A 57671-nucleotide genomic window follows, 5' to 3' on the forward strand; every position below is an offset into this window, starting at 1 on the left:
CCACATCACCCAACGCCATCCGCAACGCCTCAACGTCCACATCACCCGTCAACCGCACAGCCACAGGAATGTTGTAGGTCGCCGACGGACCCTCCAACTCCCCCAGGAACCACAACCGCTGCTGCGCGAACGACAACGGCACCCGCTCCGCCCGCTCCACCCTCACCAGCGGTTGCCGCCTCGCACCGGAGGACGTCAACCGGCCCGCCAGGGCAGCCGCAGTGGGCGCCTCGAACAACGCCCGGATCGGCACCTCGGCCCCAAAGACCGACCGGATGCGGCTCACCAGCCGGGTCGCCAGCAGCGAATGGCCACCCAGCTCGAAGAAGTTGTCCTCCACCCCGACCGTAGGCAGGCCCAGAACCTCGGCGAACACCGAGCACAGGAGCTCCTCCTGCACCGTGACCGGCCCCCGGCCACCGCCGACCGCCTCGTAATCCGGAGCAGGCAGAGCCCTACGGTCCAGCTTGCCGTTCACCGTCAACGGCAGCACATCCAGCACCACCAGCACGGACGGCACCATGTACTCCGGCAACACACCCAGCAGATGCCCACGCACTCCGGCGACGTCCGCACCCTCCGGACCGCTCACCGGGACGAAGTAGCCGACCAGACGCTTGTCCCCAGGACGGTCCTCACGCACCACCACCACCGACTGGGCCACGGACGGATGTGCGCTCAGCGCGGCCTCGACCTCACCCAGCTCGATACGGAAACCACGAACCTTCACCTGGTCATCGGTCCGCCCGAGATACTCCAACTGCCCATCGACATTCCACCGGGCCAGGTCACCAGTACGGTACATCCGCTCACCCGGAGAGAACGGGTTGGCCACAAACCGCTCCGCGGTCAGCCCCGGGCGGCCCAGGTACCCCCGCGCCAGCTGAACACCGGCGAGGTACAACTCACCCGCCACCCCCGGCGGTACCGGCCGCAAGGCTGCGTCCAGCACGAAGACTCTCATGTTCGGAACGGAATGGCCGATGGGGACGCCACCCAGTACATCCGGGTCCCCGGGACGGATGGTGAAGGTGACACATCCGACGGCCGCCTCGGTCGGACCGTACTCATTCGTGATCAGGACGTCGTGGTGCGCGGACCGCCACCGTGTGAGCTGCTCGCCGGTAAGGCTTTCGCCGCCGACGACGAGGTCTCCCCGGGCGAAGGATCCGGCGGGCTCTTCGGACAGAAGGCCCAGGTGGCTCGGCGTCACCTTCAGGAAGGTGGGCGCCAGTTCAGCGGGAAGCCCGTCCCGGATATCCGCGATATGCAGGGCGCCGCCCGAGATCAGCGTGCCGTACAACGGTGTAACGGTCAGGTCGAACGCAGTCGACGAGTGCAGCACGGTCCGACCACTCAACCCGGGGTACGCGCTGGTTGCCCAGTTGAGGTAGTAGGAGACTGCTGCGTGGCTCACCACGACGCCCTTGGGGCGTCCCGTGGAGCCGGAGGTGTAGATCACGTAGGCGGGGTGGGCGGGCAGGAGTGCCGCTCCTCGCTCGTGGTGTGTGAGGTTCTCCCCGGCCATGGTGGACAGGGCCGCCGTGGTGTCCGGGGCATCCGTCACGATGCGTGTCACACCGTCATCCGCTGCGCCTCTGATGGCCTGGTGTGTCACCAGCACTGTGGGCTGGGCGTCGTTGAGCATGTAAGTGATGCGGTCGGCGGGGTAAGCCGGGTCGATCGGGACGTACGCGGCTCCGGTCTTGACCACTGCGAGGAGTGCGACGACGAGGTCGGCGGAGCGGTCCATCATCACCGCCACACGTTCTTCCGGCCGGGCGCCCCTTTCCACGAGGACGCGGGCCAACCGGTTGGCCCGCGCGTTCAACTCCGCATAGGTCAGCTCGCTGCCGTCGAAGACCACCGCGGTCGCGTCGGGGGTGCGCGTGACCTGGGCTTCGAACAGTTCGGCCAGCGTGGCCCGGGGAACTTCGTGGGTGGTGTCGTTCCACCCGGACAGGATCCGCTCCCGCTCCGCGGTGTCCAGGACGTCGATGCGGCTGACCGGCACCGACGGATCCGCGGTCGCTGTCTCCAGGACCATAAGGAAGCGCCGTGCGATCGCCTCGGCACTCGCGGGATCGAACAGGTCGGTGGCGTAGATGATCAGTCCGGTCAGGCCCGCCGGGGTGCCGCCGTCGGTGATCCGCTCGGCGATCTGGAAGTCCAGGTCGAACTTGGCGGGAAGGACTCCCGCAGGCAGTGCCTCGATGTTCAGCCCGGGCAGGTCGAGACGGGCCTCGGCGGTGTTCTGCAGGGTGAGCATGACCTGGAAGAGCGGGTGGCGGGCCATCGAGCGGGCCGGTGCGAGGTCTTCGACCAGCCGCTCGAAGGGCACGTCCTGGTGCGTGTAGGCGCCGAGGTCCGCTTCCCGTGTTCTGGCCAGCAGTTGCAGGAAGGTCGGATCGCCGGACAGGTCTGAGCGCAGGACGAGGGTGTTGACGAAGAACCCCACCAGGTCGTCCAGTGCCTCGTCGGTGCGGCCGGCGATCGGGGTGCCGACCGGAATGTCGTCTCCGGCCCCGAGCCGGTGCAGCAGGACGGCCAACGCCGCCTGCACCACCATGAACACCGTCACACCCTGTGCTCTGGCCAGCTCCACCAGGGCGCTGTGGATGTGGGCGTCGATGGTCAGTTCGACGCTTCCGCCCTGGTGGGAGGAGATCGTTGGGCGTGGCCGGTCGAACGGCAGCGTCAGTTCCTGGGGCAGGTCGGCCAGTGCCTCGCGCCAGTAGCCGAGTTGCTGGGCCAGCACACTGGCCGCGTCGGGCTCCTCGCCCAGCAGTTGACGCTGCCACAGGCTGTAGTCGGCATACTGCACTGACAACGTTGCCCACTCCGGCGTCCGGCCGGTGGACCGAGCCGTATAGGCAGCTGACAGATCACGCGTCAGCGGGGCCAGGGACCATCCGTCACCCGCAATGTGGTGCACCACGATCACCAGGACATGCTCGTGAGGACCGGCCTCGAACAGCCAGGCCCGAAACGGGATCTCGGTGGCGAGATCGAAGCGATGACCCGCGACCTCGTTGATCGCGGACTCGAGGTCGGTTACCTGCTCGACCGCAAGGGACACCGAGGCCTCTTCGGCCGAAAGGATTTGCTGATAGGGCTGTCCGTCCACCGTGGCGAACACCGTGCGCAGCACCTCGTGTCGGCCCACCAGATCGCGCAGGGCGGCCTTCAGGGCGTCGACATCCAGCGACCCGGTCAGTCGCAGAGCGAAGGGGATGTTGTAGGTGGCCGACGGGCCTTCCAGCTCGCCCAGGAACCACAACCGCTGCTGCGCGAACGACAACGGCACCCGCTCCGCCCGCTCCACCCTCACCAGCGGTTGCCGCCTCGCACCGGAGGACGTCAACCGGCCCGCCAGGGCAGCCGCAGTGGGCGCCTCGAACAACGCCCGGATCGGCACCTCGGCCCCAAAGACCGACCGAATGCGGCTCACCAGCCGGGTCGCCAGCAGCGAATGGCCACCCAACTCGAAGAAGTTGTCCTCCACCCCGACCGTAGGCAGGCCCAGAACCTCGGCGAACACCGAGCACAAAAGCTCCTCCTGCACCGTGACCGGCCCCCGGCCACCGCCGACCGCCTCGTAATCCGGAGCAGGCAGAGCCCTACGGTCCAGCTTGCCGTTCACCGTCAACGGCAGCACATCCAACACCACCAGCACGGACGGCACCATGTACTCCGGCAGCATCGCGCCGAGATGGGCGCGCACTCCGGCGACGTCCGCACCCTCCGGACCGCTCACCGGGACGAGGTAGCCGACCAGGCGCTTGTCCCCGGGACGGTCCTCACGCACCACCACCACCGACTGGGCCACCGACGAGTGCGCAGTCAGCGCGGCCTCGACCTCACCCAGCTCGATACGGAAACCACGAACCTTCACCTGGTCATCGGTCCGCCCGAGATACTCCAACTGCCCATCGACATTCCAGCGGGCCAGGTCACCAGTACGGTACATCCGCTCACCCGGGGAGAACGGGTTGGCCACAAACCGCTCCGCGGTCAGCCCCGGCCGCTTGAGGTAGCCACGGGCCAGCTGGATGCCGGCCAGGTACAACTCACCCGCGACACCCACCGGCACCGGCCGCAACGCCGCGTCCAGCACATACACCTGGGTGTTCCAGACCGGGCGTCCGATGGGGACACTGCTTCTGCTGGTGTCGCTGTCACACGTCCATGCGGTGACCTCGACCGACGCCTCGGTGGGACCGTAGAGATTGTGAAGCGGAACGTCCAGTACGTTTCGGAACTGTCCGGCGATGTCACTGGGGAGCGCTTCGCCGCTGCAGAACACAGCTCGCAGGTCGGTACAGGCGGCGGCGGCCGGTTCGCGGAGGAAGGCCTGCAGCAGGGACGGAACGAAGTGCGCGATCGTGACACGTTCGCGTTGGATCAACTCGGCCAGGTACCCGGGATCGCGGTGGCCTGAGGGCTTGGCGACCACCACCGTCGCACCCTGGAGCAGCGGCCAGAAGAACTCCCGTACCGACACATCGAAACCGAAGGGGGTTTTCTGCAACACCCGTTCCGAGGCAGTCAAGTTGTAGGTGCCCTGCATCCAGGTCAGCCAGTTGACGATACCCGCGTGGGGTACGGCCACACCCTTCGGCTGTCCGGTGGAGCCGGAGGTGTAGATGACGTAGGCGGGGTGGGCGGGCAGCAGGGTGGTACGGCGCTCGGTGTCGGTGGGGTCGGTGTCCTCGATGTCCCCGAGTGCGGTGATGGTCCGGGGGTCGTCGACGGCCAGGTGCGACACCTCTCCGGCGGTGAGACGGGAGGCCAGATCCGTGCTGGTGAGCACCAGGAGGGGCCGGGCGTCGGCGAGGAGGTAGGTGATCCGCTCGGCGGGGTAGTCCGGGTCAACGGGTACATACGCACCGCCGGCCTTGACCACCGCAAGGAGGGCGACCACCAGGTCGACGGAGCGGTGCATCATCACCGCGACCAGCGACTCGGGTCCCACACCCCGGTCGATCAGGAACCGGGCGAGGCGGTTGGCCCGCGCGTTGAGGTCCGCGTAGGTCACCTCGACACCCTCGAAAACCACCGCGACCGCGTCCGGGGTGCGGGCAGCCTGGGCCTGGAACAGCTCCGGCAGCGTCGCCGCGGGCACCTCCCGGGCGGTGTCGTTCCAGTCCTCGAGAACCAGACGCTGCTCGGAGCGGCTCATCAACGTGATCTGGTGTACGCGTTCCTCCGCAGCGGAATGCGCCATCCAGTTCATCACGTCAAGGAATTTCGCAGCATGCTCGTGCACTGCTCCGCGGTTGTAAAGATCGGGGTTGGCATCCACAACCACGGACATGCTTCCGTCGGATGACCTGTCGTACACGGAAATCGACAGGTCATTGAAATTTATGCCACCAAGCCCGTGCGCACTGCCGGAAGCGTCACCAAATCTCAGATCGTAGTCAAAGGAGACGATATTGACCAGTAGGGGGTAAAGTCCGCTGCGCCCTACGAGTTTCAGGTCTCTGAGGATGTCCTCGTAGCGGTATCGCTGATGCCGCAAGGCATCTCGCATTCCGCGAGACACCTGCTTCACGAGCTCCCTCACTGTGGCCTTCGGCTGCACCGTGAGGCGCAGGGGAACGATATTCGCCGTCATTCCCGGGATGTCCCGCAATGCACTTTTTCTGCCCATTACAGGGACCCCGAGAATGACGTCCTCTTGTCCCGTTGCGCGATGCAGGTAGGCAGCGCTCGCGGCTATGGCCAGACCCGAGAGGCTCGTTCCCAGCCGACGTGCGGAGCTTCTGAGTTCCGCAGCGGCGCCGGGAGGGATGTGGAGCGTATGCCGTGTCAGTTCATGGGGTGTGATGGAAGGTTCCCGGCCGCTCAAGCTGACCGCTTGAGGGCGATCGGAAAGACGCTCCGTCCAGTACTGCCGGTCCAGTTCGAATTCTGCGGAGGCCCGGTAGTCGGCATCGGCATCCATCAGTACGGAACTCGAGGGAAGCGCACTGTCCGTGAGCGGTTCGCCGGCCAACAGCGCCGTGTAGACCGCAGCCACTCGGGAGGCTATCCGGGGTCCCGCGAGTCCGTCTGCGATGATGTGGTGAATTCGCTGATACCAGAAGAAGAGATCTTCGTCCATCTTGAAGACGGCCTGGGTGAAGAGTTCACCGCCCTGGAGATCCACTGGACGTCGCATGTCCGCCCGCATCCAACTCTCCGCGCTGGAACGGGGATCTTCCTCGCCGCTCACGTCGATCACGTGAAACAGCCAATCGCTCCGCAGGTCAAAGTATTGCCGCGGAACTTCGTCTGCGGTTCCCTCGAAGCGCAGACTAAAACAGTCGACTTCCAAGACGGCTCTTCGCGCGGCCGCCTCGAATAAGCCCGTGTCCACCTTTCCGTGAATCTCTATGTATTCACCCATGTTATAGATCGGATTATCCGGATTCAGTTGCTGTGCATGCCATACGCCAAGCTGTCCGGCCATCAGTTCACGACGGCCACCGTGCGATCCAGACATCTCCACACCTCGGTCAACGCTCGCGCTCCACACCAGGAGCAAACAAATTAAGCAATTTGACGGCAATGTTGATCCATTTCACCCTCTCAAGCCGAACTGGACACTGTCAATCTTCTTGGCGAAGTGGGTAATTAGCGGGCGTTTGATGTTGATTTATGATGGCTATTTCGAACCGCTTTGCCGCATTTGCCGCCGGCGCTCACAGATTGAAACGCCCGGAATCTCCACGATGGCGAGAATTTTTCTCCTACTCATTAACGCCGCTGCGCACCGACGTGTCCTCAAGCCCGCATAAGCCCGCGATCCGTCATACACATGGCTTCTGGATCTGATACCTGCCGGTAGCGCCATCTGCCAGAGATTGCCGATTCGGAAGCAGCGGCGAGCCGGAGCACACCCAAGACACCGTCGACCAATGCAAAGCACGTGCTGCCGCCACGCACAGAACCCCCGCTGCAACAAGCGGGCGGAGGCTCCCCGCCTCTCACCCGCGTCTGGATCACAGGGATCTGACCTGGTCTTATCTCCCGAGGTGGACCACTTGACCGTACAAGACACGATCTGCAACCTGTGCCATGCGGTGCCGTTGCAGCCCGAAACGGAGGTCAGCCCCGACAGGCTTCACTGCGGCCTCAGGCCGCGTCCCACAGGCCGGCGTCCAGGACGCGCGCCGAGTGAGCGGACACACCGGCGTTCCATCGGCTCCGTGCTGCGGCGGCGGCCGCGCTGTCGCGGTCGGCGATCGGGCGGAGCCGCTCGCTCAGTGCGGCGGCGACCTCCACGCCGGTGAAGTCGGCCCCGACCGCGACGGCGGGTAACGGCCTGGAGAGGAGGGCCCGTTCGGACAGCCTCCGCAGGTGGTTGTACACCGTACGTGCCAATGGCGAGATGGACCTGGCCTACGACAAGCCGGTGCCGGCCCCGGACAGCCAACTCGTGTGGCCCGACTTCTCGGGCCGAGGACACGGTCGAGGGCGACCCGCATGCACCCGTATTCCGTCGCCGGGCTGCCTGCCTCCCGCGCAGCGTATGTCTCCTGCCGCGCTCCACACGCCGGCGAAGCCGCCGTCGGCGATCAGGGCATCGCTCATGGACCGGGCGGCGGCCGTGGACTGGGACACAGGTTTTCCCCGCAAGGTGCGGGCGCAGCGAGAACGACGAAGGCAGCGGGCTGCCGATGCGGGGTGTGCCGAGCAGTCCGACGGGCGGACTGGCTGCGCGCAGCCACCGTGGGCGACCGTCACGCCGTCCGCCCCGACCGGCTCGTCTCGATCGCCGTCCAGGCCGCCGAACGGCAGCGCACCAGCCTGCCAGGCGTGAAGCCGGCCGCGGAACTGGTGCACACACTGGCGAAGGAGGTGGTGAGGTCGCGGGTGCCCGCGGCGACGACGAACGTCCGTATGAGGCGCCGGTGCGCGGTGGTGCTCGCCGGGCGGAGCGGTGCCGTGGTGAGGTGGGTGCGGGCACGGCGCATGACTTGCCGTGCATGTGCCTCGCTCAGGTGGAAGATCTCGGAGTGAGCAACCGGATCGCGGCGCCGACCGCCTTGTGCCGTTCGGCTGCCCTTCCGGGGCCGACGGAGCGGTCTGCGGTCTCGGACAGCCAGGTCCGACGGGGGTCTCGCGGCGTTTCGGATGCCGGTCGGGGACCGTAGTGCTGCCGAGCATCGATGAGCTTCGATGTGAAGTCGCCAGTAGTGACCTTCAGAGCTTGGGGCGACCGCGCTTCAGATCGGCCCTGGGATCCGAGGGCCGTGTCCGCGTCCAGTCCTTGCCCGGCCGCCAGAACGGCGGCCGGGCAAGGCTGGGCAAGGCTGGGCAAGGCTGGGCAAGGCTGGGATCAGCCGGTGGCCAATTCCCTGGCACCGGCGATTCGGGTCACCAGGGGGGCGTGGGGTAGGCCTGTATCGAGGAGTGCTCGGATGAGTCGTAGACAGAGGCCACGGTTACCGCGCCGAAGGCCAGCACGCCTGCTGCCAGTGCTGCCACCATTGCGCCCAGCCGCTTTCGCCCGATGCGTCGTTTCACTTGTCGGTCTTCCTTCCATGAGGAACTTGGTCGGTGCGGGGTAGTGCACGAAGAGCATGATCCATTCCATGCGCGCCCAACGCCCCGGAACCTGGGCTGTGCACGCAGAGACCAGAAGTCGTGCGCTCACGAGGGCGGGCGTGGCCCGCGATTTCTCAGGTGAGCCGTGCGATCGGGAGTCTCACGACATATCCGATGAAACGGCGTTCGGCCTGGGACGACGGGTAGGCCTTCCGCTGCCTGCGGTCCGACGAGCAGTGCTGAGCCCCCGCCCCTGCCCGTCCTCACCGTCTCGTCCGTGCCGGCCACGGGCTCCGGGGCGCTCCCGGACCACGGTCGACGCTCGGGCGTACCCGAGGCCGTCCCACCGAAGCCGAGAGCCGCCGCTACGTGGTGGAGCTTGGGGCATGTGCGTTCCGGCGCGGTGTCGTCCTGGGCAGTTGCTCCACCGCATGTGATGCGACCTGACGGCAAGACGGGCGACCGTGGTCATGGCAGCGCTTCGCTGCCTGCCGCGGGGTGGACAGCTCTTCGCGCACTACGGCGTGTGGGGCGGCCTGTCGGAGGCCGACCGCAGCCGTCGGACGGGAGGCGATGCCGTGCCCGCCTCCTCGTGACGTCCTCTCCTTTCCTCTCCTGTCCTCTCCTGTCCTCTCCTGTCTCTCTTGTCCTCTCCGACGGCCGGCGGTGTCGCCGTTGCGACATGACACACCTGTGCCATCGGAATCGAGTGACAGCGATGTCATCGCCGCCGGATTCTGGCGAGCGCATGAACAGCAGGTCGCTTGTGAGGGAAGGCATGGGAGTGAAGAGACGTATCCGCCTGGCGGCGGCAACATCCGTGGGTCTCGCGCTGATCGTCGGGGTCGTGCCTCCGGTGTTCGCCGGTCCCGCGGAACCGAAGGGCGGGGCGGTCCCTTCCACATCGCCCGGTGACACGGCGACCGTGCGCCTGATCACGGGCGACAGAGTGACCGTCAGCACTGTGGCAGGCGGTCGGAGCACGGCCGGCATAGAGCCCGGCCCGGGGCGGGAGAGCATCGTCTTCCGTACGGTGGAGCAGGACGGCCGTCTGACCGTCCTTCCGTCGGATGCGGCGGAACTGGTTTCCGCCGGACGAGTCGATCGCACCCTGTTCGACGTGACCGCGCTCGTGGCGCAGCACTACGACGAGGCACACACCGACGCGCTGCCTCTGATCATGGGAGACACCGCGGACGGGAGTGGCCCGGCGGCCCGGGAACTCACCTCCTTCGCCGACGACGGCTCCCAGGTACGCGAGTTGAGAAGCCTCAGGGCGCGAGCGGTGCGGGTCGGGCAGGATCGCCTCGACGCCTTCTGGAAGCGGTTCGTCCCGGCCGGCGACGAGTTGACGGCCACCGCGCTCTCGGCCACGCCCAGGATGTGGCTGGACGAACGCGTGAAGCCGGTCCTCGACCGCAGCACGCGTCAGATCGGAGCCCCCACCGCCTGGGAAGGCGGCTACCGGGGCGACGGTGTGAAGGTGGCGGTCCTGGACACGGGGGTGGATGCCGCGCACCCCGATCTGGCCGGACGTATCGCGGAGGCCAGGGACTTCTCCGGCAGTGCTTCCGGTACGGCTGACGCTTTCGGCCACGGTACGCACGTCGCCTCGGTCGTCGGGGGCAGCGGTGCCGCGTCCGGCGGCAGCCGCAAGGGTGTGGCTCCTGACGCCGACCTCCTGATCGGCAAGGTTCTCGGCGACGACGGCTACGGCTCCGAGTCCCAGGCGATCGCCGGCATGGAGTGGGCAGCCGCCGAGGGAGCCAAGGTCGTCAACATGAGCCTGGGCTCGGACCAGAGGACCGACGGCACCGATCCCATGGGCCTCGCGCTGAACGAGCTGAGCCGGCGGACCGGAACCCTCTTCGTCGTGGCCGCGGGCAACAGCGGCGAGCAGGGGCCGGGCACGGTCGGCTCACCCGGCGCGGCGGACGCGGCCCTGACCGTCGGCGCCGTCGACCGGGACGACACGCTCGCGGCGTTCTCCAGCCGCGGCCCCAGGTTCGGGGACGCCGCGGTGAAGCCCGACGTCACCGCACCCGGTGTCGGGATCGTCGCCGCCAGGGCGGCGGGCACCACGATGGGCGACCCCGTCGACGAGCAGTACGTGGCGGCGAGCGGCACCTCCATGGCCACGCCTCATGTGGCGGGCGCCGCCGCGCTGCTCGCCCAGCGCCACCCCGACTGGAGCGGTCCCGCGCTGAAGGACGCCCTCGTCAGCACGTCCCACCGGGAGGCCGGCCAGAAGGTCACCGAACAGGGCGGCGGACGCATCGACGTCGCCGCCGCCCTCGGTCCGGTGTCCGCGACCGGCACGATCGCGCTCGGCACCTTCGAGACCGGCGCCGCCACCCCGCGCACCGTGCAACTGCGCTACGCCAACGGCTCCGACAAGGACGTCACCCTCGCCCTCACCCCCACCTGGTCCGCGGCGGACAGCGGCACCGTCCCGGCCGAGGCGGTCCGGCTGGGCGCCGGCACCGTCCGCGTCCCGGCCGGAGCAACGGTCGAGGTACCGCTGACGGTCGACCCGGCGCAGGTGCGCAAGGGGCAGTACTACGGCTACGTCACGGGCGCGACCGCGGACGGATCGGTGGCGGTGCACACGACGCTCAGCCTGGTCGTCCGACGCCCCATCCACAAGATCACGGTCAGGACGTACGACAAGGACGGCCACCGCGTCCAGGCCCTGCCGATGATCTGGGGTGCCGAGGGCTACGTCGACTACACGGACCCGGTCAGGGCTGTCGCGGAGGTCGAGGAGGGTCTCTACACGGTCACCCACACCTCGCTCGACGTGGCGAGTGACGGCCAGGAGCTGCGTGAGGTGATCCTGCCCGAGGTCGACGTCACCAAGGACACGGTCGTCACGGTGGACGCCCGCAGCACACGCAAGGTGGACATCCGCACCCCCAGGCCGGCCGAGCAGCGCGGAACTCTCAGCTACCAGACGTATCGCGAACTCGACGGGCACGGCGCCCTCCAGGGCACGATGTTCTTCGACAACGCCAAGCGTCTGTACGTCAGCCCCACGCCGACTGTCAGGCACGGCACCTTCGAGTTCTCCTCGCGGTGGCAGCTCGTCGCCCCGCTCCTCGAGGCGACCGTCCTCGGAACAGGGGCGAAACTGAACGCCTACTACATGCCCGAGTCGCCCCTGATCGACGACGGGAGCACACTCACCGTCGTGGACGCCGGGGACGCCGCCGCTCCCTCGTTCGCGCATGTCCGCGGCAAGGCCGCGGTCATCACCAATGCCCGAGGAGTTGCCCAGCAGCCGGTGATCGAGCGGGCCGCGACGGCCGGCGCCCGAGCCGTCGTACTCATCCATTACGACGACAATCCCTGGACCCGGTGGACCCCTGACGGCGAGCGCCTGCGCCTGCCGACGATCCGCGTCGGCGCGCGGACCGGAGCCGACATACTCGCACGGGCCGAGCGGCACACCACGAGGCTGCACCTCGCGGGCACGGCGCGCAGCCCGTACCTGTACGACGTCATGCAGGTCTCCAGGCAGCGCGTTCCGGGCCAGGTCCGCTATGACGTCTCCGCCGCGAACAGCTCGATCGTCCGGACCACCTACGCCGACAACGGCGGCACCGGCTGGGCCGCAGAGCAGCGCTTCGGGTGGCGGCCGGTCCAGGACACCGCCTGGCTGCAGTACACCCGGTATGTGCCGACCGGTTTCCAGCGGACCGAGTACATCAGTGCCGACGACACGACGTGGCAGCACCTGGTTCACCACCGCACGTATGACGTCGACGTTCCCCTGTCCCTCGGAATGCGGGACACCCCCCGTATCTACCGAGCCGGCACACGTGCGGAGGAGACCTGGCAGGGAGCCGTCGTACGCCCGTCGATTCCCGCCGGCTTCACGGACCCGACCGTGCGGGACGGCAACGTACTGCGCCTGCGGATCCCGGAGTTCACCGACTCGCAGGCCGGCCACTGGTCGCGCCTGCTGCCGGCGGGCGACGGTGGCGTCGGCGGTGGCGTCAGGACGTCCGAGGCGCCGCAGACCGGAGACTCGGCCGGCGCCGTGCTCTACCGCAACGGCGAGAAGGCCGAGGAACTGGCCGACGCCTGGACGGACGTGGAGGTGCCCACCGGCACGGCGGACTACCGGCTGGACCTGACGACTCGACGAGCGTCCGACGCCTGGCGGTACGGCACCGCCACGGACACCTCCTGGTCCTTCCGGTCGGGGAGCACGGGTACCCCTGTCGCACTGAACCTGTTGCAGCTCGACTACGAGGTACCGGTGGCGTCGGACAACTCGCTCCGGGCGAGCCGGAAGTACGACATCGTCGTCAAGGTCCGCGCTCAGGACGGACTGCCGTCCCCCCGCGGGGTGAGGACCCGCGTGGAGACGTCGTACGACGACGGGAGGACCTGGCAGCGCGCCCAAGTTCGCGTGCGCGCCCATGACGAGTTCCAGGCCACCGTCACTCGGCCCTCGGCGGCGCGTGGGGACACCCCGGTGACCTTGCGTGTCATCGCGGAGGACGCCACGGGCAACTCCGTCCGCCAGACGGTCCGACGAGCCTTCCTGCACACCGGCTGAACCAGCCCCGGCCGACTCCCTCCCCCTGTAGTACGCTTTTCAACTGTTGCGTGCTGCAGTTCGGGGAGGGAACCCGCGGTGCTGGAAGCGGTGGGAGTTCCGGAACCGGCGGAATCCGTCTACCGACTCCTCGTCGCCTCCGGCCGGGCCACCGCCGACGACATCGGCCGCCGCACCCGCATGGATCCGACGGCAGTCGGACGGGCCCTCGACACCCTGACCTCCATGGGCCTGGTGAGCCACACCGACGGGGAGCCCCGCGCCTTCGGGGCGGTCCCCCCTGACGTCGCCCTCCTGCCACGGATCAAGAGCAGTGCCGACGCGTTGGACCGGGCGCGCGTCGAGGCCGCCAGACTGATCGAGTCCTACCAGGACACCGCGCGGCGCCACCACGCCGGTCAGCTGCTGGAGGTCGTCACCGGAGCCGAAGCACTCCGCCAGCACCTCCGGCAGTTACAGACGGCCGCTCGCCACGAGATGCTGTGGTTCTGCAAGGCCCAGTACGTGGCCATGCCGTCCGGTAGCAACACGGAGGAGTTCGAGGCGCTGGCGCGCGGCGTCCGGTACCGCGTCCTGTACGAGAAGGCGTTCTTCGACGACGACGGGGCCGTGGACAACGTGGTGGCGGGCGTGCGGGCCGGCGAGATCGCCCGATCCGTCCCCCAACTGCCGCTGCGGCTGGCGATCGCCGACCGCTCCGTCGCTATCTTTCCCCTGGTACCGGGCGGACCGGAGGGCAGCCCCGACGAACCCACCACAGCGCTGGTACGGGACAGCAACCTGCTCAGCGCGCTGCTCGCCCTCTTCGAACGCTACTGGGAGGACGCCGTGCCGTTGAACGTCGGCGACACCGAGGCCGGCCACCCCGGTGCCGCGCCCGATTCCGCCCCCCTCTCGGCGACCCGGCTCAAGCTGCTCTCTCTGCTGGTGACAGGAGTCGCCGACAAGGCGATCGCCTCGCACATGGGCCTGAGCAGACGCACGGTTCAACGGCACATTCAGCACATGATGGAACTCGTGGGAGCGGAGACACGCATGCAACTGGCGTGGCAGGCCGCGCGGCGCGGGTGGCTGTGACGCCGGGGGCGGCCTGCGTCAGGGGGCGGCCGTCACACCGGACGGACCCCGTCGTGCTCGCGGTCGCCTCCGTCGGCCACCGCGTGTCCCGCCCCGCGCCCCTCAGCGCGCGCCACGATCAGGCCGTCGCGCACCCGGACCGCCGCCTCGGTGGCGTCGTCCGGCGTATCCCGGCCGATGGCCGCCGGCACCGTGCCGAGGTCGTCGAAGACGAGGCGCGGGCGGGGCAGGTCCTCGGGGGCGAAGACGCGGCGCAGGCAGGCGAGGAGGTCGACGAGGCGCAGACGGGCCAGGCGGCCGGTCCCGGTGGGGTCGTCGGTGACCACGACGAAGGTCAGCGCGTCGCCCGGTCGTACCGAGCGCATCGCCTCCTCGGCCGCCGACAGGCGTCGTACGCCCAGGACGACCACCACGCCGTCGTCGTCCACATCGATCCGGCGGCCCGTGATCTCGTCGCGGAGGCCTCCGGGGGGCGTCCACGTGTCCCGCGCCGGGCGGGCCGGGGCCACGAAGGGCAGGTGGGGCGGTTCCGTGTCGGCGGGGAAACCGATGCCGGCCAGGTGCTCGGCGGCCCGGACGAGGTCGAAGGGGTCGCCCGCGCCGGGGGCGTTCTCGGCCAGGCCCGCCGCGCCGTGCAGGAGGGTCAGGGTCAGCTCGGCCAGGCGCACCGGGCGGGTGCGCGGGTCGAGGGCCGACGCGAGCAACAGCGCCTCGAACCTGACCAGTTCGGCCAGGGCGGCGCGGGCCGGGTCGGTGTCGAGGACGCCGGTCAATGAGCGCAGCCGGAGCCGGCCGCTGCCCGCGAAGGGGAGTCTTTCCAGCCAGACCCGGGCGAACGCGGCCAGGGCCCGACCGGCCGAGTCGGGAGACCGCGCCGGCGGCTGTGCGGCGGCCCAGGAACGTTCGGCGATGTCCGCCAGCACCGCCAGGTACAGCTCACGCTTGCCCGTGAAGTTGGAGTAGACGGCACCCCTGGTCAACTCGGCGTGTTCGGCGATCCGGTCGACCTTCGCCTCGGCGTACCCGTGCTCGGCGAACTCCCGCCGGGCCGCGACCAGCACCGCCGCGCGGGTCCGCTCCTGCTGCTGCGCCCGGGTCAGCCTCGCCATCCGTGCCCCCTTCCGCTGCCGGCGTGCCATGATACAGACAGCATCCAGATGTTGATGTCATCGGAATACAGCGAACATTGGGTGGTCATGGACGAAACCCGTACGACCGACCGCGACCTGCTGGTCCTGCACGCCCTGCGCTGCGCCGGTACCGCGAGCCTCACCCGGCTCCAGCAGTTCACCGGGTTCGACGAGGACGACGTCGAGTCCGAGCTCATCGACCTCGGCGCCGCCGGTCTCGTCACGCGCATGTCCGGCCCCCTGTCCGGTGGTTGGAGCCTCACGGACGCCGGACGCGACGCCGACGCCCGCCGGATCACCGCCGAACTCGACGCGACCGGCCGCCGCGGGGACGTGACGGCGGCGTACGACCGGTTCCTCGTCCTCAACCCGGAGCTGCTCGACCTCTGCACGGCGTGGCAACTGCGCACCGTCGACGGTGTCTTGACCACCAACGACCATGACGACCACGGCTACGACGCCCGGGTGCTCGACCTGTTCGCCGGCCTCGACCGGCGGCTGGCCGTCGTGTGCGCGGAACTGGCCGCCGTACTCCCCCGGTTCGGGCGGTACCGGGAGCGGCTCGGTGATGCGCTCGGGCGGGCTGCCGGTGGGGAGTTGGAGTTTGTGGCCGACAGTACGGCGTCGTATCACACGATCTGGGCGGAGCTGCATGAGGACCAGCTCGCGACGCTGGGGATGCGGCGATGAAGTGGATCCGGGTTCTCCCCGCGGGAGTTGAGGAGACCGCCGACACGCTCGGCGGCAAGGCGGCCGGGCTCGCGCTGCTGGACCGGCTCGGGTTGCGGGTTCCGGCCGGGTTCGTGGTCACGACCGGGGCCTGCCGCGCGTTTCTGCTCGACGGGCGGCTTCCTGACGGGCTTGCGGAGGAACTCGCGGCGGGTGTGGGCGAGTTGGAGCGCTCGACCGGGCGGGTCTTCGGCGGGGCGCGGCAACCGCTCGTGGTGTCCGTGCGGTCCGGGGCGTCCGTGTCGATGCCGGGGATGATGAGCACGGTCCTCAACCTCGGCCTCACGAACGAGGCGACGGAGGGGCTGGCCGCCGAGACCGGTGACCGGTCGTTCGCGCTGGACTCGCGGCTGCGCTTCCTGTCGGGTTTCGCCGCCGCCGTCACGGACCCGCAGCGGTCGGTACCGGACGACGCGGCACGGCAGTTGGAGTGGGCGGTCGAGGCCGTGTTCGCGTCCTGGGACACTCCGCGCGCCCGCACCTACCGCACGCTGCACGACATCCCGGACGACCTCGGGACGGCCGTCGTCGTCCAGGCGATGGTGTTCGGCAACCGGGACGAACACAGCGGTACCGGGGTCGCGTTCAGCCGCGACCCCAACACCGGGGAGAACGTGCCGTACGGCGAGGTGCTGTTCCGGAGCCAGGGCGAGGAGGTCGTCTCGGGTGTCTCGGCCACCCTTCCGCTGCGGGCGCTTGCCGAGCGGGAGCCGGGTGTGTGGGCGGAGCTGGTCGATGCCCTGGGTCGGATCGAGGCGCACTACCGGGACGCCTGCTATGCCGAATTCACGTTCCAGTCGGGCGAGTTGTGGATGCTCCAGGTGCGGCCCGGCCGGTTCGTCGGAGGCGCGGCGGTCCGGGTGGCGACCGAACTCGCCGACTCGCACGTCATCGAGCGGCGGGAAGCGCTGCTGCGGGTCTCGCCCCGGCAGCTGCGGCACGTCCGTACACCGCGCATCGCGTCGTCCGTGGAGACCGACGTGCTCGCGCGGGGGCTCGGCGCCTGCCCGGGGGTCGCGGCCGGGCGGGTGGCGACCATGGCGGAGAGCGCGGTACGGATGGCACGGGACGGCGTCCCGGTCGTCCTCGTACGGCCGGAGACCTCCCCGAACGACCTGCACGGCCTCGCCGCCGCCAACGGCATCGTCACCGCGCGCGGCGGCCCCGCCAGCCATGCCGCCGTGGTCGCCCGCGCGATGGGCAAGCCGGCCGTGGTGGGCGTCAACGACCTCACCGTGGACAGCGGTTCGCTCACCGTCGGCGGGCGCACCCTCACCGAAGGCGCCCTCGTCACCATCGACGGCACCAGCGGCGAGGTCGCCCTCGGCAGCCCCCGCGTCGTCACGGACACCACCGACGACCACCTACGGCGGCTCCTCGCCTGGGCCGACGACGTCTCGGGCGACCACTCCGCACGCGACGAGACCGAGCGCCTCGACGCGGCTCACGCCGTACTGCGGCGTCGCTGAACCCGCCTCTGTCTGCACTGTCTGCACTGTCTGCACTGCGAGGAGATCTGCATATGGCGACCAGGCACGTGTACTTGGTACGGCACGGCGTGGCCGACCCGTTCGGCGAGCTGACCGACGTCGGGCAACGGCAGTCGGAACTGGTCGGGCAGCGGCTCGCCGGGCTCCCGATCGACGCGGTGTGGCACTCGCCCCTCCCCCGGGCCGTGCGGTCCGCGCGGATCGTGGGCGGCCACCTGCCGAACGCGGCCGTACGGGAGGCGGCCGAGCTGGTCGACCACGTGCCGTACGTCCCGGCCGGGGCGCCGCCGGAGTGGGCGCCGTTCTTCGACGGGTACGGCGCCGAGGAGGCCGCCGAGGCGAAGCTCCGCGCCGGCGCCCTGACCGACCGGTTCGCCGGCCCCGCCGACACCGAGACCCACGAGGTCCTCGTCACCCATGCCTACCAGGTCGCCTGGCTCGTCCGGCACGCCCTCGACGCACCGCCGGTCCGCTGGCTCGGCCTGAACTGCGGGAACACGGCGTTGACGGTGATCCAGTACCGGGACGGCGGCTCGGCGCCGACCGTGGTTCTCTACAACGACATGGGGCATCTGCCTGCCGAGCTGCGGTGGACGGGGTTCGGGGCGGGTACGCGGCCATGAGATCGACAAAAGCGCTCCCGGACTCGCACGGGCCCCATGCCCACTCTGGCGGTGATCGCGCCAGGAGCGGGGGCGCGATCACCGCCAACGCGGCGCGGAGGTCTCGGCCCGCTGGGCCTTGCTCCGGGAGGGGGGTGGCTGTCAGCCGTTGGTGAAACGGCCTGCCTGGGCGAGGATCTGCTCCGGGTCGTCGGTCGGCGGGTAGATCCAGATCGCGTTGATGTTCCGCTTGAGCGTCTTGGCTTCCGGCCCGGTCAGCACGACCGTGCGCTCCCAGCCCTCGGTGTAGACGGCACCGGCGGGGCCGAGGTCGAGGCAGGTGACGTAGGGGTCGGGGCTGAAGGGCAGCGGGGTGTTGCCCAGGAGGTCGGCCGCCACGTTGTGTCCGGCGAACTTCCCCATGGGCAGGGCGTGCTGGCAGGACTGCGTCGTGGAGCGGCCGTCCTCCGCGGGGGCGAGCGCGGTGTCGCCCGCCGCGTAGACGTCGGGCACTCCGACGACCCGCAGGTGTGCGTCCACAGTCAGCCGGCCCAGCCGGTCGCGTTCGCCGGGGATCTGGGCCGTGAGGGGACTCGCGGTCATACCGGCCGTCCATACGACGGTTGCCGCGGGGATCACTTCGCCGTCCGAGAGGGTGACGTCCTGGCGGGTCGCCGAGGCCACGGTGCGTCCCAGGCGTCGCTGGATCTTCAGTTCGTCGATCGCGTCGTCGATGGTCGGGCGTGGGCCCTGGCCGAGTTCCGGGCCCACGACGTCGGCCCGGTCGACCAGAACGACCCGGACGTCCTCCGTCGCGCCATGGCGGCCGGCGATCGCGTGGAGTCGCTCGCACAGCGCGGTGGCGGTCTCCAGGCCGGTGAAGCCGGAGCCGACCACGACGGCGGTGTACTGGCCCCGGGACGAGGCCCGTTCGGGCAGCCGCCGCAGGTGGTTGTCGAGGGCGGCGGCCGTGGAGAGGGTGTCGACGTCGAAGACTTCCTGCGAGCCCGGGAAGTCGGGCCGTACGAGTTGGCTGCCCGTGGCCAGCACCAACTTGTCGTAGGCCAGGTCCAGTTCCTCACCGCCGCGTCCGACGGCACGTACGGTGTGCGCCTCGGTGTCGATCCCCGTGACGGTCGCCGTGATGCGGCGTACGCCGATCGGGCCGAGGACGCGGTCGAGGGCGACCCGCATGCCTTCGGGGGCGTCCTCGTACAGGCGGGGCCGGATGACCAGGTCGTCGCCGCCGCTGACGAGTGTCACCCGCAGTTCGTCGCCGGAGTCCCCCGCCTCGCGGGCGGCACGTACGGCTCCTGCCGCGCTCCACACGCCTGCGAATCCGCCGCCGATGATCAGGACATCCTTCATGAACTTCTCCGTTTTCGAGCCGGAAAGTGATGAGCCGGTGCTCCGCGAGCAGGGGCTGTCTGCTGCTGCGGCCTCCCTCGGGGCCGCCTCGCAGCGCATATTCTGGACATTACATATCCTGGATATTCAATGTCAAGATCTCTTGGGCTTCGATCCTGGACATGTAATGTCCGTAATATGCGAATGGCTAAAGGCGTCGAGTGGGCCCTGCACACGCTGCTGAACCTGGACATGACCGGCGGCGGACCGGTGGGCAGCGGCCAGCTCGCCGAGGCCCACGGCCTCTCGCCCTCCTACCTCAACAAACAGCTGCAGCAGCTCGCCCGGGCGCGACTCGTGGTCTCCGTACCCGGTCCACGCGGAGGTTTCCGGCTGGCCAGGCCCCTCGAGGCCATCACCCTCCTGGATGTGGTGGAGGCCATCGAGGGAACCGCCGAGGTCTTTCACTGCACCGAGATCCGCTGCTCCGGCAAGATCGGCGAGCTGTCACCGCCACCGACAGGCGCATGCGCCGTCAACGCGGCCATGCGCAGGGCGGAACAGGCCTATCACCAGGCGCTGGCCGCCCAGAGTCTTGCCGACATCAGGGCGGAACTGGACCGCTCCCCGGCGGTCCGGCGGATAGTGCGCTCCGCGCTGAACTAATTTCATACGATACGGTATCGAATGAGTCGATAGCTGTAGTGTGGCTTCATGACCGCCAACGATCCAGACAGAGCCACCGCCCCACGCGCCACCGATCGCCCCGGGGACGAATCGCCCTTCGCTCTCGGCCTGCTGCTGCGCCGGGCGCACGCGCACGCCGCCGCGGTGATGACGGAGGCGCTTCGGCCGCTCGGCATCGAGTTGCGGCATTTCGCCGTACTGATCGTGCTGGTCGACCGCGGGCCCACGGTGCAGCGGGACCTGGCGGCGGCGACGGGGTCGGACAAGGCGGGAATCATGCGGGTCGTGGACGACCTGGAGCACAGGGGCCTGGCCGTACGGAAGACGGTTCCGGGAGACCGGCGGGTGCGGGCAGTGGAGATCACGCCTCAGGGCATCGAGCTCTTCGACGCGGCCCATGTGGCGGCGGAGCCACTGGCCGAGCGCCTGGTCGCCGAGCTGGGGACCGGCGAGTCCGCGCAGCTGACGGATCTGCTGACCCGGTTCGCCCACCCCGCAGGCGGCGAGGCGTAGGCGCACCCCCGCACCGGCCGCCCGCCGCGTGGGCGCGCCGACGCCCCATGCGGCTTCCGCGGCGAACCCGACCTCGGGGACTGCGCGCATGACATCCCGGGGCGGGGCGCCACACGGCGTCCATGACCCCGGGGTTACGCGGCGAGGCGCTCCGCGAGTTCCTTGGCCTTGGCGGTCGCGTCCCCGAAGGCGCGCTCACGGGAGGCCTCGTAGAGGGGGACCAGTTCGGACATGGCCGGGTTGCGGGGGGCCATGGTGAGTTCCGGGACGATGAATTCAAGATCCAGGCCCAGGCTGCCCTCGAGGACGGCCTCCAGGTAGTTCTGGACGAACTCGTAGCCCTCGCGCGGGGTGCCCGGCGCGTAGGAGCCGCCGCGGCTGGCGACCACGACGACCGGCTTGCCTTGGGCGGAGGGAGTCTCCCCCGTGGTGCGGCCGAGCAGGATCACGTTGTCCAGCCACGCCTTGAGGGTCGACGGGATCGAGTAGTTGTACATGGGGGCGCCGATCAGGACGGCGTCCGCCCTCTCCAGTTCCTCGACGAGCTCCACGCGCGCGGCGAACGCGGCGGACTGCTCCGGGGTGCGCGCGGACGGGGCGGCATTGCCGGCGGACCAGGCGTCGGCGGTGATGTGCGGGACGGGGTCGGTGGCGAGGTCGCGGTAGACGACCGTGCCCTCCGGGTGCTGCTCTTCCCATGCCTCACGGAAGGCGGCCGCGACCGAACGGGACGAGGACGCCTCGCCGGGGAACACGGACGAGTCGATGTGCAGCAGCGTGGCCATGGCTTTCTCCAAGGATCGGCGCCCGAGGCGGGAAACCTGGGCGGATGGCTCGTACTCGACGTTAGTTAAACACGAGACGGTATTGAATGATACTGTCGCGACTGTAACAGAAAGTGGACGCGCTGAGCGGATGGGAGGTAGACGATCTTGGACGTCTACGAGGCGGTAACGAGCCGACGGGCGGTGCGCGGATTCACCGACCGGCAGGTCCCGAGGGAGTCGCTGCAACGTGTGCTGTCCGCCGCGGCCTGGGCGCCGTCCGCATCGAACCTCCAGCCGTGGCACGCCTATGTACTGACCGGCGGACAGCTGGCCGAGCTCAAGAAGCGCACCGGTGAGCGACTGGCCGCGGGCGACCCCTGGGACGAGCCGGAGTACGAGCAGTACCCGCCCGCGCTGAAGTCCCCCTACCTCGAGCGCCGTTCCGCCTTCGGTGAGCAGCGCTACGGCGCACTCGGCATTCCGCGCGAGGACCTGGAGGCGCGCCAGAGGGCCGCTTCCGCGAACTGGGACTGCTTCGGCGCGCCCGCCGCCCTGTTCTGCTACATCGACCGCGACCTGGGCCCGGCCCAGTGGTCCGACGTCGGCATGTTTCTGCAGACCGTCATGCTGCTGCTCCGCGCCGAAGGGCTGCACAGTTGTACGCAGATGGCCTGGGCGAAGTACCACAGGACCGTCGCGGCGGTCCTGTCACCCCCGGAGGAGCTCATCCTCTTCTGCGGCATGTCGATCGGATTCGAGGACGTCACGGTGGGTCACAGCCGTACGGGCCGTGCGCCGCTCGACGAGACGGTCACGTTCGTCGACGGCCACTGACTCCCCCATGGCGTGATCCCCATGTTGCCCATGAATGTCGGCGACGGTGTCACACATCGTGTCGCCGCCCGGTCCTAGTGGGGGAATCGATCCGAATCAGTGGCGCGTGGCGGGAAAGGCGGACCATGAGGGTTACTCGTCGCCGGAAACCAGTCCCCTCGGCACACTCGGGCTCCCGCGGAGGCGACTTCGCCCGGCCGCCCGGGGATCCGACGTCGGCGGGTCTGCGCGACCTTCCCCGTCCCGTGGCCGTGGTGGTGGGCGCCGGTGGCGTGCTCGGGGCGGCGCATGTCGGTGTCGGGTACGCGCTGGAGCAGCGCGGATTCGTACCGGACATGATCATCGGGACTTCGGTGGGTGCCCTCAACGGCGCCATCGCCGCCGCCCACCCCGACCGGGCCGCGCCGTGGCTGGACCATGTGTGGACCCAGTTGCGCCGCCGTGAGGTGTATCCGCTCGGCTATCTGTCCTCACGGGCCAGCATCTTCACCGATCGCGGTCTGCGTCGGCTGATCGCCCGCGCTGGACTGCCGTCCCGGATCGAGCAGTTGGCGGTCCCGTTCACCGCGGTGGCCATGGACCTGGTCACCGGTGTTCCGGTGCTGCTCGACCACGGAGACCTGGAGTCCGCGCTGCTGGCCAGCGCGGCCATCCCCGGGATGCTGCCCCCGGTGGACCGTGCGGGCCGGACGCTCGTCGACGGCGGCGTGATCGCCTATGTCCCGGTGCTGGCGGCCCGGCAGGCCGGGGCGGCCAGCGTGGTCGTGGTGGCGACCGGACCGGAGAGCTCGCCGCTTCGCCCCACCAATCCGCGCCGCCGTGCCAGTGCGGTGGCCGCCAGGGCCGGCCTGCTGCTGTTGCACCATCAGATCGAGCGTGACCTGCATGAGGTGTCCCAGCACATCCCGACGGTCGTGCTGCCCACCGGCATCGAGGCCTGGCCCGCCCCGTGGGACTTCGGCCATTCCCAGCGGCTGATCAGCACCGCGTGCCTCGCGGCGGGGCGCTTTCTCGACGGGCTGCGCATCAGTGGGCCGGGGCTGTACCGGGCCGACGGCCCTTCGGCGACATCCGCCGGCCCCGGCGAGGCGTCAACTTCTTCCATAGTGGGGGTCAGCCTGTGAGTACCATCGCGTTCCTCAACATCGGCATGCACGGGCACATCAACCCGACGCTGCCGGTCGTGGCCGAACTCGTCCGGCGGGGCCACACCGTCACCTACCACACCTCGCCCGTGTTCCGTGAGGAGATCGAGGCCACCGGCGCGACCGTGTACCCCTACCCCGAGGGCACCGTGGCGGTCCCCGATCCGCCGACGCCGGTCACCTGGATGGAGGCGCTCGCGAGCACCGCCGTCCGCCTGCTGCCCACCGTGCTCGGCGACCTGCGCCGCGACCGGCCCGATCTGATCGTCCACGACAGTGCCTGTCTGTGGGGCGCGGTCGCCGCACGCGAACTCGGGGTGCCGGCCGCCTCGTCGTTCACCACGTTCGCCCTCAACCGGCATGTCCCCAGCCCCACCCGCGGCTCCATGGACCTGCTGACCGCGGCGACGAGCCGGCCCCGCAGCGTCCAGGGCTACCTGCGGTCCCGCTGGGAGCTGCACCGCCGCTACGACACACGTGGGCTGCCCCTGCTCGACCTGGCGGACATCCGTCAGCCGCTCAATCTGGTCTACACCTCACGGGCGTTCCAGCCCGCCGTCGAGGACTTCGACCAGTCCTACCGGTTTGTCGGCCCGAGCATCGGCGCCCGCCCCGTCGACCCGTCGTTCCCGGTCGACCGGCTGCAGGACCCGGTGCTCTACGCCTCGCTGGGCACGGTGTTCAACGCCGACCGGCAGCTGCTGCGCAGCTTCGCCACCGCGCTCGCCCCGCTGGGCGGCACCGTGGTCGTCTCCACCGGGCAGACCGATCCCGACGCGCTGGATCCGCTGCCGGCCAACGTGCTCACCCGCCGCTTCGTGCCGCAACCGGAGGTGCTGTCCCGCGCTGCGCTGTTCGTCACCCACGGCGGGATGAACAGCGTCAACGAGGCCATGTACGCCGGGGTTCCGCTGCTGGTGGTCCCGCAGGGTGCCGATCAGCCGCTGGTGGCCCGGCGCGTCGTCGAACTCGGTGCCGGCCTGTCGATGCGTACCCAGGACGTCGCAAGGGGCTCGGTGCGTGTCCTCGCCCGGCGCCTGCTCCACGAGCCCCGGTTCCGTACCGCCGCGACCACCCTGCGGGAGGCCCAGCGGGAGGCGGGCGGATACCGGCGCGCCGCCGACGAACTCGAGCGGTATCTGCAGGGGGCCGGACCGGCCAGTCGGTCGGCTCCGGCGGTCCGGCACAGCGAGGCCGAGTGATGTCACCGGCCGTCGTTGTCCTGCTGGTGTTCGCCGGGCTGTCGGAGGCCGCCGGTCGGATACTGCCGCTGGCGGCTCGCCGGCCCGGCATGTCGCGGACTGTCGTGGCCGGGTTGATGCTGGCCGCAGGCCTCGTCGAGGCTGCCGTCTTCGCGCTGTGGCCGCTGACCGCGTGGACCCTGGCCGAACTGGTGCTGTCCGCTCCGCCGCCCGGCTCCGGCCTGGTGTGGACACCGGGCGTGGTCGCCCCGCTGGTGCTCGCCGCCGTCCTCGCGTTCCCGTTGCTCGGGCCCCTGCTCCATCTGTTGCTCTTCGTGGGGGTCGGGGCAAATCTGGCCGGCCCGCTCGCCGAGGCGAGCGGGCTGGGCTGGTGGAGTGCCGCCGGTTGTGTGACCGTCGCCGGGGCCGGGCTCGGCGTCACCGTGGAGGCCGTTCGGCGTCTGGTCGTGAGGATCAGCGCGACCGAGGCGCGGGAGTCGATCGCATGAACGACTTCCTGTTCTGGGCCTGCGTGATCGGGCCCGCTCTGCTGGCCGAGGCGCTGCTGGCCCGCTACGAGGTGCTGGCCTACGGCGCCGGCTGGCGGGCCCCCGCCACCGAGCTCCCGGAGGGCGTGCCCTATGCCCGGGGTGCGGACCCTGACAGTCCCCCGGCCGCCTACCTGGTCTACCTGGACGGCATCGGCAAACGCCGGGTCCGCGACAGCCGGGACGGCGGCCAGCTGGTCAAGGCCCTGATCGCCGGAGCGCCGGAACTGCGGGTGCTGGGTCAGGTGCAGCCCTACTCGCCACTCGCCGACCCGCTTGCCGACCGGCCGGTGTGGGCCTGGCTGCGCCGCCGCATCGGACTGCTGCTGTTCCTGCACAACGTCGTGCAGACCTTCGTCGCCGCCGACCACCGCTACCGCCCCCTGTACAACAGGGCCGTCGGCTCCCAGATCGCCATCCAGCTCCGGCTCGCCGGCTACCAGCCCGGCAGCGGTGTCCCCGTGGTGCTGCTCAGCTACAGCGGCGGCGCCCAGGTCGCCACCGGCGCGGTCCAGGAACTGCACACCCAGCTACGCTGCCCGCTCCTGCTGATCACGCTCGGCGGGTTCCACAACGGCGCCAACGACCTCACCCATGCCGAGCACCTGCACCGGCTGACCAGCGCGAGCGACCGGATCGAGCGGGTCGGCACCTGGATCTTCCCGCAGCGCTGGCGGCTGTTCCGTCGCAGCGGATGGAACCGGGCCGAGCGCGCCGGGAAGATCACCGTGCATCGGCTCGACCCGGCGACGCACGTCGGGCCGCGCAGCTACATCAGCCCGACGGCTCAGCTCCCCGACGGCCGCAGCCACCTCGACCGCACCGCCGACACCGTGATCGCGATCATCCGCGCCCGCCAGGGTACGGCGGCGGCGCAGGGCGACCCGTTGCCGTGAGGGTGTCGTCCACTGCGCACGGCACGGGGTCCGGCACGCTTGGCCGCGGCTCGGTCCTCTCGGCCCTCCGGGTGTGCTGGTCGGTCAGGTCAGTGACGCGGCCGGCCGGTGTTCGGCCTCCGATGCCGGTGCGGGGTCGGTGGTCGTTGTACCGGTGGGGCGGCGGCCGTCGTCCGGGACAGAGCGGCAGCCGGGCACAGATCCTCACGGCCGCGCCCGAACTCTTCGCCGCCAAGGGCTGCCCGGGCACGACGGCGCGCGGGATCGCCCAGCGGGCGCGGGTGGCGCAGCATGACGACACCGACCGGTTGCGCGGACACCGCCGACGCGAACGCCGGTCCCCGCTCGGCCTCCTCGGGGGCGGGGCGGGCAGCGGCTGCACCGGCCGCCGAGTCTCCACGGCCGGCAGCGCCGTACCGTGGACGCGGCCCCCGCGCATCGCGCGGCACACAAGTCGAGCCACATCCCGTCCGGCTTACCGAACCACACGGGCGCGCCGATCAGGAAACGTATTACCATACTGATCGAAGTGTCCTGAACGGGGAGCTGCCATGGCGAGGAGCGGTTCAAGAGCCGGACTCCTCGGGAGGCAGAACGAGCGCAGGGCTCTCGACGACCTCTTGACGGGTGTCAGGGCCGGGCGCAGTGGGGTCCTGGTCCTGCGCGGTGAGGCGGGGATCGGGAAGACCGCGCTGTTGGGATACCTCCTCGGCCGTGCTGATTGCCGCACTGTCAGGGTGGCCGGCGTCCAGTCCGAGATGGAGCTCTCCTACGCCGGCCTGCACCAGCTCTGCGCTCCTCTGCTCACCGGCCTCGACCAGCTGCCCGAGCCGCAACGCGACGCCCTCGGCGCGGCGTTCGGGCTGCGCGCCGGCGACGCCCCCGACCGGTTCCTCGTGGGCCTGGCCACCCTGAGCCTCCTCGCGGACGCCGGCGGGAACCAGCCATTGGTCTGCCTCATCGACGACGCCCAGTGGCTGGATCGCGCGTCGGCACTGACCTTGGAGTTCGTCGCCCGCCGGCTGCTCGCGGAATCGGTCGTGCTCGTCTTCGCCGTCCGCGAGCCCAGCGCGGGCGAGGTGCTTGGCAGCCTCCCCGAGCTGCGCGTCACGGGGCTGACCGAGCGCGACTCCCGAACGCTCCTCGCCTCGGTCGTCACCGGGCCGCTCGACCAGCGGGTGCGCGACCGCATCGTCGCCGAGTCGCGCGGCAACCCGCTGGCCCTGCTCGAGCTGCCTCGCGGGTTGACCTCGGCGGAACTGGCCGGCGGCTTCGGGCATCCGGACGCATGGCCGCTGTCGAGCCAGCTCGAGCAGGGATTCCTCCGCCGCGTCCAGTCGCTTCCGGCCGAGACCCAGCGCCTGCTGTTCACCGCGGCCGCCGAGCCGGTAGGCGACGTGACGTTGCTGAGACGTGCGGCCGAGCGGCTGGGGATCGACGTCGACGCCGCCGCGTCGCATGCCGACGCGGCGGAGCTGATCACACTCGGCACCCGGGTGCGGTTCCGGCACCCGCTGGTGCGCTCGGCGGCGTATCGCGCGGCGGGCCCGGACGAACGTCGAGAGGTGCACAAGGCGCTGGCGGACTCGACCGACGCTCAGCTCGATCCCGATCGCCGGGCCTGGCATCTGGCCGGCGCGGCCTCGGGACCTGACGAGACGGTGGCTGCCGAGCTGGAGCACTCCGCGGGCCGGGCGCAGGCGCGCGGCGGCATCGCGGCCGCGGCCGCGTTCCTCCAGCGCGCGACCGCGCTGACGCAGGATCCCGCCCGACGTGCGGCGCGTGCGGTGGGTGCCGCCCAGGCCAAGCTCCACGCCGGGGCGTTCGAGCCCGCGGCTGCTCTCCTCGCCACAGCGGAGGCCGGGCCCCTGGACGAGCTCGGGCGGGCGCGGATCGATGTGCTGCAAGCCGAGATCGCGTTCGCCCAGAACCGCGGCAGTGAGGCTTCTCCGCTGCTGCTCGCCGCCGCTCGCCGGTTCGGGCGGCTCGACGTCGCGCTCGCCCGTGAGACCTACCTGGACGCCGTCGCGGCGGCGATCTTCGCCGGCCGACTGGCGCGCGGCGCGGGCCTGCGGGAGGTGGGCCAGGCTGCCCGTGGCGCGCCGTCGCCGCGGCTGCCCCGGGTGCCCGACATGGTGCTGGATGCCGTTGCCGTGCGTCTCACCGACGGCTACTCGGCTGCCGCGCCGATGATGGAGCGAGTCCTCGAAGCGTTCTGTGACGAGGAGATCCCGGTTCAGGAGGCGCGGCGCTGGCTCTGGCTCGCGTCGGTCCTTGCTGCGGATCTGTGGGACGACGAGCGCTGGCACCTGGTCGCAACCCGTCATGTGGAGATCACCCGCGAGTCCGGCGCGCTCAGCGCGCTCCCCGACGCACTCGACTCCCGCGCACACATGCACCTGATCGCCGGGGAGCTGGCGGCGGCCGCGTCGCTGGTCGAGGAGGTGGGAACGGTGTGTGCGGCGACCGGGAGCAACCCGCCGCGCGTCGGGCCGCTCGGCCTGGCTGTCTGGCGTGGCCGGGAGCGCGAGGCCCGCACGCTGATCGACGCGATCCTGAGCGAGGCCGTGCCACGTGGCCAGGGGGCCGCCGTCACCGTCACACACTGGTACCGCGCGGTGCTCTGCAACGGACTCGGCCACTACGCCGAAGCACTGACCGCGGCCCAAGAGGCAGCCGCCCACCAGGTGGAGTTCGCCTCGCCGCGATGGGGCCTGGTCGAGCTGATCGAGGCGGCCGTACGCAGCGGCTCACCCGAGTCGGCGACCGACGCGCTCGATCAGCTCGCGGAGACGACACAGGCCAGTGGCACAGACTGGGCGCTGGGGGTGGAAGCGCGCTCGCGGGCGCTCCTGAGCGAGGGCGACGCCGCGGAGCAGCTCTACCGTGAGGCGATCGAGCGGCTAGCCCGGACCCGGGTCCGCGTGGAGCTGGCCCGCGCACAGCTCCTGTACGGTGAGTGGCTGCGCCGCGAGAACCGCCGAGTCGACGCGCGTGCCCAACTCGGCGACGCACACGAGATGTTCAGCCAGATCGGGGCCGAGGCGTTCGCCGAACGCGCGCGAGCCGAGCTGCAGGCCACGGGAGCGAGGGTGCGCAAACACACCGTCGCGACGCCCACGGCCCTCACCCCGCAGGAAGCGCAGATCGCTCGTCTCGCCGGCGAAGGGCTCACGAACCCCGAGATCGGCGTCCAGTTGTTCCTCAGCCCCCACACGGTCGAGTGGCACCTCCGCAAGGTGTTCTCGAAGCTCGGCATCTCCTCCCGCAAGGAGATCCGCACCATGCGTCTCGAAGGCGAGGCGACGTCGGCCTAGTCCGGGCCCAGTCCATGCATCCGTGGCCAGGCTCTGTCACAGATGGGTTGCATGGTTTGTCTTGCTGGATATGCACCCTTTCCCGTCAGATGTGTCCGTCGATCCTCTCGGCCATGAGCAGCAGGACGCCTACGCGATCAGTGCCGAGTTCTACGACGTCCTCCAGGCCGAGCGGGACGGGGCACGCGTACGCCGGCTGTACCGGGACGATGTCAGGAAGGCCCGTGTCGGTGTACTGGACGTCGGCGCCGGAACGGGACGCGTCACGCTGATGAGCCTCATGGAGTCGCAGGTCCCCGTGCACGCGGTCGAGCCCGCGCGTTCCATGCGTTCTCCTTTGATGACGCGTCTCGCGTCCCTGCCCGCCGACCTGAGAATGCGGGTCACCGTGTACCCCCACCCGCTCGATGAGGCCGGCCTGCACCAGGTGGCCGATGCGGCCGTATGCCACAACACGATCGCCTGTCTTCACCCGGCTGCGCGGCGGGCCCTGTGGCCGGCCGTCGCGGAGGCACTCGTGCCGGGAGGTGTGCTGCTCGTCCAGCTGCCGCCCGAGCGCCTCCCCCGTCACGAGACCACGCATGTCCTCCCGACCGTGAGGGTCGGCCGGCACGAGTACGGAGGACGCATGGTGGCGTCGGCCGACGTGAACCGGATTCGGACACGCTTCGACTACTGGGTACGGGGCGAGGGCGGGGTGCTGCGACAGCACAACGCGACGTTCTGGATGTGGCCTGCCTCCCGTACGGAGTTGGTCGGGGAACTGGCGGGGTGCGGGTTTGCTCCGCTGCGCGATCGGGCCGATGCTTCCGTGCTGGCGGTCCGGCTCGGGCGGCGATGACAGGTGTCCCACGGTGTCACAGAACAGGGTGCTGTGCAGTCAAGTATGTAGTGGAGCACATCGCCCCGCCCTTGGCCATCCGGACGGTACGCCGCTCTTCCGACGTGATCGCCCGAGTCGGAATGGAGATGAGAACAAGATGTTGCTCCAGACGGACAGGTACCGTGCGCAGGGCGCATCCACGGTCGGCATTCGCACTGCCGAGAAGGTTCCGGGGCCCGGCTCCCCCGCCGGCTCCCGCCCCGTCAAGCGGGACAGGTGGCTGGTGGGTCTGCGGTTCCACACCGCCGGTTCCCAGCCCGTGTGGCTGTACTACGTGGTGGACGATGTCTGGGACACGACCCACGCGGTGCGCATGGCCGTTCAGCGCGCCGACAGTGACCGGGACCGGGCGGTCCGGGGTGGGCCCCAGGCCGAGGCCGATCAGATCGAGGTCCGGCGGATCCTTCGGGACGCCCTCGGCCGTTACCGTCTGAGCCGTTGTCCGGACGCCTCATGACCGGGCCGGAGAAGCGTGCAGGGTGCCGTTGACGCGGATGCTCGTGGTGGGAACACCGGCCTGGGTCAGCTCGCGGGCGTACGCCTCGCCCTCGTCCCGCAGCGGCGAGGCGGTGATCTCCGCCCGCTGGGCGGGGTCGGTGGTGCAGCAGTCCCAGAACCAGGCCATGGCCTTCGCCGTGAGGTAGGGGCCGTCCGGGAACTCCCGGTAACTGTCGGTGTCCTGGGCCGCGTCCGTGACGGGGTAGCGCCGGCGTTGCCCATGACCCAGCCCCCATCGTGCACGTAGAGGACAGGATGGGTCGGCGGGCTCCTGCCCCTCTTCACCCGCTGGTGATCTCCTTGTGCTCCTGCGCGGTCGGCTTGGTTATCTGTGTGCCCTCGCCGTAGAAGCTCCGGCTGAGCCTGGCCCGCAGGAGCTGCGCGAGGCGGGATCCGGAGTCCGGGCCTTCCCCGTTACCGGCGGGGCCGGGGGGACCTATCGGCCTGTACTGCTCGTGCTGTGTGAGAACGTGCAGTTGTTCCTGACTGAGCGGCTCGTGCACCTCGACGAACTCGCCGTGCGGCAAGAGCTTGATGATGCCGGTCTCGCGGCCGTGCAGCACTTTTTCGCGGTCTTTGCGCTGCAGACCGAGTGCGCACCGCTTCGTTACGGCATACGCCACGACGGGCACGGCGAAGAGGCCGATGCGAACCGCCCACGTCACTGATTCGACCCCGACATGGAAGCGGATGGCGATGATGTCGTTCGCGGCGCCTATCACGGCCACCAGATAGAAACTGAGCCATGCGACACCGAGTGCCGTTCGCACCGGACGGTTGCGCGGTCGGTCGAGGAGATGCTGCTCGCGGTCGTCATCGGTCACCCAGGACTCGATGAACGGGTATGCGCCCATGACAAGGAAGAGACCGACGCCTGCCGTGAGCGGGATCAGGTTGTCCAGAGCCAGGGTGTGGCCCCAGAAGTCGATTTCCCAGCCGGGCATGACCCGCAGCAGACCGTCGGCTACGCCCATGTACCAGTCGGGCTGCGATCCGGCCGAGACCTGGTCGGCACGGTAGGGGCCGTACACCCAGACAGGGTTGATCTGTGCGACCGCGGCGATGACGAAGACGGCACCGGTGACCAGGAAGAAGAACCCCGCGGACTTCACGGCGCGTACCTTGGCCGGCAGACCCACGACATTGCTGTTGCTCCGCCCCGGACCTGGATACTGCGTGTGCCTTTGGCGAAGGGCCAGGAGGAGATGAGCGACAAGCAGTCCCACCATCAGGGCGGGGATGAGCAGAACGTGGATCGTGTTGAAGCGCGCCACCAGATCATTTCCCGGGAACTCACCTCCGAAGAGGAACATGGAGAGGTAGGTTCCGACGATCGGGATGGAGAGGATCGTTCCGTTCACCACCGCGAGTCCGGTTCCGGACAGAAGGTCGTCCGGAAGGTCGTATCCCGTCAGCCCTCCGAACATTCCCAGGACCAGCAGCAGAAAACCGAAGACCCAGTTGAGTTCGCGAGGCTTGCGGAAGGCGCCTGTGAAGAAGACGCGCATCATGTGGACGAGCATGGCGGCGACGAAGATCAGCGCTGCCCAGTGGTGGGCCTGCCGGATCAGCAGGCCGCCACGGACGTCGAAGGAAATGTGCATGGTCGAATCGAACGCCTCGGACACCATCTGCCCCCGCAGCGGTGCGTAACTGCCGTTGTACTCCACCTCCTTCATGGACGGATGGAAGTAGAACGTCAGATACACGCCCGTGACGACGATGATGACGAAGCTGTAGAGGCAGATCTCTCCCAGCAGGAACGACCAGTGGTCCGGAAAGACTCTTCGCGATTTTCTCCTGACCAGGCCGGAGACGCCCAGGCGTCCCCCAGCCCATTCGGCGATCCTTTCGCCCCTGGCGATGTGCCGCACGTCGTTTTCCTGGCTCCCGTCGCCCATCCCCTACCACCATTCGTCAATCGATCACGGGGACCGTCCCGGACGGCTCATGGACTGCTTCCACCCATATGACCGCGCACGACGCGCGGTTGTGACAGGTCCGGCCCGGGGAAGGCGTCAGCGGGCAGCCCATCCTCGGCACACCGTGTCAGTACGGTGTTGTGTTGGAGCACATCGTGCAGTGTGTCGTGGCAGGTGTAGCCTCTCTCGGGCCAGTTGTTGTGAACCCTCCGCCGCACCGCAGGGACCTGCCCCCATGAGTCAGTCACCGTCTGCTGGAGTTGCCTGGTTCCGGCCGGTGTGGGGGTACGGCCACTACGCCCTCTTCGCCTCCGCGGCCGCCACCGGCGCCGGTCTCGCCGTCAACGTCGCTCGGGCCGAGGGCCACGGAACCCTCACCGACGAGCAGGCCGCAGCCACGTACACGGTCCCCGTGGCCGTCTTCATCGCGATGGTCCGGCTACTGCACCGGCACCCCTCGCGGACATCCGCCCCGGCCGACATCGTCCACCTGGCCGCGGTGCTCGCGGTCCTGGCCGCCACCTGTACGGCCGTGCCCGTGCTCAGCACCGGCATCATCGCGGCGCTCCTGATCACCGCGACCGTCGTCATGGCGGGGCGTGACGCTGCCCGGCAGCCCTGACACCGGGTGATCCCAGGAGCCCCTTCGGCGGTGCTCTCGCCGTCACGCCACCGTTCTGACCGTGCCCCTCGCCACCCGTCGGGCCTCGAGTCGTCTGATCGCACGACGTTCGCTCTCCGTCGTACCGCCCCAGATGCCTTCCACCTGCGCCATCCGCACGGCCCAGTTGAGGCACTGCTCCATGACGGGGCAACGGCCGCAGACCGCCTTGGCTTCGTCGATCTGATCGAGCGTCGGCCCGCTGTGCCCGATGGGGAAGAACAGATCCGGGTCTTCCACGTGCAGGCACGCTGCCCGTTCGCGCCAGTACATGACATGGTCTCCTCGTTCAGCGGCCACGGTCTTTCCCGTCCCGGTGAAGGGGTGCCGGGGGCTGTCAGATGAGACCGGGCAACCGACGCATTTGTGACACAGCCGAGGTCCGTTCGCCGGCGGCAGGCACACACGATGCGTCCACATGCAGAACACGTCACTGCATATGATGTCAGGGGAAACCTATTGCTGGGGTTGAGGATGAGAGGAACACATGGTCTCTGCAGCCCGCACAGCGCACAACATTGAGATCACCGCTGAGAGCCTTCAGGAGGACCTGGCCCGCCTACAGGTCCAGAAGCAGGCGCTGGAACGGGAGCTGGCCGCGGTCGTGGCGCATCTCGGCTCGGTGCAGCGGGCCCTGAGCGCCCTCGAAGCCCTGATGCTCGACCCGGCCGCCGCGGCGACGGGTACGGCCGGTGCCGCGAGTGCGCGGCAGAACCAGGCTGTGGCCACCGTCGAACCTCAGACACACCGTGTTGCCCCCGGCACCGACGCGGACGGACGGAAGGGGTACGGCAAGCTCACCGAGCAGATCATGGAGTACTTCGACGGCGTCGGCGACGCCGACGTGCGGGCCCGTGATGTCGCCACTGCTCTCGGCCGTGACACCGACAGCGGAAGCATCAACGGCGTCCGCAGCACCCTCGACCGTCTGGTCGGTGCCTCCCGTGTCGAGCGGAGCGGCCGGGGCCTCTACCGCGCCAAGCGTCCCTAGACGTACGTGATTCCCACCTCACCAGCGACGACACGCGCGCCGCGAGCGCCCGCAGGTCGGTTGGTGGTCGGCGGCTGCGGAGAGGACCCGTTCCAACGGCGCGAGGTCACCGGACTGCGCTGCCACCAGGAACGCCTGGACGAGACGCCGATGCGCGACCGAATCCACGGGCTGCCTGCGTCGGTTATGGGCGAGACGTTCCTGGGCACGTGAGACCTGCTGCCTCGTGTTGGGGACGCTGAGGCGCAGGATCTCGGAGATCCGGCTGTGCGGGTAGCCGAAACCCTCCCGCAGGACATACGCGGCACGTTGCCTCGGCGTCAGCGTCTCCATCAGCAGGAGAACCGCTCGCTCCACGGCGTCCTGTCGCTCTGCCACGGTTTCCGGGGTCGCGCGGGTGTCCGTCAGGTCCGGGAGCCAAGGACTGGCGCAGGATTCCCGACGTCTCCAGGCGGACTGGACGACGTTGATCGCCAGCCGGACGGTTGTCGTCCTGAGCAGCGCCGACGGGTTCGCGACGACCGTACGGTCCGTGCCCTGCCACCGGAGCCATGCCTCCTGGATGACGTCTTCGGCCTCGCTCGGGTTCCCGACGATTCGGTTGGCGATCTTGAGCAGTCCGGGTCTGGCACGCACGAACACCGACGTCGCGTCGTCCAGGTCACCGATCGTCGGGGTGGCCGTCGTACCCGCCGTCTCCCGAGCTTGCCCTGCTTCGACCAGATGTGCGTCCACGACCGGCTCCTGTGCTCCGTGGTTCAGCGGCTTGATGGCTGCTGCCAACGAACGTCGCGCCCGGGGGCTGCCGATCGCGCCCTTGAAAGCCGTGGGCGGCTTCGTGGTCGTGCCGTGGTCGGTCCGTGGCCCAAGCTGCCGGATCCGCTCTGACCAGCAGCGATCCGGAGGCGTATTGCCGTGCCGGTTGCATCGGCCGGACAGGGGCTGCCATGGCCGGGAGCGGTTCAGGAGCCGGGCCCGTCGGGCGGCAGAACGGGTGCCGGGCCCTCGACGACCTCGTGGCTACCTTCTCGAACGTTCCACCGGATGCCGCGTGCTCAGGGCCGCCGGCGTCCAGTCCGAGACGGAACTCTCCTACGCGGGCCTGCACCAGCTCTGCGCACCGCTGCCGATCGGCCTCGACCGTCGCCCGGAGCCGCAGCGCGACGCCCTGGGCTCGGCGTTCCGTCTGTGTCACGGCGATGCGGCCGGCCGGTTCCTCGTGGGTCTGGCCGCGCTGACCCTCCTCGCGGAGGCAGGAGGGGACCAGCCACTGGTCTGCCTCGTCGACGACGCGCAACGGCTGGATCGCGTGTCGGTGCAGACCTTGGAGTTCGTCGCCCCGAGCGCATGCTCGCCGAGACACGTGGCAACCCACTGGCCCTGGTCGAACCGCCCCGCAGGCTGACCATGGCCGAGATGGCCGACGGATTCGTGGGCCCCGACGCCCGGCTCGATCCCGGTCGTGGGGCGTGGCTCGTGGCGCGCGCCACGACGGGACGTGACGAGACGGTGGCCGCCGAACTGGAGCGATCGGCGGACCCGGGCGCAGGCGCCCGCCGCGGCCGCCTTCCTCGACCGCAACCGAGCCCTCTCGACGAGCTCGGTACGGCGAAACCGACCTTGCTGCGCGGTCAGGTCACGTTCCGCACCAGGGGCGCGAACGTGGGGATACCGCTGCTGTTCGACGCGGCCAAGCGGCTGGAGCCGCTCGACGCCGGACCTGCCCGCGCGGGCCGTACCGACGGCGCCGAAGCCCGCTGCGCCCACACCCTTGCGTTCTGCTCCTGGACGGCCTGGCGCGACTGATCACAGAGGGGTACGCACGCGGCTGGTCGACCGGTCCCGGGAGAGGGCGCGGCTGCGGGAACCGGGAGGAGCTGGGCCGCACCATCCCGTCGATGATCGAGCTCATGGAGGCATCGGCACGACTCGGACGACCGGCGGACGCGGCCGACGCGGTGCGGAGGGTCACTGACATGGCGCGGGCCACCGGCACCGACCGGGCTCTCGGCGACACGGCCCACGCGCGAGCTCTGGCGAGCGAAGGACAGGTGGCCGACGACCTGTTCCGCTAGGAGACCCGCGGCGTCAGCCCGACACACCCATGATCACGGCGACGCACACCCAGATCATCGCCACGGTGATGAGCCCCATCGCGACCAGCGTTCCCCGCAGCCATCGCCCGAAGAGGATGTGGTGCTTCTCCTCCATCCCGCTGATGGCGTCGGCAATGTGCTCGGTCGCCAAACGGGCGACGTATCTCTGCTCTTCGAGGTACCACCGTTCGACATTCCTTTTCTGCTCCTGGGTCAGCCCCGGCGCCCGTGCGGTGAAATCCGCCACGCGCCGGTGCGCCGCTCTCAGATGAGCTTCCCAGTACAGGAATGTCTCGATCTCGGTCAGGCCGCGCGCGGCCTCCTCACTCGCGCCCATGGTGTGCTCCATAGAGAAACCCCTTCCCCCGGGCGGCAGATGCCCCGGTGCGGCCTTCACCTCACAAGGACCGGGCAGCCCGCCCGTCTGTGACACACAGGGTTTGTCGGAGATTTCCGGACGGAGTACCTCGTGGGCCGCGCCGGGGAAGACTGGCGGTGTGTCAGACGTACGAACGGCTGTGGACGTCATGCTGGTGCGCTGCGAGGCCGCGTGGACGCCGGTTGTCGAGCGGCAGGTGGCCGAGGCCGGCGACGACCCGTCGGGGTGGCTGCCGGCCGGGGCCGCGCTGCTGCGTGCCTCCTGGAGCGAGGGCGGCCGGGCCTGTGCCGTGGCCGCCGCGGCGCTCATGGAGTACGCCCTGGACGTCGGCCCGCGCCACCATCCGCGGCGCCCGCGTTGGGTGCTGCATCTGTGGCTGGCCGAGCGCACCCTCGCGCTGCGGCACGGTGACCACCGGCTGTCGGACGACGTCCACCACCACCTCGCCGCCCAGACCCAGGGACGCGCGCCCGACGATCCGGTGCGGGTCGCGGCGACCTACCCGGAGGAGCCGCTCCCCCGCCACTTCGAGCCGCCGCGGCCCTCGGAGCGGCACGCCGCCGCGCTGGCCGACGGGCTGCCCATGGACGACCTCGCCCGGCCCAGTCTGCTCATCCGGCTCGCCCGGGCGGCGCTCTTCCGGCACGAGTCGGGCGACCTGGCCTCCCTGGACGACGCCGAGCAACGGGCGTACGCCGCGTTCGACGCCGTCGGCCCCGACCATGTCGAAGCGGACATCGTGAGCCGTACGGCCGTCCACGCGGCGCTGACCCGCTACCGCGCGCAGCCGCTCGACGAGCGGACGGTCGAGGTGGCGCTGCGGGCCGGCCGTATGTCCCTGCGGGCGGTCGAGCACGCCCGTCTGCACGGCACCCACCAACCGGACAGCGACCGCGCCTCGGCCCATCTCTACTTCTCGCTGGCGCTCAACGTGTCGTTGTTCCGCACCCTGGACGAGGAGACGGTCGAGGAGGCCATCGCCCAGCTGGAGGCCTACCGGGCCTTCGCGCCGCCGGACGACGGAGGGGTCTACGCGGCGAACATGGCGGCGATGCTGACCGCCCGCGCCTTCCTCACCTGGTCGCGCGCGGACGTCGAACGCTCCGACGAACTCTGGGCCAGGCTCCAGAACGACCTGCCCCCGAACCATCCGCTGCTCCCGCACATCGTGCAGAAGCGGGCCGCGTGCGCCGAGTTGGCGCGGCTGATGCGCAGACTGCCGTTCAACGGCACCGGACTGGTGCGGAAGATGCGCCCGCTGCTGGACCCTCTGCTGCGCGGGGTGCAGGTGCCGCCCATCCTGATGTACGCCCCGCCGGAACGCCCCGGCCTGCGCTCCCCGGGCCCCGGGCCCGAGGACTTCGCCGCCTACACGGGCAGCCCCCGGCCCGCCCCGCCGAGTCCGCTCGGTCCGCCCGCCGCCACCGCCGTCGCCGTATGGCCGCCCGGTCCGCCGGCGGACGCCGGGCCCGCGCGGGCCGCCACGGCCGAGGACGTCTCCGAGCTGCCGGCGGAGGCCGCGGAGGTGTACCGCGCGCTGCTCGGGGCGGGGGCCGTCGATCCGCGCCGGCTCGCGCTCGCCGAGGCCCAGTTGCGGGAGCTGCTCGCCGAACCCGGGCTGGCCGACGGCCCCCGGGGCTGGACCGCCTCGGTCCTGGTGCAGATGGTGGCCGCCCGGTTCACCTTCAGCGACGACCCCGGGGACCTGGCCGCCGTACGGTGCGGCGACGAACAGCTGGCCCTGCTGCCGGTCACCAGCGCCCGCTATCTCGAACTGCTCGTCGCGGTGGAGTCGCGCCGCCAGTCGTACGGGATGCTGCACCGGGACGAGACGACGGTCGCCCGGGCGTACGACGCGCTGCGCTGGGCGTTCGAACGGGTGCCGGAGGGTTCGGTGACCTGGCTGGGCTGTGCGATGCCCTATGCCCAGGCCCTCGCCTGCGTCTCCGCGATGCGCGGTGACCCGGCAGGCACGCAGGAGGCGGTCCGGCTCGCGGAGGTCATGGCACGGCGGCTGGAGGAACTGCCCGGCCAACCGGGGTACGGCCCCGAGCTGGCCGCCCTGCGCGAGCAGCTCCGGCCCGCCCTGGCGACCATCGCGGAGCTGGCCCGCGCCGCCCACAACGACGTGATCGGCGATCACTACGGCGCGGAGTACAACCCGGTCTGGGACCCGAAGACGGAGCTGGCGCTGCCGCCCGTGGCACGCTTCGAGAACGCGCGCACGGCGCTGGGCAACGCTCTGGAGCGCCACGACTGGGCAGGTGCCGCGGACGCGGCGGAGGTCGCGCTGGAGGTGCTGCCGGTGCTCGCCTCCCAGGCGCTGAGCCGGGAGGACCGGCAGGCCGTCCTGCGCTCCGCGCTGCTCGGCCGCCGCTATCCGGCTCCGGCGGCCGGCGGCACCCGCCGCAGCGCGGACGTCCCCGACCAGCTCGCCGGTACGAGCCTGGCCCGTACCGCGTGCGCGGTGGCGCTCGCGGCGGGCCGCACCGAGCAGGCGGCGGCGCTGCTGGAGCAGGGCCGGGCGGTGCTGATGGGCCAGGACATCCAGGCCCGTACGGACGTCTCCGACCTGGCCGCCGCCCATCCGGCCGTGGCGGGCTCCTTCACCGAGCTCGGCCTGCGGCTGCGGCGGGCGGAGGCGGAGGCGGCGTCCGGCCCTGACGACGTCGTCCGGATCCGCGAGCAGCACGCGGCGGCGGACGAGTGGCGGCGGCTCCTGGAGCGGATCCGCGCACTCGACGGGTTCGCCGACTTCCTGCTGCCGCCGACCGCCGCGGACATGCGGGCCGAGGCGGGCCAGGGGCCGATCGTGCTGGTCAACATCGACCGGCTGCGCTCCGACGCCCTGATCGTCACCGCCGAGGACATCAGGCCCGTGCCGCTGGACGTCACCGAAGGGCTGCTGGCGCACCAGGCGCGCCGGTTCCTCGCCGCGGTCTCGGTGGGCCGCGACGCCCCGCGCGGCCGACGGGACGAGGCGGCCGAGACCGTGTTCGCCGTCCTGGAGTGGCTCTGGGACACGATCGCGGAGCCCGTGCTGGAGAAGGCCGGTCTCACCGAGCCGATCCCCGACGGCGCCCCGCGCGGCGCGGTGCCCCGGCTGTGGTGGTCGGCGTCCGGGCCGCTGGCCCATCTGCCGTTGCACGCCGCCGGTTACCAGCGCAAGGCCCCGCTCGCCGAGCGGCGGTCGGTCCTCGACCGGGTGGCCTCCTCGTACACCCCCGGCATCCGGGCGTTGCGGCACGCCCGGCAGACTCCGGCGCCGGTCGGCGGCGCCGGACCCTTTCTGGCCGTGCGCCGGCCGACGGGCGCGGACGGCGGGGAGGGCGCGTCCCGGGACGAGGTGGCCGCGATGGCCGGCACCCTGGGCACCCTGCGGCGGCTGGAGGGCGACGAGGCGACGGTCGGGCGGGTGCTGGCCGAGCTGTCCTCGGCCGCCACCGTGCACTTCGCCTGTCATGGCGTCAGCGATCCCGAGGACCCGTCGAAGAGCCGGCTGGACCTCGCCGACGGGCCGCTCGGCGTGCTGGACGTGGCACGCAGGCAGCTGCCGCACGCCCAGCTCGCCGTCCTGCTGGCCTGTCACACCGCCCGCACCGACCGCCTGCCGGACGAGGCCATCCATCTGACGTCGGCGTTCCAGACCGCCGGCTACCCCCAGGTGGTCGGAGCCCTGTGGGAGGCGGCCGACCTGGTGTCGGTACGGCTGACGGAACGTCTCTACCGTTCCCTGCGGGGTTACGGCGGCGGCCTGGACGTCACCGACACCGCCCGGGCGGTGCACGGGATCGTCCGTGAACTGCGGGCCCGCTATGTGAAGGCGCCTGCCGTGTGGGCTCCCTACGTCCACACGGGTCGCTGACGCGTGACAGGTGAGTGAGCGAGAGGAAGAACAGCGTGAGCACATCGCACGGAGCGGCGGCGATCGCCCCCGACACCGCCCGCGCCACGGGGCGCGCCCTCCGGCTGGTCGAGCGGGAGTGGCGGTTGTCGCCCGCCGCGTGGGAGGAGATCGGCGAGCTGCTGGCGGAGCTGTCGGCCGCCGTCGCCGCGGGTGACACGGAGACGGTCGACGAGCTGACGGCGGAGCTCGAGATCTCCGGCGACCGCCGTGTCACCCTCATCGGCGCCGGCCCGGACGGGCCGGCGCCCGAGGACGACGGGAAGGGGCCGCTGCCCGAACCCCTGCGGGAGCGGGTCGTCGCCCTCATCCACTCCGTCGACCCGGAGCCGGGAACCGGCGGGGAGCAGTACGCCGGGCCCGGCGCGGGCGACGGCTGACGGAGCCGGCGGGGCCGGTCGGCGGGGCGGTGGAGGAGACGGTGGACTCGGTGGTCTCGATGCTCGGCAACATCCTGATCGGTCTGCTGACCAGTCTGCTCGGGATCGGGCTGGGCGCACTGTGGCAACGGTGGCACCGCACCAGGGAGTTGCACCGCAGGGCCGACTTCTTCGGCGCCCGGCCGGGTGAGCCCTGTGTGATCGTCTCCGGCGACAAGCACGGCCGGCCCGGCACGATCCACAAGCGGGATCTGCGGGCCGTCGTCGAACTGGCCGTGCTGCTCAGCCAACTGGGCTGCCGGGTCACGGTGGAGTCCGCCGACCTGCGGGGCGGCAACGGCGACCGCACCGAGTTCTGTGTCGGAGGGCCGATCGGGGGCTCCAATCCGCGCACCGGCGGGCATCTGGCCGCGCATCTGCCCGGGGTGACGATCCATCCGTTCAGCGACCACCGGGACTCGGTGGCGATCACGGTCGGGGACGAGCACTACTACTTCGACCGGGGGCACCAGGAGTACGCCGTGGTCGCCAAGTTCACGCCCCCGGAGTCGAGCCGGCCCGTCGTCCTCGTCTGCGGGCAGAGTTCCGTGGCCAACCAGGCGGCGGTCCACTTCCTGCGGCGCGAGTACGCGGCGGTGGCCAGGTCGGTGGCCTCGCTCGATCGCTACTGTCTGCTGGTCAAGGTCTCCAACATCGACGTCTACGCCTTCCACCAGGCGGTGCTCGAGCGGGACGTGTCCGCGTACGCCTTCACGCCCGCCTGAGCGCGGAACACGTGCCGACGAGCACCCGGTGGCGGGTGCTCGTCGGCCCGGGCGGTCAGATCCCCGTGAACTCCAGGGACGGGTCGACGTCCGAGAGCGCGTCGACGAACCGGCGGATCTTGCGGTTCGCCTTGATCCCGAAGGATCCCAGGTTGCGCCCGACGCCGAGCGCGATCTCTCGGTGCGCGCCCCGGTCCCACATGTACATGTGGACCGCGGACTTCTGGATCTCCGCCCCGCGACCGCCGAGCAGCGCCATCACGGCGAAGTCCGGGCGGTCCTGGTGCAGTTGGTCGAAGACGGACCCTCTCGGCTGCTCGAAGGTGGTTCCGGCGCCGGTGATGTTCTCGTTCCACCAGCTCACCCGCATCGCGCTGCGGAAGAGGTCCGCGGCTTCCTCCATCGACGCCTGCGTCGTTATCTCCACCGGCGGCTTGGCCATGCCCTGTTCTCCCTGTACTCGGTGATTCGTGACTTCTTCAGAACCGCGGCCGTGGCAGCGGGATGAAAGGCAGCAGTTCGTCGGCGACCCAGTGGACGGGTGTCTGGAACGCCTCACCGATCCGCGTGTAGAGGCCATGGAGGGTGTCCGCGGCCGACCAGTCGAAGCGGCACCGGGTGGGGTCGGACTCGCTCGTCGGCGCGTCGACGACGGCCACGAAGCCTCCGTCCGGCGCGGCCCTGACGTACACGACGTTGGCGTTCGGCGCGCCCGTGACCTGGGCGACCCTGCGCTCCTCGCCCGGTGCGAGGGGAGCGATCCGGGCCTCCCCCGGGGCCGGCGGGGGCCGGCCGACGAGCCACGGCTCGGTGCGGTTCTGCTGCCAGAACCGCCAGTCGTCGGCGGACAGCCGGTTGTTCGGTACGCCGTTCACCCGGAAGAACTCCAGCGCGGCCATCCGTACGGCGGCGTAGGCCGGACTCGTGAAGTCGGAGCCGGCCAGGTTCCACACCGTGCGGGCGGCGCCGAACAGGGCGAACCCGCCCGCCGGCAGCACGGCGTTCGCCAGCGCGCGGGCGAAGCCTTCCGGGTCCGACTGCGCGAACTCCAGGAACGGCGCCTGGAGTTCGGCCCACACGTCGGAGGCGTCGATGTCGCTGCCGACGGGGTCGAACTCGAAGCGTCCGAACTTCTCCATCCTCGGCACCACGTCGGTCGGCAGCCTCGCCGCGCGGGGCGTCCTCGGGAACAAGGGCATGTTCTCTCCCGGCACAAGAGCAGGAACCGGCCGATGCGGACGCGCTCCGGCCGGGCGGATCCTGTGTAACAACGCCGGGCGGGCCCGCTCAACGGTTCTCCGGCGAGCCGGACGATCCCCGGAAAACCGGGACGACCGGCGGGCAAGCCCGCAAGACGGGACGAGCTGCCCGCCCGTGTGGAAAACTCGACGCCAACGCCGTGCGCACAGAGCGGAGTTGAGCATCATGGGGCGTCCGCAGAAGGAGATCGTCCTGGACGGATCACCGGTCCGGCTGTTCGCGTACTGGCTGCGAGACCTGCGCAGCACCGCGGACCTCACCCTCGAACAGCTGGCCACCCGCACGGGATACGGCAGGACCACGGTCAGCGACGCGATGGGCGGCAGGCAGCTCCCCACCCGCCCGGTCGCCCTGGCGGTCGTCGGCGCCTGCGGGGGCGATGTCCGCCGGTGGGCGGAGTACTGGGCGCAGGTGCGCCGCGCGCTCGATCCCGACGCGCCCGGCGGCCCGGCCGACATCACGCCACCGCCCTGGGACCCGCCGGCCGGCCGGGCGAGCGGCGTCCATGCGGAGCAGTGCCCGGCGGGCTGTACGCGCGGCGATCCGCACGGCTGGTACACCGAGTCCGTGAGCACGCGGCTGCGCCTGGACACCGCGACGCCCGAGGCGATCGAGCGCCGGGTCGTGGTGTCGACCTGCGACGGTCTGCGGGCAGTCCCGGTCGCGGTCAGCGTGCCCCGGCGCTCCGGCGACACGGCTCCCGCGCACGGGCTGGAGATCTCCGTCGTACGAGGGGGCCGCCTGGAACAGGGCGAGCACCGCTACGAGAGCTACTTCGAGCGCCGTCTGGTGCTTCCGGCACCGCTGGCGGCCGGGCACCGGCACCTGTACGCGCTGCGTCTGCGGATCCCTCCGGCCCAGTCCATGGCACCGCACTTCGTGCATGTGCCGCTGACCCGCAGCGAGCACTTCCGCCTGGAGGTCCACTTCGACCGGGCGAACCCGCCGCGGACGGTCTGGCAGCTGGCCGGTGTGCCCACCGCCGTGATCTACCAGCAGTCACCGGGCACGCCCGCGCTGCACCCCGACGACCGGGGCGTGGTGGCCGCGGAGTTCGGCGCGATGCGGGTGGGGTACGGCTACGGGCTGTGCTGGCAGGACACCCGCACCGGCCCGCCGCGAACCGCCCGCGACACCTGACCCCGCACGCCCCGTCCCGGGCGGCCTCCACGAACCCGGTGACCGGCGGTCGTGGTGGCGGCCGAACCGTCACGGGCACGGTGGCCCGGCGGTCACGGTCCCGGGCGGCCTCCACGAACCCGGTGACCGGCGGTCGTGGTGGCGGCCGAACCGTCACGGGCACGGTGACCCAGCGGTCACGGTCCCGGGCGGCCTTCATGAGCCCGGTGTCCGGCGGATGCCGTGGGCTCCGTGCGCAGCCCGTCCAGTGCGGCGCGGACCGGCTCGGCGTCGGGGTGGTGGAGGTCCTCGAACAGGGCCAGGGCCGCCTCCCGCAGTCCGCGCGCGTCCTCGTGGCGGCCCAGTGCCGTATGGGCGTCGGCCAGGTGTCCGAGGGCGTGGGCCTCCCGGTAGCGGTCGCCCAGTGCCCGGTCGAGCGCCAGGGAGACCTCGTAGTGTCCGATCGCGGCGGCGTGCCGCTCCAGCCCCTGCTCGGCGCGGCCCATGCCGATCAGGATGCCCGCCTGTCCGTCCAGGTGGCCGAGCCGCGTGTACAGCTCCAGCGCCCGGCGGCCGTGTTCCAGCGCGACGGCGTGCTCTCCCAGCCGTTCGCGCTGCTGGGCCACCGAGGTGAGGCCGTCCGCCAGCGCCAGCGGGTCACCGGAGCGCTCGGCCATGGCCAGGGCCAGCCGGGCGTGCGGCAGCGCCCGTCGGGGGGCGCCGCACGAGGCGTACACCCGGACCAGGGACAGCCGCGCCTCCCGTACGCCCTCGTCGTCGCCCGACTCCCGGCACGCGCGCAGCACTTCGTGGAGAAGGTCGAGCGCCTCGCGGGTGCGGTTCAGCCGGGAGAGCGCGTCGGCCAGCCGGCGGGTGGCGGTGGCCCACGCGGTACGGTCGCCGGCCCGGGCGGCGGCGTCGCGGGCCAGTCCGTGTACGGCGGCGCGCTGGGCACGGCGTCCCGAGCGGCGCAGATGGACCGCGCAGGCCTGGGCCAGCTGCCAGGCGTACGCCTCCAGGCCGGGGGTGGCGGCGGCACGGGCGATCAGCGCCTGGAGTGCGGAGAGTTCGCACTCGAACCAGCGGGTCGCCTCGGTGTGGTCGCCGATCGGTGGCCGCTCCCCGGCTGCGGGCCCGGTGGGCGGGGGCGGCCCGCCGGGCGTCGTACGCCAGGGTTCCAGGTGGTGGTCGGCGAGCCGCGCCGTGTCCAGGCAGTGGCGCAGCAGCCGTTCGGTGCCGTCCCGGCGCTCCCCCGGCGGTCCGCTGTCCAGGAGCTCCGCCGCGTAGAGCCGGAGCAGGTCGTGGAGGGTGTACCGGCCCGGGGTGTGCTGCCGGACGAGGTGGGCGGCGGCGAGCGTGTCGAGGAGCGCGGTCGGCGGGTCCGGCATGCCGACGAGCGCCGCGCACGCCGCCGCGTCGGTCTCGGGCCCCGGGTGGCAGCCGAGAAGCCGGAAGAGCCGGGCGGCGGGCGCCGGGAGCAGCGCGTACGAGCCCTGGAAGACGGTACGCAGGTCGACGTCGGTGTCCTGCACTCCGAAGAGGTCCAACGGCGTTCGGGAGCGCCGCAGTTCGGTGACCAGGGCGCCGACGGAGCCCACCGGCGCGGTGGCCGTCCTGGCCGCCGCGACGCTGAGGGCGAGCGGCAACCGGGCGCACAGGTCGACCAGTTCGTCCGCCGCGTGGGGTTCCCGCTCCAGCCGTTCGGCCCCCATCTGCCGTTCCAGGAGGGTGCGGGCGGCGTAGCGCGGCAGCACGTCGAGGGCGATCCTCAGCGCGCCTTCCCGTACGACGAGACCGTCGAGGCGGTTGCGGCTGGTGACGACGGCGACGGAGCCGGGCTCGCTCGGCAGCAGGGGCCGTACCTGTTCGGTGGAGCGGGCGTTGTCCAGCACGAGCAGCACCCGTCGCCCGGCCAGCAGGGTGCGCAGCAGCCCGGCGGCGACGGCGGTGTCGGCCGGGACGGCGGCCGGGGTGACGCCGAGCGCCTGGAGGAAGCCGTGCAGGGCCTCGCCCGGGTCCATGGCCGGCTCGGATCCGTATCCCCGCAGGTTCACATGGAGCTGGCCGTCCGGGAACTGTTCGCGGACGCGGTGCGCCCAGTGCAGGGCGAGCGCCGTCTTGCCGACGCCGGCGGTCCCCTCGACCACGGCGACCAGCGCGGGACCGGTCGCGGTGTCGTCGTCCGACGGTGTCCGCAGCCCGTCGAGCCGGGCCAGTTCCGCCTCGCGGCCGACGAACACCGGGTGGCGCAGGGGCAGTTGGCGTGGTGGCGCCGGGGCGGTGGGCCGGTGTGCGGTCGTCCGGGGCGCGGTGGGGCGCAGCCGCCGGGCGGTGTCGGCCTCGTCCCGCAGGGTGCCGAGCCGGCCTGCCTCGGGTCCGGTGACGCCCAGCGCGTCGAGCAGTGCGTCGAACACGCCGGTCCCCGGCAAAGTGGTGCCGTTCAGGTAGGCGTAGAGGCTGCTGGGGGACACGTTCAGCCGCTTGGCCAGTTCTCCTCGGTCGAGCGTTCTGCCGAGCCGTTTCTCAGCCCGCACCACGGCGCGGGCCAGTTCGACCGCCAACCGCCGTCCGAGAGCCTTTCCGTCCTCGGCGGGCGACGAGTGGACCTCGTTCAGCACCGTTCCTCCGCGGGCCGTTCACGGGTCCGCGCAGCGCGGATCCAGAGGTTTCCAGTGTGTTCCAGGACCGCGGGTGGCGGGAACCGTCCGCGTGTTCCGCTGCGGATTCCACGCCGGCGGAATATCCTCCGCCGGCCGGCCCGCAGGAGGACGACAGCCGTGCAGACCCACTGAGCCACCGCAGCACTCGACCGCCGACCGCGAACCCGGCCCGGGGCGTCCACGGAAGGGGCGCCGGGCCGGCCGGGTACGCGCTAGCCGCGGCCGGCGGAACCCGTACGGCGCGCGCGCTCCAGCACGGTGGCGGCGGCATCCGCCCACGTCACCCGGGCGGCCATCGCCTTCCGCAGCTCGGCGGCCCGTGCGAAGGCCGCGTCCAGATCCCACATGACGGCGCTGATGGCGGTCTGCCAGCGCTTGATGTCCGCCTTCCCGCCCTGGCCGTCCACGTCCACCACGGCCAGTTCGGCGACCGGCAGGTTCTGCGCGCGCAGCAGTACGCCCAGCCCGCTGCGTCCGCTCACCAGCACGGGTACGCCGGCCGCGACGGCCTCCAGACCGGCCAGGCCGAACGCCTCCGCCCGTGAGGGCATCAGGAGCAGGCTCGCCCGCGCCACGTCGTTCTCGACGCGCCACGGCGAGGAGGAGTAGCCGTAGGGGGTCACGTCCACGGCGGGGTTGGCGATCCACTTGGTCACCTGCTCGACGGACTTCTTGAACTGCTGTGCGGGCACCCCTCGCAGCAGCAGTTCCCAGTGGCCGGGCGGCGCCCTGTCCGGTACCGCCTGTCCCAGCGCCCGGCACGCGATGTCCAGCCCCTTGAGCGGGGCGTCCTCCAGCCGGCCCGTCATCAGGATCTGCGGGGTGCCGCCCGCCGGGGGCAGCACCGCGTCCCTGCCGTCGAACCCCGGGTCGATCCGGACAGGCGATGCCAGGTCGCGGTACATCGGCGTCCGCAGGTGACTGCGCAGGGCCGACTCCAGGCGCGGGCCGACGGGCATCGGGTGCAGCGCGCCCCGGCAGAGTTCGAGTTCCAGATCCGTGCGCTCCTCGGCGCGGGCGCCCGGACCTCCTTCGGCGTGCGGTTTGTGGCCCTCCGCCCGGTCGGGTTCGACGTGCAGGAAGTGCAGTCGCCCGGCGCCCGGGAAATGGTCCTCCGCCTGCTGTCTGGCCGCCGGTCCGGTGACCCTGCCGTGTCCGAGGACGAGGTCGGGCTCGAATCCGTCGGTGAGCACCGGCCGCCGCAACAGCGCCGCCACCCCGCCGAGGCCCGGCCGGGCGGAGTCGATCAGCCGCACGCCCTTCGCCAGCGCGTCCTCCCGTTCCTCGGGGGTGGAGGCGACCACCATGACGCGGACGTCCGCTCCGGCGGCGGCCAGCGCGACGCACAGGGCCCGGTTGAAGGTGCTCACGCCTCCGTGGGCGGGGAACCACTCGTCGGCGACCACCAGCACCCGCACCGGCCGGCCCGGCTCGGCGGGCGGTACCTCCGACGCGCCGGCGGGCGCCTGGCTACGGGCCTGGGACGGCGGCGTGCGGTGCCCGGCCAGTTCGTGGATGGTGAGGGCGTCGTCCAGACTTCCCAGGAACCAGGAGACGAACCGCTCGTCCCGCTCCAGGGCCGCCGCGGCGTCGAGTTCGACGCCCGTGGTCCGGCCGGACGCCTCCAGCGCCCGCAGGGCGTTGTCCCAGGTGCCGCTCACGGAGTGCCGTATGAGGCGGAGTTCGGCCGTGGGATCCGTCAGCAGCCGGTGTCCCGCGTCGGAGTACGGGGGCCGCACCACGGCGCGTGGTCCGTCGTTCCCCGCGGCCCTGCCCTCGATCAGCCGGCGGTGGACCGCCCACTGGTAGCGGATGGCGGTCGTGTGCATCAGGTAGCGGACGAACGGCGGCAGTTCGGCGCTGCCGCCCTCGGACCACGCCCAGGCGCCGAGCCGTCGGTCGCCGGTCCGTCCCAGTAACCGCAACAACCGGTCCGCCCGGGTCTCGTCACCGCCTTCCGGCTCCAACAGGTCGAGATCACCGGGGGTTTCGGCGGGCAGCACCCCCAACTCCAGGGTGACGGCGCCCAGATGGACCGGTCCGAGCGGTCCGATGACGGTCGACAGCCGTCGGCGCAGTCCGGGCCAGGTCCGGTCCGGTTCGGCCCCCAGCAGCAGCGACAGGTTGAGGATCTCGTGGTGCCGGCGGAGGATCGCCTGGTCGCGCCTGCCGTACTGCACGGCCGCCACCGGCACCGAGCCGTGGGCGGGCGCGAGGGGCAGGACGTCGGGCACCCGGGCCGGAATCGACCCGGACAACGGTGTACCGCTGCCCCGCAGTTGGCGGAACCGGTCCCACATGGCGCGCAGCGAGGCCAGGCCGGCCTCGGCGTGCGGGACGTCCAGCGGGACGAAGACGTGAACGGCGACTTCCTGCTTCGCCACTGCTGTTTCGGGCACGTACCGGTACACCCCCGCCTCGGGCCGGCTCCCGCGCCGGGCCTCGCTCACGCAAGTCCATGCAGTCTAGGGGTGATTCACCCGGTATCGGCATGACGCGGAGCCCCCGGTGCGGGCTACTCGGTGAGGTGGGCCCGCAGGTCGGCCAGGACCTCGTCGGCCGCCGTCACGCCGAGGCCGAGGTACCAGGTCTCGTCCGGGACGTCGTAGGCGTGGCCGGACTTGCCGGTGGCCTTGGGGTCGCCGTAGACGCCGTAGACGCCGGTGAAGAGGACGGAGGGCCGGCACTCCGCGGGCTCGGGGCCACCGCCGGGGGTCCCCGCGGCACGCATACGATCGGGCCGTGCACAGTTGGAACAAGAGTTTGGACGCGGCGGGCATCCGGGAGCCGGGACTACGGCGGGACTACGGCGTCCAGCGGCAGTCGGTGTCGCGCTCCCGCCGCACCTCGTACCTGGCGACCCGCGTGTTGCTGCCGCCGGGGACGCTGCCGCACGTCATGGCGGCGACGGCCTTCATGGACCACGGGGACAACCTTCTGGACACCGGCCCGAAGCCGCGGCGGGCAGCGGCCTGGGCGTCGTGGGAGCGGCGGGTGCGCGAGGCCCTGGACACGGGGGTGAGCGACGATCCGCTGATCCGCACCCTGCTGCACACCATCGCCGCCCACCCACGGCTCCGGGACGTGGTGGAGGCGTATCTGTCCACCGCCACCGCCGAGTTGGAGTTCGCCGGCTTCACCACCGAGGCCGACTACCAGGCCTACCTCGACGCCTACTCGCTGCCCGCGTTCCTGCTGGTCGCCACGCTGGTGGGCCCCGAGGGCGAGGACGGGCCGTTCCGGGCGGCGTGCCGGACGTTCATCGACGGCAGTCAGCGGCTGGACTTCGTCAACGACATCGCCGAGGACCTGCGGGAGGGGCGGCTGGGCATCCCGGCGGAGACACTGAAGCGCTTCTCGGTGACGCCGGACGACCTGACTTCGGGTCAGGAGCCGCCGGGCCTGAGGGAGTTGGTGGCGCAGGAGGTCGGCGCGGCCCGGGCCGACCTGGAGCGGGCGCGAGAGCTGCCCGCCCTCGTCCCGGCTCCCCACCGGCCGCTGCTCGGCGCGCTGGTCGAGATGGAACTCCTGACCGCGGACGCGGTGCTCGCACGCGGTCCCGGGCTGCTGCGCGGCTCGGCCAGCCCGCCGCCGACGGGCGCGTTGCGGGTGCTCCTGACCGCCCGCCGCCCCCCTCACCTGCGGATTTCCCCGCCATCTTCCTGACGGGCTGTCAAAACTAAGGAATTACCTAGGTTTTCACAGCAATTCATTGGCTTTTGAATTCTGAGTTTTCCGTTGCGCGGCCCGACGTCGTGTTAAGTTTCTTCTCATCAGGCCCCCACAGGCACTGGAAACTCAGAAGGAGTCGATATGAGCTTCAGGGTGATTTCCTCGCTTTCCCCCCGCCGGAACCCGGACCTGGACCAGAATGCCAACCCGAACCCCAACCAGGTTCCCCCGCCGCCGCAGCAGGGGCGTCGTCGCCCGCGTCCCGGTGAGCCCGTGCGCCCCCAGCAGCGGTGACGGCAGGGAGGGCCGGCGATCCGCCGGCCCTCCCGGTATATCCGGAGGATAACCATGGGTGCACCCGCGTATTACCTGGAAAGCGAATATCCCCGGAGTGTACCGCCGGGTATAGAGCTGTCCGAATACGGACTTCCCTTTTCCGAGCAGTACGAGCATTTCGAGCAGTACGAGCAGCACGAAGCAACCACGAAGAACATCCCCGCTCGCGTCGCTTTTCGCCGTTTCTGGCCCATGACCAGAGGGCTGCGGCGCTGGCTCGTTGCCGTCTGGCTGTGCACCGTCCTGGGCGCGCTCGCCGAGACCTCCGCGATTCTGCTGTTCGGCGATCTCACGGACAACGCGCTGCAGAACGGCTCCCTGGACGCCTTCTGGTCGCCCGCCGCGCAGTGGCTCGCCCTCGCCGTGGTCGGCGCGGCCATCGGCTACGCGGGCGGCTCCCTCTCCGTCTGGGTCTCGGAGCGGTTCGTGATGCGGCTGCGCGAACACGTCTTCGACCATGTCCAGAAGCTGCCCCCGCACTTCTTCCAGCGCCACCGCCAGGGCGATCTGCTCTCCCGGCTGACCGGTGACGTCGAGGCGATCGAGCAGATGGCGGTCTCCGGACTGATCGGCACCGCCTCCGCCCTGTTCAGCGCCGTCTTCTACGCGGCTGCCGCGTTCTGGCTGCAGTGGGACCTGGCCACGGCCACGTTCGCGCTCGCCCCGCTGTTCTGGCTCGCCGCGCGGAAGTTCTCGGCCGGCGTCAAGTCCGTCGCCCGGGACGGCCGGGTCGCCGACGGCGCGGTCACCTCCGTGGTGGAGGAGTCACTCGGCAACCTCGTCCTCACCCAGGCCTACGGCCGGCAGGACGCCGAACGCCGGCGGCTCAAGGTGGAGGCCACGGCCTGGTTCCGGGCCTCGGTCCGCTCCGCGCGGCTCAACCAGGCGTACGGCCAGATCGTCCAGGTCATCGAGACCATCTGTGTGCTGGCCGTGATCGGGATCGGGGTGTGGGAGATCTCCGAAGGCCAGATGACCCTCGGTCAGCTGCTCGCGTTCGCCGCCCTGCTCAGCTACCTCTACCCGCCCATCCGCAGCCTCGCCCAGCTCGGCCTGCTCGTCACCGCGGCCACCGCCGGGGCGGAGCGGCTCATCGAGATCCTGGACGCCCGGCCCGCCGTCAGCGACCCGGCGCAGGGCGCCCACCCGGCGACCGGCCGGCCCGACGGCACCGTCGAGGTACGGGACGTCTCCTTCCGCTACCCGGGCACCGACGTCACGGCCCTGGACGGGCTGTCCTTCACCGTGCGGCCCGGCGAGACCGTGATCATCACCGGGCCCAGCGGCGCGGGCAAGTCGACCCTCTCCAAACTCCTGCTGCGCTTCTACGACCCCGACTCCGGCGCGCTCCTCCTCGACGGCACCCCGCTGAACGCCTTCCCCCTGGAGCGGCTGCGCGAGTACGTCGCCCTGCTCCCGCAGGAGACGCTCGTGCTGCACGACACCGTGCGCGCCAACATCGCCTGCGGGCGGCCCGGCGCCAGCGACCACGCCATCGAGGAGGCCGCCCGGACCGCCGACGCCCACGACTTCATCCTCGGTCTGCCCGACGGCTACGACACCCGGGTCGACCCCAACTCCGCCCGGCTGTCGGGCGGTCAGCTGCAGCGGCTGGCCATCGCGCGGGCCGTCCTGCGCGACGCGCCGGTGCTCGTCCTGGACGAGCCCACCACCGGTCTGGACGGCATCGCGGCCCGCCGGATCGTCGAACCGCTGCGCCGCCTCATGGCCGGCCGCACCACGCTCATGATCACCCACGACCTGGACCTCGCCCCGGACGCCGACCGGGTCATCGTCCTCGAACACGGGCGCATCACCGAGACCGGCCGCCACGACGAACTCCTCGCCCTCGGCGGCACCTACGCCCGTCTGCACCACTCCCGCAAGAACACCGCCGCCGGCGTCTGACGCCCCGGCCGCCGACGCGGCAGCGTTACTTTTCCCGCCGGATCCGGCCCGCTGTGTTCGATTTCCGCGGCTTTCCCTCCCCTGGCTGGCTCCGGGCCCCCGGCCCGGCCGAAAGTTGCCGCCGAATCCAGTCGAGCGCAGCGCCGAGCGCTGCAGGGGAGAGTTCCGTGAACGTCACGACAACCGCGACCGCGCCACCGGAGCGGCGGGCGAGCACCATCGTCATGGCCTGTGTCGGCGTGTTCGTCGCCTATCTGCCGGTGACCGCCGTCGCGGTGAGCCTGCCCGCGATCCAGCGGGCGCTGGACACGTCGACCTCGCAGCTTTCCTGGGTGCAGGACGCGTTCGTCCTGCCGATGGCCGCCCTGATCCTGACCGCCGGTGTCTTCGGCGACGTCCACGGCCGCAGGAAGGTCTTCCAGGCGGGGCTCGCCTTCAGCGCCGTGGGCGCGCTGGTCGCGCTGTGCGCGCAGTCGATCCAGGTGGTCTGGGCGGGCCAGGCCCTCGCCGGCCTCGGCGCGGCGGCACTGCTGCCCACCACCCTGGCGATGATCAGTCATGCGGTCCCCGACCACCGGGAGCGCGGCAAGTTCATCGGGATCTGGGCGACCGCCCTGATGGCGTCCCTGGCCCTGGGCTCGCTCCTGGCCGGCTCGATCCTGGAGCACTTCGCGTGGCGCTGGATCTATCTGCCGTCCGTCGCCGTGGCCCTCACGGCGCTTGCCGTGTCGGTGCGGGTGCTGCCCGACTCCCGGGCGCCGGGCACCCGCCGGCTGGACTGGGGCGGCCAGCTCACCGCCATGCTCGCCATCACCGCGCTCGTCTACGGCATCATCGAGGGCGGTGCCACGTCCTTCACCGACGTCAAGGTGATGGTGGCGCTGTCCACGGCCGCGGTGAGCGCGGTCGCGTTCGTCATGGTGGAGCGGACCAGCAGCAGTCCGATGCTGGACCTCACCCTGTTCCGCAGCCCGGCGTTCACCGCCACCACCCTGATCGCGATGATCAGCTTCCTGGGTCTGATCGGGTTCTTCTTCGCGCTGAGCCTGTACTTCGGCCTGGTGCAGAACCTCACCACGCTCCAGGGCGCCCTGCGGCTGGTGGCGATCTCCGGTGTGCCGCTGGTGCTGGGCGCGCCGGTCGGGCAGCTGATGCACCGGGTCTCCCCGCGGCTGCTGATCCCCGGCGGCCTGCTCGTCACCTCGGGTGCGCTGCTGTCGCTGACGAGCATCGGCGCGGACACCTCGTATCTCTCCCTGACCTGGCGGCTGGCGCTGCTCGGCCTGGGAATGGCGCTGGTGGTGACCCCGATGACCGCCACCGCGGTCAGCTCGGTCCCCTTCCACCAGGCCGGTATGGCCGCCGCGGCCAACAACGCCTTCCGGCAGGTCGGCGGCGCCCTCGGCCCCGCGGTCCTCGGGGCGATCCTGACCACGAAGGCCGTGAACGCCCTGCCCGGCCACCTCACCGACGCCGGACTGACGCCGGCGGCGGCCGACCGGATCGCCTCGACGGCGGACACGGACGGCCTGGGCGCGGTCGCCGGCCTGAACCTGGGCGCGGACCAGGGGCGGGTGCTGGGTGCCCTGTCCGAGTCCTTCCTCGACGGGCTCCATCTGTGCCTGGTCATCGCCGCCGCACTGTCCCTGCTCGCCGCCGCCGTCGGCGCGGTCCTGCTGCGGGCACCGCGGCACGCCGCCCCGCCGGTCGCCGTCGCACCCCGGCCGGAGGTCCAGCCGCAGCCCCACGGCGTGTGACACCGACGTACCGGGCCGGGAGCGCTGAGCGGGCGACACCGGACCGGTATGGGCGCCCGCCGTGGGGACGGGCCGGGCGCCCGGTCGTGACCCGGGACGGGACCCCCGCCGTCCCGGGTCACGCCACGCCCATGTCTCAGCAACCACATGGCACCTATCGCATACAGTCGCCCGTGATCGCGCCCCGTCCGCAGCAGGAGTCAGCATTGGAGCCCCAGCCGCTCGACACCCTCGACCTGAAACTCCTCCACGCGCTCCAGGTGGACGGGCGGGCCCCGTTCAGCCGGATCGCCGAGGTCCTCGGGGTGTCCGACCCGACCGTCGCCCGGCGTTTCCGCCGGCTGCGCACCACCGCGGGGCTGCGGGTGATCGGCATGACCGACGAGACCCTCCTCGGCCGGCAGAGCTGGATCGTCCGGCTGCGCTGCACCCCCGACGTGGCCGAGCAGCTCGCCGACGCCCTCGCCCGGCGCCCCGACATCTCCTACGTCGATCTGATCTCCGGCGGCACCGAGGTGCTGTGCACGCTGATGCCGCGCAGCCGGCAGGACCGCGACGAGCTGCTGTTCAACCGCCTCCAGCGCACACCCCGGATCATCTCGGTCGACACCTACTGCGTCCTGCACACCTTCTACGGCGGCCCGCTCGGCTGGCTCGACAAGAACCGCGCGCTCGACGCGGACGAGGAGGCGGCGCTGCGTCCGCCGCGCGTCGAGCGGGCCGACGCGCCGGTCGCCCTCGACGAGGCCGACGAGTCCCTGCTCGCGGAGCTGCGCCGGGACGGCCGGACCACGTTCGGCGAACTCCAGCGCAGCACCGGTCTGTCGGAGACCGCGGCCAAGCGGCGCCTGGAGCGGCTGCGCTCCCTCGGCGTCCTCTACTTCGACGTCCAGCACGACAGCGCGACCCTCGGCCACGGCACGGACGCGATGCTCTGGCTCACCGTCGCGCCGTCCGCCCTGGACGGTGTGGGACGGGCGCTCGCCGGACACCCCGAGGTCCACTTCGCCGCGGCCACCACCGGGAAGACCAACCTGGTCGCCGCCGTCTCCGCCCGCGGCACCGGCGAGCTCTACTCGTACCTGAGCCGGCGGATCGGCGCCCTCGACGGCGTACGGGCCGTCGAGACCGCCCTCACCCTGCGCCAGGTGAAGCAGCTGACCTATGAGCCGACCCGCTGAACCGGCAGCCCCGGCTCGGTGAACTGGGTGAGGTGCAGCTCGGCGTACCGGCCGCCCGCCGCGAGGAGTTCCTCGTGGGTGCCGCGTTCGACGATCCGGCCGGCTTCGAGGACGAGGATCAGGTCAGCGGCCCGGACGGTGGTCAGGCGGTGGGCGATGACGATCGCCGTACGGCCGGACAGTGCCTCGGTGAGGGCCTCCTGGACGGCCGCCTCGGAGGTGTTGTCGAGGTGGGCGGTGGCCTCGTCGAGGACGACGACCCGTTGGCGGGCCAGCAGCAGCCGGGCGATAGTCATGCGCTGGCGTTCGCCGCCGGAGAGGCGGTAGCCGCGCTCGCCGACGACGGTGTCGAGGCCGTCGGGGAGCGAGTGGACGAGGGCGTCGAGGCGGGCCCGGCACAGGGCGTCCCACAGTTCGTCCTCGCCCGCTTCCGGCCTGGCGAGGAGCAGGTTGGCCCGGACGGTGTCGTGGAAGAGGTGACCGTCCTGGGTGACCATGCCGACGGTGGCCCGCAGGGAGCCGGCGCTCAGGTCGCGTACGTCGACCCCGCCTATACGGACGGCGCCGGCGTCGACGTCGTACAGCCGGGGCAGGAGCTGGGCGATGGTGGACTTGCCGGCACCGGAGGAGCCGACGAGGGCGATGGTCCGGCCGGGCTCGGCGTGGAAGGAGACGCCGTGCAGGACCTCGGCGCCGCCGCGGGTGTCGAGGGTGGCGACCTCCTCCAGTGAGGCGAGGGAGACCTTGTCGGCGGACGGGTAGCCGAAGCGGACGTCGTCGAACTCGACGGAGACGGGGCCCTCGGGGACCTCGCGGGCGTCGGGTTTCTCCTCGATGAGCGGTTTCAGGTCGAGGACCTCGAAGACCCGCTCGAAGCTGACCAGGGCGCTCATCACCTCCACGCGGGCCCCGGCGAGCGCGGTGAGCGGCGCGTACAGGCGGGTCAGGAGGAGGGCGAGGGCGACGACGGCGCCCGGCTCCAGGGCGCCGTCCAGGGCGAGCCGGCCGCCGAGGCCGTAGACGAGGGCGAGGGCCAGGGCGGAGACGAGGGTCAGGGCGGTGAGGAACACCGACTGGGCGGTGGCCGTGCGCACGCCGATGTCGCGGACGCGGGCGGCGCGGGCCGCGAACTCCGCGGACTCCTCCTCGGGGCGGCCGAACAGCTTGATCAGAGTGGCGCCGGGTGCGGAGAAACGCTCGGTCATCCGGGTGCCCATCGCCGCGTTGAGCGTGGCCGCCTCCCGCTGCATCCCGGCCATCCGGCGGCCCATCCGCCGGGCGGGCAGCACGAACACCGGCAGCAGGGCCAGCGCGAGCAGGGTGACCTGCCAGGACAGGGTGAGCATCACGGCGAGGGTCAGCAGCAGGGTGACCAGGTTGGCGACCACGCCGGAGAGGGTGTTGCTGAACGCGCGCTGCGCACCGATCACGTCGTTGTTGAGTCGGGAGACGAGCGCTCCCGTACGAGTACGTGTGAAGAACGCGACCGGCATCCGCTGCACATGATCGAACACCGCCGTGCGCAGATCCAGGATGAGCCCCTCCCCGAGGGTCGCCGAGAGCCTGCGGCCCAGCACGCCGAGGGCGGCCTCCCCGACCGCGATCAGCGCGATCAGCAGCGCCAGCCGGACGACCCGGCCGGGGTCGCCGTGCGACACGATCGCGTCGACGACCTGTCCGGCGAGTACGGGGGTGGCGACGGCGAGCAGCGCGGTCACTACCCCGAGCCCGACGAACAGGGCGATACGGCGGCGGTGCGGGCGGGCGAACGCGCCGATGCGGCGCAGTGTCGCCCGGTCGAAGGGGCGTCGTTCGTGCTGTGCGTTCATGACGCTGTACAGCTGGGTCATAGCGATGGCGTCCATGCTCATGGCAGCGACCCTAGAACCTCCACCAATCTTGAGGTCAAGCCCGCTCCCGTCAGGTTCAGCA

The 57671-nt window shown here is 71.1% G+C and carries 43 protein-coding genes and 2 pseudogenes; 28 read left to right on the forward strand and 17 right to left on the reverse strand.

Features of this window, described 5'->3' with window-relative positions; translation table 11 throughout:
- The 3 genes from ACFPIH_RS47005 to ACFPIH_RS47015 all read right to left on the reverse strand — a co-directional run.
- The coding region (locus ACFPIH_RS47005; RefSeq protein WP_381185260.1) for an amino acid adenylation domain-containing protein at nt 1–6490 on the reverse strand (6490 nt) is incomplete at its 3' end.
- A gap of 632 nt (nt 6491–7122) precedes the next feature.
- Nucleotides 7123–7371 (reverse strand): hypothetical protein, encoded by a 249-nt coding sequence (locus ACFPIH_RS47010; RefSeq protein WP_381185257.1) that lies wholly within the window; start codon nt 7369–7371, stop codon nt 7123–7125.
- A 359-nt stretch (nt 7372–7730) separates the two neighbouring features.
- Nucleotides 7731–7964: a hypothetical protein gene (locus tag ACFPIH_RS47015; RefSeq protein ID WP_381185256.1), complete on the reverse strand. Its 234-nt coding sequence runs from the start codon at nt 7962–7964 to the stop codon at nt 7731–7733.
- A 1358-nt stretch (nt 7965–9322) separates the two neighbouring features.
- On the opposite strand from ACFPIH_RS47015, the gene ACFPIH_RS47020 reads away from it, so the two are divergent.
- Nucleotides 9323–13105 (forward strand): S8 family serine peptidase, encoded by a 3783-nt coding sequence (locus tag ACFPIH_RS47020; protein WP_381185254.1) that lies wholly within the window; start codon nt 9323–9325, stop codon nt 13103–13105.
- 78 nt (nt 13106–13183) lie between these two features.
- On the forward strand, nt 13184–14182 hold the full coding sequence (locus tag ACFPIH_RS47025; protein ID WP_381185251.1) for a helix-turn-helix domain-containing protein: 999 nt from the start codon (nt 13184–13186) through the stop codon (nt 14180–14182).
- A gap of 32 nt (nt 14183–14214) precedes the next feature.
- Here the strand turns inward: ACFPIH_RS47025 and ACFPIH_RS47030 are convergent, their stop codons facing one another.
- The gene (locus tag ACFPIH_RS47030) at nt 14215–15291 is read right to left on the reverse strand and encodes a TetR/AcrR family transcriptional regulator (protein WP_381185248.1); all 1077 of its coding nucleotides are present in this window, start codon (nt 15289–15291) and stop codon (nt 14215–14217) included.
- Between the two features lie 87 nt (nt 15292–15378).
- On the opposite strand from ACFPIH_RS47030, the gene ACFPIH_RS47035 reads away from it, so the two are divergent.
- Genes ACFPIH_RS47035 through ACFPIH_RS47045 form a run of 3 tightly spaced genes read left to right on the forward strand, consistent with a single transcriptional unit; the run spans nt 15379 to nt 18154 of the window.
- On the forward strand, nt 15379–16002 hold the full coding sequence (locus tag ACFPIH_RS47035) for a transcriptional regulator (RefSeq protein WP_381185245.1): 624 nt from the start codon (nt 15379–15381) through the stop codon (nt 16000–16002).
- Entirely contained in the window at nt 15999–17510 is a 1512-nt protein-coding gene (locus ACFPIH_RS47040; RefSeq protein ID WP_381185242.1) for a pyruvate, phosphate dikinase, read from the forward strand. The genes ACFPIH_RS47035 and ACFPIH_RS47040 overlap by 4 nt, the downstream gene beginning before the upstream one ends.
- A gap of 53 nt (nt 17511–17563) precedes the next feature.
- The gene (locus ACFPIH_RS47045) at nt 17564–18154 is read left to right on the forward strand and encodes a histidine phosphatase family protein (protein WP_381185240.1); all 591 of its coding nucleotides are present in this window, start codon (nt 17564–17566) and stop codon (nt 18152–18154) included.
- Between the two features lie 141 nt (nt 18155–18295).
- Here ACFPIH_RS47045 and ACFPIH_RS47050 read toward each other — a convergent pair whose 3' ends face one another.
- Entirely contained in the window at nt 18296–19501 is a 1206-nt protein-coding gene (locus ACFPIH_RS47050; protein WP_381185238.1) for an NAD(P)/FAD-dependent oxidoreductase, read from the reverse strand.
- Nucleotides 19502–19678: 177 nt separating this feature from the next.
- On the opposite strand from ACFPIH_RS47050, the gene ACFPIH_RS47055 reads away from it, so the two are divergent.
- On the forward strand, nt 19679–20146 hold the full coding sequence (locus ACFPIH_RS47055) for an RrF2 family transcriptional regulator (protein WP_381185236.1): 468 nt from the start codon (nt 19679–19681) through the stop codon (nt 20144–20146).
- Nucleotides 20147–20194: 48 nt separating this feature from the next.
- Nucleotides 20195–20680 carry a MarR family winged helix-turn-helix transcriptional regulator gene (locus ACFPIH_RS47060; RefSeq protein ID WP_381185233.1) on the forward strand — a complete coding sequence of 162 codons (486 nt, stop codon included), beginning with the start codon at nt 20195–20197 and terminating at the stop codon, nt 20678–20680.
- A 134-nt stretch (nt 20681–20814) separates the two neighbouring features.
- On the opposite strand, the gene ACFPIH_RS47065 is transcribed toward ACFPIH_RS47060, so the two are convergent.
- A complete protein-coding gene (locus tag ACFPIH_RS47065) occupies nt 20815–21465 on the reverse strand; it encodes an FMN-dependent NADH-azoreductase (protein WP_381185230.1) in 651 nt (216 codons plus the stop codon).
- 147 nt (nt 21466–21612) lie between these two features.
- Between ACFPIH_RS47065 and ACFPIH_RS47070 the strand changes: the two genes are divergently transcribed.
- The 8 genes from ACFPIH_RS47070 to ACFPIH_RS47105 all read left to right on the forward strand — a co-directional run bounded on the left by ACFPIH_RS47070 (nt 21613) and on the right by ACFPIH_RS47105 (nt 30708).
- A complete protein-coding gene (locus ACFPIH_RS47070; RefSeq protein WP_381185227.1) occupies nt 21613–22281 on the forward strand; it encodes a nitroreductase in 669 nt (222 codons plus the stop codon).
- Nucleotides 22282–22526: 245 nt separating this feature from the next.
- The gene (locus tag ACFPIH_RS47075; RefSeq protein ID WP_381185224.1) at nt 22527–23405 is read left to right on the forward strand and encodes a patatin-like phospholipase family protein; all 879 of its coding nucleotides are present in this window, start codon (nt 22527–22529) and stop codon (nt 23403–23405) included.
- Nucleotides 23402–24628 (forward strand): macrolide family glycosyltransferase, encoded by a 1227-nt coding sequence (locus ACFPIH_RS47080; RefSeq protein ID WP_381185222.1) that lies wholly within the window; start codon nt 23402–23404, stop codon nt 24626–24628. Before ACFPIH_RS47075 ends, ACFPIH_RS47080 begins: the two co-directional genes overlap by 4 nt.
- Nucleotides 24628–25116 (forward strand): hypothetical protein, encoded by a 489-nt coding sequence (locus ACFPIH_RS47085; RefSeq protein ID WP_381185220.1) that lies wholly within the window; start codon nt 24628–24630, stop codon nt 25114–25116. Before ACFPIH_RS47080 ends, ACFPIH_RS47085 begins: the two co-directional genes overlap by 1 nt.
- A complete protein-coding gene (locus ACFPIH_RS47090; RefSeq protein ID WP_381185217.1) occupies nt 25113–26051 on the forward strand; it encodes a hypothetical protein in 939 nt (312 codons plus the stop codon). The genes ACFPIH_RS47085 and ACFPIH_RS47090 overlap by 4 nt, the downstream gene beginning before the upstream one ends.
- 551 nt (nt 26052–26602) lie before the next feature.
- On the forward strand, nt 26603–29368 hold the full coding sequence (locus ACFPIH_RS47095; protein ID WP_381185216.1) for a helix-turn-helix transcriptional regulator: 2766 nt from the start codon (nt 26603–26605) through the stop codon (nt 29366–29368).
- A gap of 91 nt (nt 29369–29459) precedes the next feature.
- The gene (locus ACFPIH_RS47100; RefSeq protein ID WP_381185213.1) at nt 29460–30209 is read left to right on the forward strand and encodes a methyltransferase; all 750 of its coding nucleotides are present in this window, start codon (nt 29460–29462) and stop codon (nt 30207–30209) included.
- A gap of 139 nt (nt 30210–30348) precedes the next feature.
- Complete coding sequence (locus tag ACFPIH_RS47105; RefSeq protein ID WP_381185211.1) at nt 30349–30708, forward strand: hypothetical protein; 360 nt, start codon at nt 30349–30351, stop codon at nt 30706–30708.
- A gap of 15 nt (nt 30709–30723) precedes the next feature.
- Here ACFPIH_RS47105 and ACFPIH_RS47110 read toward each other — a convergent pair.
- Both ACFPIH_RS47110 and qcrB read right to left on the reverse strand, forming a co-directional pair.
- Nucleotides 30724–30954 (reverse strand): annotated as a pseudogene (locus ACFPIH_RS47110) (alpha/beta hydrolase family protein); the annotation flags it as partial.
- 76 nt (nt 30955–31030) lie between these two features.
- Nucleotides 31031–32650, reverse strand: coding sequence for a cytochrome bc1 complex cytochrome b subunit (gene qcrB / locus ACFPIH_RS47115; RefSeq protein WP_381185209.1), 1620 nt, complete (start codon nt 32648–32650; stop codon nt 31031–31033).
- A gap of 256 nt (nt 32651–32906) precedes the next feature.
- On the opposite strand from qcrB, the gene ACFPIH_RS47120 reads away from it, so the two are divergent.
- Nucleotides 32907–33293, forward strand: coding sequence for a low temperature requirement protein A (locus ACFPIH_RS47120; protein ID WP_381185206.1), 387 nt, complete (start codon nt 32907–32909; stop codon nt 33291–33293).
- A 42-nt stretch (nt 33294–33335) separates the two neighbouring features.
- Here ACFPIH_RS47120 and ACFPIH_RS47125 read toward each other — a convergent pair whose 3' ends face one another.
- Entirely contained in the window at nt 33336–33605 is a 270-nt protein-coding gene (locus tag ACFPIH_RS47125; RefSeq protein WP_381185204.1) for a WhiB family transcriptional regulator, read from the reverse strand.
- Nucleotides 33606–33819: 214 nt separating this feature from the next.
- Between ACFPIH_RS47125 and ACFPIH_RS47130 the strand changes: the two genes are divergently transcribed.
- Complete coding sequence (locus tag ACFPIH_RS47130) at nt 33820–34323, forward strand: hypothetical protein (RefSeq protein WP_381185201.1); 504 nt, start codon at nt 33820–33822, stop codon at nt 34321–34323.
- Between the two features lie 18 nt (nt 34324–34341).
- Here ACFPIH_RS47130 and ACFPIH_RS47135 read toward each other — a convergent pair whose 3' ends face one another.
- Entirely contained in the window at nt 34342–35058 is a 717-nt protein-coding gene (locus ACFPIH_RS47135) for a sigma-70 family RNA polymerase sigma factor (RefSeq protein ID WP_381185198.1), read from the reverse strand.
- 316 nt (nt 35059–35374) lie between these two features.
- Here ACFPIH_RS47135 and ACFPIH_RS47140 point away from each other — a divergent pair, with 316 nt between their 5' ends.
- The 3 genes from ACFPIH_RS47140 (at nt 35375) to ACFPIH_RS47150 (ending at nt 36398) form a co-directional block, all read left to right on the forward strand.
- Nucleotides 35375–35728 (forward strand): hypothetical protein, encoded by a 354-nt coding sequence (locus ACFPIH_RS47140; protein ID WP_381185195.1) that lies wholly within the window; start codon nt 35375–35377, stop codon nt 35726–35728.
- Nucleotides 35729–35739: 11 nt separating this feature from the next.
- Entirely contained in the window at nt 35740–36129 is a 390-nt protein-coding gene (locus tag ACFPIH_RS47145; RefSeq protein ID WP_381185192.1) for a hypothetical protein, read from the forward strand.
- Between the two features lie 92 nt (nt 36130–36221).
- The gene (locus ACFPIH_RS47150; protein ID WP_381185189.1) at nt 36222–36398 is read left to right on the forward strand and encodes a hypothetical protein; all 177 of its coding nucleotides are present in this window, start codon (nt 36222–36224) and stop codon (nt 36396–36398) included.
- A 13-nt stretch (nt 36399–36411) separates the two neighbouring features.
- Here the strand turns inward: ACFPIH_RS47150 and ACFPIH_RS47155 are convergent, their stop codons facing one another.
- On the reverse strand, nt 36412–36768 hold the full coding sequence (locus ACFPIH_RS47155) for a hypothetical protein (RefSeq protein ID WP_381185186.1): 357 nt from the start codon (nt 36766–36768) through the stop codon (nt 36412–36414).
- A gap of 148 nt (nt 36769–36916) precedes the next feature.
- Here ACFPIH_RS47155 and ACFPIH_RS47160 point away from each other — a divergent pair, with 148 nt between their 5' ends.
- From ACFPIH_RS47160 to ACFPIH_RS47170, 3 genes are read left to right on the forward strand one after another with little or no spacing between them, the layout of a single operon-like run.
- The gene (locus tag ACFPIH_RS47160) at nt 36917–40663 is read left to right on the forward strand and encodes a CHAT domain-containing protein (protein ID WP_381185184.1); all 3747 of its coding nucleotides are present in this window, start codon (nt 36917–36919) and stop codon (nt 40661–40663) included.
- Nucleotides 40664–40698: 35 nt separating this feature from the next.
- Nucleotides 40699–41082 carry a CATRA system-associated protein gene (locus tag ACFPIH_RS47165; RefSeq protein WP_381185182.1) on the forward strand — a complete coding sequence of 128 codons (384 nt, stop codon included), beginning with the start codon at nt 40699–40701 and terminating at the stop codon, nt 41080–41082.
- Nucleotides 41083–41123: 41 nt separating this feature from the next.
- Complete coding sequence (locus ACFPIH_RS47170) at nt 41124–41846, forward strand: hypothetical protein (RefSeq protein ID WP_381185179.1); 723 nt, start codon at nt 41124–41126, stop codon at nt 41844–41846.
- Nucleotides 41847–41901: 55 nt separating this feature from the next.
- Here ACFPIH_RS47170 and ACFPIH_RS47175 read toward each other — a convergent pair whose 3' ends face one another.
- A complete protein-coding gene (locus tag ACFPIH_RS47175; protein WP_381185176.1) occupies nt 41902–42288 on the reverse strand; it encodes a hypothetical protein in 387 nt (128 codons plus the stop codon).
- A 37-nt stretch (nt 42289–42325) separates the two neighbouring features.
- Entirely contained in the window at nt 42326–43045 is a 720-nt protein-coding gene (locus ACFPIH_RS47180) for a hypothetical protein (protein ID WP_381185174.1), read from the reverse strand.
- A 226-nt stretch (nt 43046–43271) separates the two neighbouring features.
- On the opposite strand from ACFPIH_RS47180, the gene ACFPIH_RS47185 reads away from it, so the two are divergent.
- Complete coding sequence (locus ACFPIH_RS47185) at nt 43272–44246, forward strand: helix-turn-helix domain-containing protein (protein ID WP_381185172.1); 975 nt, start codon at nt 43272–43274, stop codon at nt 44244–44246.
- A gap of 176 nt (nt 44247–44422) precedes the next feature.
- Here ACFPIH_RS47185 and ACFPIH_RS47190 read toward each other — a convergent pair whose 3' ends face one another.
- From ACFPIH_RS47190 to ACFPIH_RS47200, 3 genes and pseudogenes are all read right to left on the reverse strand, one after another.
- The gene (locus ACFPIH_RS47190) at nt 44423–46843 is read right to left on the reverse strand and encodes an ATP-binding protein (protein WP_381185169.1); all 2421 of its coding nucleotides are present in this window, start codon (nt 46841–46843) and stop codon (nt 44423–44425) included.
- A gap of 254 nt (nt 46844–47097) precedes the next feature.
- Complete coding sequence (locus tag ACFPIH_RS47195) at nt 47098–49335, reverse strand: CATRA conflict system CASPASE/TPR repeat-associated protein (protein WP_381185167.1); 2238 nt, start codon at nt 49333–49335, stop codon at nt 47098–47100.
- A 65-nt stretch (nt 49336–49400) separates the two neighbouring features.
- A pseudogene (locus ACFPIH_RS47200) lies at nt 49401–49538 on the reverse strand (ABC transporter substrate-binding protein); the annotation flags it as partial.
- An 89-nt stretch (nt 49539–49627) separates the two neighbouring features.
- On the opposite strand from ACFPIH_RS47200, the gene ACFPIH_RS47205 reads away from it, so the two are divergent.
- The 4 genes from ACFPIH_RS47205 to ACFPIH_RS47220 all read left to right on the forward strand — a co-directional run bounded on the left by ACFPIH_RS47205 (nt 49628) and on the right by ACFPIH_RS47220 (nt 55739).
- On the forward strand, nt 49628–50551 hold the full coding sequence (locus tag ACFPIH_RS47205; protein WP_381185164.1) for a squalene/phytoene synthase family protein: 924 nt from the start codon (nt 49628–49630) through the stop codon (nt 50549–50551).
- Nucleotides 50552–51085: 534 nt separating this feature from the next.
- Entirely contained in the window at nt 51086–52801 is a 1716-nt protein-coding gene (locus ACFPIH_RS47210; protein WP_381185161.1) for an ABC transporter ATP-binding protein, read from the forward strand.
- Between the two features lie 167 nt (nt 52802–52968).
- Nucleotides 52969–54558, forward strand: coding sequence for an MFS transporter (locus tag ACFPIH_RS47215; protein ID WP_381185159.1), 1590 nt, complete (start codon nt 52969–52971; stop codon nt 54556–54558).
- 206 nt (nt 54559–54764) lie between these two features.
- Nucleotides 54765–55739, forward strand: a complete 975-nt coding sequence (locus ACFPIH_RS47220; RefSeq protein ID WP_381185157.1) for an Lrp/AsnC family transcriptional regulator — start codon at nt 54765–54767, stop codon at nt 55737–55739.
- On the opposite strand, the gene ACFPIH_RS47225 is transcribed toward ACFPIH_RS47220, so the two are convergent.
- Complete coding sequence (locus tag ACFPIH_RS47225) at nt 55721–57604, reverse strand: ABC transporter ATP-binding protein (RefSeq protein WP_381185272.1); 1884 nt, start codon at nt 57602–57604, stop codon at nt 55721–55723. The genes ACFPIH_RS47220 and ACFPIH_RS47225 overlap by 19 nt on opposite strands.
- Nucleotides 57605–57671: the final 67 nt, after the last annotated feature.

This window comes from Streptomyces vulcanius (genome assembly GCF_042653945.1).
GTDB lineage: Bacteria > Actinomycetota > Actinomycetes > Streptomycetales > Streptomycetaceae > Streptomyces > Streptomyces mangrovi.

Bases quoted from the DNA above. Each gene is read 5' to 3' on its own strand.
- ACFPIH_RS47015 (WP_381185256.1), bottom strand. From the start codon at position 7,964: ATGCGCCGTGCCCGCACCCACCTCACCACGGCACCGCTCCGCCCGGCG.
- ACFPIH_RS47030 (WP_381185248.1), bottom strand. From the start codon at position 15,291: ATGGCGAGGCTGACCCGGGCGCAGCAGCAGGAGCGGACCCGCGCGGCG.
- ACFPIH_RS47035 (WP_381185245.1), top strand. From the start codon at position 15,379: ATGGACGAAACCCGTACGACCGACCGCGACCTGCTGGTCCTGCACGCC.
- ACFPIH_RS47040 (WP_381185242.1), top strand. From the start codon at position 15,999: ATGAAGTGGATCCGGGTTCTCCCCGCGGGAGTTGAGGAGACCGCCGAC.
- ACFPIH_RS47045 (WP_381185240.1), top strand. From the start codon at position 17,564: ATGGCGACCAGGCACGTGTACTTGGTACGGCACGGCGTGGCCGACCCG.
- ACFPIH_RS47050 (WP_381185238.1), bottom strand. From the start codon at position 19,501: ATGAAGGATGTCCTGATCATCGGCGGCGGATTCGCAGGCGTGTGGAGC.
- ACFPIH_RS47055 (WP_381185236.1), top strand. From the start codon at position 19,679: ATGCGAATGGCTAAAGGCGTCGAGTGGGCCCTGCACACGCTGCTGAAC.
- ACFPIH_RS47060 (WP_381185233.1), top strand. From the start codon at position 20,195: ATGACCGCCAACGATCCAGACAGAGCCACCGCCCCACGCGCCACCGAT.
- ACFPIH_RS47065 (WP_381185230.1), bottom strand. From the start codon at position 21,465: ATGGCCACGCTGCTGCACATCGACTCGTCCGTGTTCCCCGGCGAGGCG.
- ACFPIH_RS47085 (WP_381185220.1), top strand. From the start codon at position 24,628: ATGTCACCGGCCGTCGTTGTCCTGCTGGTGTTCGCCGGGCTGTCGGAG.
- ACFPIH_RS47090 (WP_381185217.1), top strand. From the start codon at position 25,113: ATGAACGACTTCCTGTTCTGGGCCTGCGTGATCGGGCCCGCTCTGCTG.
- ACFPIH_RS47095 (WP_381185216.1), top strand. From the start codon at position 26,603: ATGGCGAGGAGCGGTTCAAGAGCCGGACTCCTCGGGAGGCAGAACGAG.
- ACFPIH_RS47105 (WP_381185211.1), top strand. From the start codon at position 30,349: ATGTTGCTCCAGACGGACAGGTACCGTGCGCAGGGCGCATCCACGGTC.
- qcrB (WP_381185209.1), bottom strand. From the start codon at position 32,650: ATGGGCGACGGGAGCCAGGAAAACGACGTGCGGCACATCGCCAGGGGC.
- ACFPIH_RS47120 (WP_381185206.1), top strand. From the start codon at position 32,907: ATGAGTCAGTCACCGTCTGCTGGAGTTGCCTGGTTCCGGCCGGTGTGG.
- ACFPIH_RS47125 (WP_381185204.1), bottom strand. From the start codon at position 33,605: ATGTACTGGCGCGAACGGGCAGCGTGCCTGCACGTGGAAGACCCGGAT.
- ACFPIH_RS47130 (WP_381185201.1), top strand. From the start codon at position 33,820: ATGGTCTCTGCAGCCCGCACAGCGCACAACATTGAGATCACCGCTGAG.
- ACFPIH_RS47145 (WP_381185192.1), top strand. From the start codon at position 35,740: ATGGCCGACGGATTCGTGGGCCCCGACGCCCGGCTCGATCCCGGTCGT.
- ACFPIH_RS47150 (WP_381185189.1), top strand. From the start codon at position 36,222: ATGATCGAGCTCATGGAGGCATCGGCACGACTCGGACGACCGGCGGAC.
- ACFPIH_RS47155 (WP_381185186.1), bottom strand. From the start codon at position 36,768: ATGGAGCACACCATGGGCGCGAGTGAGGAGGCCGCGCGCGGCCTGACC.
- ACFPIH_RS47175 (WP_381185176.1), bottom strand. From the start codon at position 42,288: ATGGCCAAGCCGCCGGTGGAGATAACGACGCAGGCGTCGATGGAGGAA.
- ACFPIH_RS47180 (WP_381185174.1), bottom strand. From the start codon at position 43,045: ATGCCCTTGTTCCCGAGGACGCCCCGCGCGGCGAGGCTGCCGACCGAC.
- ACFPIH_RS47185 (WP_381185172.1), top strand. From the start codon at position 43,272: ATGGGGCGTCCGCAGAAGGAGATCGTCCTGGACGGATCACCGGTCCGG.
- ACFPIH_RS47210 (WP_381185161.1), top strand. From the start codon at position 51,086: ATGACCAGAGGGCTGCGGCGCTGGCTCGTTGCCGTCTGGCTGTGCACC.
- ACFPIH_RS47225 (WP_381185272.1), bottom strand. From the start codon at position 57,604: ATGGACGCCATCGCTATGACCCAGCTGTACAGCGTCATGAACGCACAG.